General features: G+C 60.3%; 43 protein-coding genes and 2 pseudogenes. 22 read left to right on the top strand and 23 right to left on the bottom strand.

Annotated features, from left to right (window positions below; all coding sequences use genetic code 11):
- Positions 1-434 precede the first annotated feature (434 nt).
- The 5 genes and pseudogenes from P2081_RS18840 to P2081_RS18820 all read right to left on the bottom strand — a co-directional run.
- Positions 435-635: pseudogene (locus P2081_RS18840) on the bottom strand (transposase); the annotation flags it as partial.
- A gap of 192 nt (positions 636-827) precedes the next feature.
- Positions 828-1,661 carry a hypothetical protein gene (locus P2081_RS18835; protein ID WP_278924343.1) on the bottom strand — a complete coding sequence of 278 codons (834 nt, stop codon included), beginning with the start codon at positions 1,659-1,661 and terminating at the stop codon, positions 828-830.
- Between the two features lie 226 nt (positions 1,662-1,887).
- Positions 1,888-2,553, bottom strand: coding sequence for a hypothetical protein (locus P2081_RS18830; protein ID WP_278924342.1), 666 nt, complete (start codon positions 2,551-2,553; stop codon positions 1,888-1,890).
- Between the two features lie 747 nt (positions 2,554-3,300).
- A complete protein-coding gene (locus P2081_RS18825) occupies positions 3,301-4,620 on the bottom strand; it encodes an MFS transporter (protein ID WP_278924341.1) in 1,320 nt (439 codons plus the stop codon).
- An 8-nt stretch (positions 4,621-4,628) separates the two neighbouring features.
- Complete coding sequence (locus P2081_RS18820) at positions 4,629-4,889, bottom strand: metal-sensing transcriptional repressor (protein ID WP_082645701.1); 261 nt, start codon at positions 4,887-4,889, stop codon at positions 4,629-4,631.
- A gap of 73 nt (positions 4,890-4,962) precedes the next feature.
- Here P2081_RS18820 and P2081_RS18815 point away from each other — a divergent pair, with 73 nt between their 5' ends.
- From P2081_RS18815 to P2081_RS18805, 3 genes are read left to right on the top strand one after another with little or no spacing between them, the layout of a single operon-like run.
- Complete coding sequence (locus tag P2081_RS18815) at positions 4,963-5,319, top strand: hypothetical protein (RefSeq protein ID WP_278924340.1); 357 nt, start codon at positions 4,963-4,965, stop codon at positions 5,317-5,319.
- 60 nt (positions 5,320-5,379) lie between these two features.
- Positions 5,380-6,108, top strand: coding sequence for a HupE/UreJ family protein (locus P2081_RS18810; RefSeq protein WP_278924339.1), 729 nt, complete (start codon positions 5,380-5,382; stop codon positions 6,106-6,108).
- A gap of 17 nt (positions 6,109-6,125) precedes the next feature.
- Complete coding sequence (locus tag P2081_RS18805) at positions 6,126-6,749, top strand: transmembrane anchor protein (RefSeq protein WP_278924338.1); 624 nt, start codon at positions 6,126-6,128, stop codon at positions 6,747-6,749.
- Between the two features lie 184 nt (positions 6,750-6,933).
- Here the strand turns inward: P2081_RS18805 and P2081_RS18800 are convergent, their stop codons facing one another.
- The 3 genes from P2081_RS18800 to P2081_RS18790 all read right to left on the bottom strand — a co-directional run bounded on the left by P2081_RS18800 (position 6,934) and on the right by P2081_RS18790 (position 10,645).
- On the bottom strand, positions 6,934-7,824 hold the full coding sequence (locus tag P2081_RS18800; RefSeq protein ID WP_278924337.1) for an AAA family ATPase: 891 nt from the start codon (positions 7,822-7,824) through the stop codon (positions 6,934-6,936).
- Positions 7,800-8,030 carry a hypothetical protein gene (locus P2081_RS18795; RefSeq protein WP_278924336.1) on the bottom strand — a complete coding sequence of 77 codons (231 nt, stop codon included), beginning with the start codon at positions 8,028-8,030 and terminating at the stop codon, positions 7,800-7,802. Before P2081_RS18795 ends, P2081_RS18800 begins: the two co-directional genes overlap by 25 nt.
- 317 nt (positions 8,031-8,347) lie before the next feature.
- A complete protein-coding gene (locus P2081_RS18790; protein WP_278924335.1) occupies positions 8,348-10,645 on the bottom strand; it encodes an adenosylcobalamin-dependent ribonucleoside-diphosphate reductase in 2,298 nt (765 codons plus the stop codon).
- A gap of 190 nt (positions 10,646-10,835) precedes the next feature.
- Between P2081_RS18790 and P2081_RS18785 the strand changes: the two genes are divergently transcribed.
- Positions 10,836-11,267 (top strand): DUF1489 family protein, encoded by a 432-nt coding sequence (locus P2081_RS18785; protein WP_278924334.1) that lies wholly within the window; start codon positions 10,836-10,838, stop codon positions 11,265-11,267.
- A 277-nt stretch (positions 11,268-11,544) separates the two neighbouring features.
- Here P2081_RS18785 and hisG read toward each other — a convergent pair whose 3' ends face one another.
- The 4 genes from hisG to P2081_RS18765 all read right to left on the bottom strand — a co-directional run bounded on the left by hisG (position 11,545) and on the right by P2081_RS18765 (position 15,829).
- Positions 11,545-12,237, bottom strand: a complete 693-nt coding sequence (hisG, locus tag P2081_RS18780) for an ATP phosphoribosyltransferase (protein ID WP_278924333.1) — start codon at positions 12,235-12,237, stop codon at positions 11,545-11,547.
- Positions 12,234-13,322, bottom strand: coding sequence for an ATP phosphoribosyltransferase regulatory subunit (locus tag P2081_RS18775; protein WP_278924332.1), 1,089 nt, complete (start codon positions 13,320-13,322; stop codon positions 12,234-12,236). Before P2081_RS18775 ends, hisG begins: the two co-directional genes overlap by 4 nt.
- A 3-nt stretch (positions 13,323-13,325) precedes the next feature.
- Positions 13,326-14,825, bottom strand: a complete 1,500-nt coding sequence (gene hisS, locus P2081_RS18770) for a histidine--tRNA ligase (protein ID WP_278924331.1) — start codon at positions 14,823-14,825, stop codon at positions 13,326-13,328.
- 176 nt (positions 14,826-15,001) lie between these two features.
- The gene (locus P2081_RS18765; RefSeq protein WP_278924330.1) at positions 15,002-15,829 is read right to left on the bottom strand and encodes a crotonase/enoyl-CoA hydratase family protein; all 828 of its coding nucleotides are present in this window, start codon (positions 15,827-15,829) and stop codon (positions 15,002-15,004) included.
- A 129-nt stretch (positions 15,830-15,958) separates the two neighbouring features.
- Between P2081_RS18765 and P2081_RS18760 the strand changes: the two genes are divergently transcribed.
- On the top strand, positions 15,959-16,153 hold the full coding sequence (locus P2081_RS18760) for a SlyX family protein (protein WP_278924329.1): 195 nt from the start codon (positions 15,959-15,961) through the stop codon (positions 16,151-16,153).
- A gap of 58 nt (positions 16,154-16,211) precedes the next feature.
- On the opposite strand, the gene dnaE is transcribed toward P2081_RS18760, so the two are convergent.
- Positions 16,212-19,724, bottom strand: coding sequence for a DNA polymerase III subunit alpha (gene dnaE, locus P2081_RS18755; RefSeq protein ID WP_278924328.1), 3,513 nt, complete (start codon positions 19,722-19,724; stop codon positions 16,212-16,214).
- Positions 19,725-20,159: 435 nt separating this feature from the next.
- Between dnaE and xdhA the strand changes: the two genes are divergently transcribed.
- The 7 genes from xdhA to P2081_RS18720 all read left to right on the top strand — a co-directional run bounded on the left by xdhA (position 20,160) and on the right by P2081_RS18720 (position 29,577).
- Positions 20,160-21,542 (top strand): xanthine dehydrogenase small subunit, encoded by a 1,383-nt coding sequence (gene xdhA, locus P2081_RS18750; protein WP_278924327.1) that lies wholly within the window; start codon positions 20,160-20,162, stop codon positions 21,540-21,542.
- The gene (gene xdhB, locus P2081_RS18745) at positions 21,539-23,914 is read left to right on the top strand and encodes a xanthine dehydrogenase molybdopterin binding subunit (RefSeq protein WP_278924326.1); all 2,376 of its coding nucleotides are present in this window, start codon (positions 21,539-21,541) and stop codon (positions 23,912-23,914) included. Before xdhA ends, xdhB begins: the two co-directional genes overlap by 4 nt.
- Complete coding sequence (gene xdhC / locus P2081_RS18740; protein ID WP_278924325.1) at positions 23,904-24,866, top strand: xanthine dehydrogenase accessory protein XdhC; 963 nt, start codon at positions 23,904-23,906, stop codon at positions 24,864-24,866. Before xdhB ends, xdhC begins: the two co-directional genes overlap by 11 nt.
- Positions 24,863-26,380, top strand: coding sequence for an ABC transporter ATP-binding protein (locus P2081_RS18735; protein ID WP_278924324.1), 1,518 nt, complete (start codon positions 24,863-24,865; stop codon positions 26,378-26,380). Before xdhC ends, P2081_RS18735 begins: the two co-directional genes overlap by 4 nt.
- A gap of 45 nt (positions 26,381-26,425) precedes the next feature.
- Positions 26,426-27,508, top strand: a complete 1,083-nt coding sequence (locus P2081_RS18730) for an ABC transporter permease (protein ID WP_278924323.1) — start codon at positions 26,426-26,428, stop codon at positions 27,506-27,508.
- The gene (locus tag P2081_RS18725) at positions 27,508-28,428 is read left to right on the top strand and encodes an ABC transporter permease (protein ID WP_278924347.1); all 921 of its coding nucleotides are present in this window, start codon (positions 27,508-27,510) and stop codon (positions 28,426-28,428) included. Before P2081_RS18730 ends, P2081_RS18725 begins: the two co-directional genes overlap by 1 nt.
- 75 nt (positions 28,429-28,503) lie before the next feature.
- Entirely contained in the window at positions 28,504-29,577 is a 1,074-nt protein-coding gene (locus P2081_RS18720) for a BMP family ABC transporter substrate-binding protein (RefSeq protein ID WP_278924322.1), read from the top strand.
- A 119-nt stretch (positions 29,578-29,696) separates the two neighbouring features.
- Here P2081_RS18720 and P2081_RS18715 read toward each other — a convergent pair whose 3' ends face one another.
- Positions 29,697-30,935 carry an HlyD family secretion protein gene (locus P2081_RS18715; RefSeq protein ID WP_278924321.1) on the bottom strand — a complete coding sequence of 413 codons (1,239 nt, stop codon included), beginning with the start codon at positions 30,933-30,935 and terminating at the stop codon, positions 29,697-29,699.
- 4 nt (positions 30,936-30,939) lie between these two features.
- The gene (locus P2081_RS18710; protein ID WP_278924320.1) at positions 30,940-31,299 is read right to left on the bottom strand and encodes a hypothetical protein; all 360 of its coding nucleotides are present in this window, start codon (positions 31,297-31,299) and stop codon (positions 30,940-30,942) included.
- 173 nt (positions 31,300-31,472) lie between these two features.
- On the opposite strand from P2081_RS18710, the gene P2081_RS18705 reads away from it, so the two are divergent.
- The 4 genes from P2081_RS18705 to P2081_RS18690 all read left to right on the top strand — a co-directional run bounded on the left by P2081_RS18705 (position 31,473) and on the right by P2081_RS18690 (position 34,597).
- Positions 31,473-32,423: an aldo/keto reductase gene (locus tag P2081_RS18705; protein ID WP_278924319.1), complete on the top strand. Its 951-nt coding sequence runs from the start codon at positions 31,473-31,475 to the stop codon at positions 32,421-32,423.
- On the top strand, positions 32,420-33,499 hold the full coding sequence (locus tag P2081_RS18700) for an NAD(P)/FAD-dependent oxidoreductase (protein WP_278924318.1): 1,080 nt from the start codon (positions 32,420-32,422) through the stop codon (positions 33,497-33,499). Before P2081_RS18705 ends, P2081_RS18700 begins: the two co-directional genes overlap by 4 nt.
- Positions 33,499-34,170, top strand: a complete 672-nt coding sequence (locus tag P2081_RS18695; protein WP_278924317.1) for a DUF938 domain-containing protein — start codon at positions 33,499-33,501, stop codon at positions 34,168-34,170. Before P2081_RS18700 ends, P2081_RS18695 begins: the two co-directional genes overlap by 1 nt.
- An 88-nt stretch (positions 34,171-34,258) precedes the next feature.
- Positions 34,259-34,597, top strand: coding sequence for a carboxymuconolactone decarboxylase family protein (locus P2081_RS18690; RefSeq protein WP_278924316.1), 339 nt, complete (start codon positions 34,259-34,261; stop codon positions 34,595-34,597).
- A gap of 78 nt (positions 34,598-34,675) precedes the next feature.
- Here P2081_RS18690 and P2081_RS18685 read toward each other — a convergent pair whose 3' ends face one another.
- The 5 genes from P2081_RS18685 to P2081_RS18665 form a co-directional block, all read right to left on the bottom strand.
- Complete coding sequence (locus P2081_RS18685) at positions 34,676-37,186, bottom strand: GcvT family protein (protein WP_278924315.1); 2,511 nt, start codon at positions 37,184-37,186, stop codon at positions 34,676-34,678.
- A 178-nt stretch (positions 37,187-37,364) separates the two neighbouring features.
- On the bottom strand, positions 37,365-37,700 hold the full coding sequence (locus P2081_RS18680; RefSeq protein ID WP_278924314.1) for a hypothetical protein: 336 nt from the start codon (positions 37,698-37,700) through the stop codon (positions 37,365-37,367).
- Between the two features lie 120 nt (positions 37,701-37,820).
- Positions 37,821-39,230 (bottom strand): FAD-binding oxidoreductase, encoded by a 1,410-nt coding sequence (locus P2081_RS18675; protein WP_278924313.1) that lies wholly within the window; start codon positions 39,228-39,230, stop codon positions 37,821-37,823.
- 171 nt (positions 39,231-39,401) lie between these two features.
- On the bottom strand, positions 39,402-41,267 hold the full coding sequence (gene ggt, locus P2081_RS18670) for a gamma-glutamyltransferase (protein WP_438826549.1): 1,866 nt from the start codon (positions 41,265-41,267) through the stop codon (positions 39,402-39,404).
- Between the two features lie 38 nt (positions 41,268-41,305).
- Entirely contained in the window at positions 41,306-42,292 is a 987-nt protein-coding gene (locus P2081_RS18665; protein WP_278924312.1) for a 2-hydroxyacid dehydrogenase, read from the bottom strand.
- A 270-nt stretch (positions 42,293-42,562) separates the two neighbouring features.
- Between P2081_RS18665 and P2081_RS18660 the strand changes: the two genes are divergently transcribed.
- A complete protein-coding gene (locus P2081_RS18660; protein ID WP_278924345.1) occupies positions 42,563-43,030 on the top strand; it encodes an SH3 domain-containing protein in 468 nt (155 codons plus the stop codon).
- A 24-nt stretch (positions 43,031-43,054) separates the two neighbouring features.
- Here the strand turns inward: P2081_RS18660 and P2081_RS18655 are convergent, their stop codons facing one another.
- Together P2081_RS18655 and P2081_RS18650 are read right to left on the bottom strand one after the other, a co-directional pair.
- Positions 43,055-45,679, bottom strand: coding sequence for an AAA family ATPase (locus P2081_RS18655; protein WP_278924311.1), 2,625 nt, complete (start codon positions 45,677-45,679; stop codon positions 43,055-43,057).
- Positions 45,676-46,824, bottom strand: coding sequence for a metallophosphoesterase family protein (locus P2081_RS18650; protein ID WP_278924310.1), 1,149 nt, complete (start codon positions 46,822-46,824; stop codon positions 45,676-45,678). The genes P2081_RS18655 and P2081_RS18650 overlap by 4 nt, the downstream gene beginning before the upstream one ends.
- 144 nt (positions 46,825-46,968) lie before the next feature.
- Between P2081_RS18650 and P2081_RS18645 the strand changes: the two genes are divergently transcribed.
- The 5 genes from P2081_RS18645 (at position 46,969) to P2081_RS18625 (ending at position 52,966) form a co-directional block, all read left to right on the top strand.
- A complete protein-coding gene (locus tag P2081_RS18645; RefSeq protein ID WP_313790359.1) occupies positions 46,969-47,664 on the top strand; it encodes a GntR family transcriptional regulator in 696 nt (231 codons plus the stop codon).
- Between the two features lie 43 nt (positions 47,665-47,707).
- Positions 47,708-48,727, top strand: a complete 1,020-nt coding sequence (locus P2081_RS18640; protein WP_278924309.1) for an ABC transporter substrate-binding protein — start codon at positions 47,708-47,710, stop codon at positions 48,725-48,727.
- Between the two features lie 84 nt (positions 48,728-48,811).
- Positions 48,812-49,579, top strand: coding sequence for an ABC transporter ATP-binding protein (locus P2081_RS18635; RefSeq protein ID WP_278924308.1), 768 nt, complete (start codon positions 48,812-48,814; stop codon positions 49,577-49,579).
- The gene (locus tag P2081_RS18630) at positions 49,572-50,384 is read left to right on the top strand and encodes an ABC transporter permease (RefSeq protein WP_278924307.1); all 813 of its coding nucleotides are present in this window, start codon (positions 49,572-49,574) and stop codon (positions 50,382-50,384) included. Before P2081_RS18635 ends, P2081_RS18630 begins: the two co-directional genes overlap by 8 nt.
- Positions 50,385-50,752: 368 nt before the next feature.
- On the top strand, positions 50,753-52,966 hold the full coding sequence (locus tag P2081_RS18625) for an NADP-dependent isocitrate dehydrogenase (RefSeq protein ID WP_278924306.1): 2,214 nt from the start codon (positions 50,753-50,755) through the stop codon (positions 52,964-52,966).
- Positions 52,967-53,095: 129 nt separating this feature from the next.
- Here the strand turns inward: P2081_RS18625 and P2081_RS18620 are convergent.
- A pseudogene (locus P2081_RS18620) lies at positions 53,096-53,450 on the bottom strand (methyl-accepting chemotaxis protein); the annotation flags it as partial.

The following is a 53,450-nucleotide window of genomic DNA, read 5'->3' as shown; positions in this document are numbered from 1 at the left end:
GGAAACCTGACGCCCAGAGAATTTGCTGAGAAAAGAACGATGGACAAACTGGCCGCGTAGGGCCATCAAACCAACCCCAAGGACTCTCCGCTAGGTGGAGGAAACTTGGGGCTCAGGTCACACATCATAAACTACAGCGCATAACTGAAGGTGGGTCAAATCTCGGTGAAAATACCGGGTCAGTTCTCAGTGACAATCAACACTTGGCGGCAAAAGCAGCGTAGCATAGATGGGCGTGGGGTTGATCTCCAAATGGCTGCAGCCAGCCGAGGGCGTGTGGAAACTCGCTTGATTTCTCGACGAAGAGGATTTTTCGGTTGATTTTGTGGAAGCACCCGGATTTTTGACCATTGTGGCACCTTGTGCGCCGGAGGGCGCTGAATCTGTGCTTTTGTGGCGATTAATTGGGCGCGATTTGAGCTGAGCGCCCCTGATCAGACCGGAATTGCGGCAAGAAGCCCACGCACCCCGATCAGATTGATCATCCTCTTGATCTTGTAGGCGAGGACATGGAATGCCATCTCGGTGCGGACATTCTTGAGCGTGCGCATCCGGAAGTGCGTCGCACCCATCCAGGCTTTGATTGTGCCGAACGGGTGCTCTACGGTTGAGCGACGCAGCGCCATCAATGTCGGGTCTCGGCCCTAACCAGACATTCGTCAGCCGGTCAGCGCATCCCAGAAGCGGACTTTAGAGAGGTGGTGCAGCATCCAGGCCATCGGCAAGGTCCGGTGAGCAGACAGAGATGCCGTTCGCGGCAACCTCGTATTTAGTTCGATGAGCTTGTGTGCTCAGTCGAACATGAAGGCACGGTCGGGGAAGGTCTTTTAGGGATTTGTGACGGCCTGGACACGAGCAAGAATGTCCTTCGCGAGCTTGGCTCGGCCTTCCCCGTTGTTCAAGTAATCCAGATAGCGGATCGGGCGCAGGTCGAAGGGGACATCATCGTGAGACTGAGTAATCAGCACAACCTCTTTCCCGAGTGTGTGGGCAATTCCGGCCTCGTAAAATACGTTGGGGTTCTTGCCTGACAGATCGCAGACGATAACCGCCGAGGTGCAAATCAACTCAATGATGTCAGTCATGATGTGGGCGTGAACCCACATATCATCTGCTCGCTGGCACTGGTAGCCGTCTGCTTCAAGGGCGGCCTTTACGTCATGATAGACCGATGTAAACTGCCCCGAAAAAGGCATCATGAACGACACGAGTTTCGGATTGATTGGTTTTTCATTCAACTGGAATACAGTCGGAGCAACTCGCTTCCCGGTCGATTTGCGAAATAAAACCTCGAAAAGGTCAACGTCTTTAATCGCCCAGTGATTGGTGCCCAGCTCCCAATCGTGCATATCAAGTTCAGATTGAAGCGTATCAATGTCGGCATTGGTTATCTTGGGCAAATCAGGATCAATGGTGTAGTCAAGCTGGTAGTCGGAGCCTTTCCGCGTCACCCGCGAGAGCCAAGCAATACGCGCCACCTCGTCGCCCCTGCCTTCCTCCATCAGAAGTGTGGGGAATTTCAAAACGGATTGAAAATCAATACTCTTGTCGTTCATAAACTGGTTCTTGACCTCATCGGTCGTATATCCAAACACCCGTTCGGCCGTAATGAAGCCGCGACGGTCATTTTCCACTCGTCCTGAAACAATCAAATTGAACATTCTTCCCTCCGGCATCGTTTAAGGTGTGGTAGCTCATTCTACGGGCGCCCTCAATGCGCGTGGATCATCAGTCAACCTGGGCGCGGAGCAGTCATGCGGCAACGCCGCGGATCGGTCGCCTGGTAAGCAGCAGCGGCCGATGCTCCCGGCCCTCTGCGGACATTGACTATTCGCTCATCAGGCCGCAGCGCAGCCCGTCAGACCGGACCTTCGCTGCGACCGCACACTAGCGGATGAATATGTGCCGCAGAACAGCCTGAGCGATGTCCATCGTGGGAACTGCCAGCATGAAATACCCCAGAGATCCAAACACCAGGGAGATTATTCGCGCGGGCTTATAGGTGTGCATCATACCAACCCACCATTCTCTGGCGAGGTAGCCTATGTAGTCGCCATGCTTGGAGAACATATGGGCTCTGACGTCTGGCCTATAACCTGAAACCACAGGCTTCTTGGCACGCGGCGCACCCAACACTATCCAAAATGCCTCCGTTCGTTCGATCCACGACTCAGAATAAACGCGCTCTTCCATATGGGCGAGCTCGTAGACGCTGTATCTCTGCCTTACTAGTTCAGAAAAATCTAAGTCGTTTTTGGCGGTTTCCAGAACCTCTGGACGGAACACTCGGAATGTCACGAATGAGCCAAGCACGAGCAGGCTGCCGAAGAACACCAACCGAAGCTTGGTTAGACCGTCCAAGAGGAAGGGGGATCTCTCTGCTCCCCCAACGCCTGCTAGTGCATCAAACGAAAGCATCCCAGCGATCTCATCGTTAAACAGGATCAGGTAACCGGCTATAGGTATCAGCCCGACGACCCGCGTGAAGTCATTGTTCGCAACAGCCTTCACGAATTCCCAACGCACAATTTCCCAATCTTTACGCGATTTCACCAGGAAGCACCTCCGAAGGTTTCGGTTGATCCTACAATCTGCTCCACCAATTGCCATCGTAAACGGACCCGGCCCATTGCGGACTCTCGACGTCACACTGGGATGCTGCAGTCGCAGCCCGCTTTGCCACCATTCGCTGCGAACGCAATACGGATGGCACCACATTTGTCTACTACAGAGACGGGCGAGCCTTGTCTTCCATTACCAGAGTGAACACATATAAATTGTTTTCCAGAGATCTTACCATTTCAAACCAAGAAAAAAGGCAAACCAGATGAGCAGTGAGCTACCACTTCCAGAACAGCTTGGTGGAACCCGAGACCACGATGAACAACATCCTTGGGTAGGGCTTGTGGGGCGCGGCAGAAGCGGATCGAGTTACGCGACCTGGCGAAAAGGTGGTTTTAGTACAACTGGAAATCCGGGCTTGGCCTACACCTTTGCCACACAAGAGGCTGCCTTGGCATTTGCGAACAGCTTTCCGTTTGGAGGAAAGAAGTCCGCCAAGCGACTAACAGTTTTAGGCAACCCAACGTCTCAGGGCGACCGATACTGGCAGCGGTGAAAATCGGACAATGCCATACGATGCGTGTTGTTTAGCGGGTTCGGCCCAGAGCGGACCCCCATACTCGCTGCAACGAAGGTCCGCTCCCAATCCAATTTGACCGGTACTGGCCTTAGAACGGGTATCAGCGTCTCGATAAATTGAAGCGGAATTTTCCCTGCCTTGTCTGTGGGGCGCAACGTTTAGAAATGGGTGGCCCATCGAGGATGGCTTTCGTCGATAACCAGCGGGTGGCTGTGTCTGCGGTGTCCCTTCAGATGGGGATGATCGAGTGGCAGGTTATCGTGGGTGTGTTCAAGTTCGACGGGATCGCCAGAGGGCCATAGCTTCAGCGCAGCAAGCATGCCAGCGGCAGCCAGGAGCGCGAGGCCCATAAGCGCTGGAACGACGCCATAGACAGTCAACAGCCAGCCCGACAGCGGATAGGTCACCAACCAACAGGCATGGGAGAGGGCGAATTGCGCGGCGAATAGCGCGGGACGGTCCACGGCATGGGCGGAACGGCGCAACAACCGGCCGGAAGGGGTGAGGACGGCAGAGTATCCAAGGCCCACCAGTAACCACGCCCCAAGAAGGGTCGGCCAGCCAAGTCCGGTTGCAAGGGTCGTCACTCCCATCCCGAACAGAGTTACGACCATCAAGGCAGCGCCGCAGAACATTACCGGCCGGTCCGGCAGGGTATCCAGGATGCGCGGGAGGATCAGAGCAGCAGCCATGGAACCCGCGCCGAAGGCAAACATCGTCCAGGCCAGCGCGCTTTCTGACAGGCCAAGCGATCCGCGCACCAGAACGACAGTGTTGACCAGCACCATTGCCCCCGCCGCTGCAGCCGCGAGGTTCAGCGCCAGAAGCCCGCGAAGGCGGGGTGTGGCAAGATAGATGCGGATACCACGTGTCGTCCGGTCATAGATGCCCCGCGGCTCGGAGGCCTTAGGACTTGGCAGAAGCACCGATACAACCAGAAAAGCCGAGGCAGTAAACCCAACAACGGTGCCAAGGAAAAGCGAGTTGTAAGACATCACCGCGAGCAGAAGTGCTGCCAGGGTTGGGCTGATGATGTTTTCCAGATCGTAGGCCAGCCGCGACAGTGACAGCGCACGGGTATAACGTGCCTCTTCTGGCAGAACGTCCGGGATCGTCGCTTGAAAGGTCGGGGTGAAGGCGGCAGAAGCGGATTGCAGCAGGAAGATCAAGATATAGACCTGCCAGACCTCGGTCACAAAAGGCAGTGCCAGTGCCACACCAGCACGCACCAGATCGAGTGACACCAAAAACGCGCGGCGCGGCACGCGATCAGCAAAGGCCCCCGCAACAGGCGCGATACCCACATAGGCCACCATCTTGATGGTGAAGACCGTGCCAAGCACCATCGCAGCACCATCGCCGGCAAGATCGAATGCAAGCAAGCCGAGTGCGACAGTCGCAAGACCGGTTCCCAGAAGAGCCACGACCTGCGCCAGAAACAGATGGCGATAGGTGCGGTCGGAAAGGATGTCGAACATGGAGGACCTCAGAGATATCGGGCGATCGTTCGCAGCTCAGCGAGATCTGTTGCGGGGTCTTCGGCATCCAGGCAATGATCCATATGGTCGTGGATCAATGCCCGTTTGGCGTTTGTTATTGCCTTTTCGACAGCCTGCATCTGCTGGGCGATCTGAAGGCAAGGCTTACCGTCCTCGATCATCGCGATCACGGCGCGCAAGTGGCCATCAGCGCGTTTCAGCCGAGCGATAAGGGCGGGATGACTTGCATGGATATGGGGTTTTGACATAAGAGGCTCTTATCCTCCCCCGGGGGATAAGGCAAGACGAAGTCGTGAAAGAGAAGAATGGGCAGCCAGAGCAATGACAACCTTACGGACAATCAGAAAGGCCGTATTGGTAATGATGCTCTGTGCGGCCGTGACAGTCTGGTCGGTGGTGCCAACGACCTCTCATACGCCCGCCATCCTCGATGTGTTTCAGGATCACGCGGAAATGATTGCCGAGCACGGGCATTCGCATGGTCTGGAAGAAGACCTCGCCTGGGCAATGCACGGGCACAGCCACGACAGCGTCGATCACGATCACAGTCAGGCCGTCGTGCCGCGCCCTGATCTGTCGCCGCAGCTACTCGATATCTACAAAACTGCGTGGCGACTGGGTTCAGACACCTCTGATCCGCTACAGGTATATCTGATCGAACGACCTCCGCGCGCTTGATCGACTGCACGCCATTGGTGTGCATTTCGCGATCAACAACACACATACGGAGTTCAATCCATGAATACAGTCCATCGGGACTGGACCGATCCCGGCATAAGCCGGGTCGTGATCCTGTCCTTAATCACGCTGTCGGCACTCTTTCTGAGTGCGGGCCATGCGCTTGCCCATAATGTCACCGAAGGCGACGCAGGTTACATCCAGGAAATCTGGGGAGTGAACATCATCCCCTTCATGTACCTCGGTGCCAAACACATGGTGACCGGATATGACCACATCCTGTTCCTGCTCGGCGTTGTCTTCTTTCTTTACCGGATGAAGGACGTGGGTATCTATGTCAGCATTTTCGCGGTTGGTCACTCGACCACGATGCTTGCCGGTGTCTGGTTCGGCTGGGGCATCAACGCGTATATTGTAGATGCCATTATCGGCCTTTCAGTCGTCTACAAGGCACTCGACAATCTGGGGGCCTATCAGCGCTGGTTCGGTGTTCAACCCAACACCAAGGTCGCTACGCTGATCTTCGGTTTTTTCCATGGCACGGGCCTTGCCACCAAGATCCTCGACTACGAGATCGCCTCGGACGGGCTATTGGCCAATCTTCTGGCGTTCAACGTCGGCGTCGAACTGGGCCAGCTGATGGCGCTTGCCGTCATCCTCATCGTCATGGGCTATTGGCGGAAATCCCCGAAGTTTTTCAGCCAAGCCTACACAGCCAATGTCGTCATGATGTCCATGGGATTCATCCTCATGGGTTTGCAAATCACCGGCTACTTTATAGCCACCTGAGACCTTAGGAGAGTAAAATGTTTAACGCAGAAAAACCAAGCCTTGATGAGTTGCCAAGCTCTGCGCAGCTCATCCGTTCCACCGCCATTGCGGCGGCCAGCGCGGTTGCGATCCTTGTGACTGTCGTGCTTCCCGCAGAATACAACATCGACCCGACGGGGATTGGTGGCGTGATCGGCCTGACCGAAATGGGCGAGATCAAGACCCAGCTTGCGGAAGAGGCCGAAGCAGACAGGCTATTGGAGCTTGAGGGACAGGAAGAGTCGAGCTTGATGAACGACATCTTCGGGCTCTTTGTCGGCGCTGCACACGCGCAGGAAGCTGAAATCTGGCGCGACGAAACCACTTTCACGCTGGCACCCGGTGACAGTGCCGAGTGGAAGCTGGTCATGGAAGAGGGTCAAACGGTGGAATACCGAATGCTGGTCGAAGGCGGGCGCGTCAACTTCGACTTGCATGGCCACGGTGGTGGCAAATCCGTGACCTATGAAAAGGGACGCGGATCAACAGGCAATGAAGGTCAGATCGTCGCCGCCTTAAATGGCGAGCATGGCTGGTTCTGGCGCAATCGCGATGGCTCTGATGTCACCGTAACTGTCCAAGTCCGAGGCGAATACGCCGAGTTCAAGGACGCAAGCTGACACAGGAAGCTGCCGTTCGTGCCATGCGCGGCGAACGGCAGCTTCCCGCCCTTTGTGTCGGCGCCTGGCGTAAATTTGCGCCTTGCACAAATGCCGCTTGGGCCGACACCCGCTTTCTGCGGCCGTCAGCCCAAGCTGCAGCTATAGCCCAAGCCAATCTAAGGCGCGCGCTCGCATCAACCACTCAATGCGACAGCGGGCTGCTTGCCATGGCCTCGGCTCTGGCCAGCATGCGGGACACATGGCGCAAATTGAGCTCATGCGCCTCAGAAATCTGATCGATCACCTCGCAGATGGCGCCCAGGGCGGCATCAGACAGCCCCCGTCTTGCGCCCTCGCGCTCCGCGAAGGAGATGAGATCCCCTTTGTTGGGGCCGGCAAGGCGCAGGATGTCCAGACGGCTCAGGAATGGGGCCGGAAGCGTGCTCAGGCTATTCGAGGTCAGGACCCAGCTGATCCATGACATGTCGAAGCCGACCTGATAATAGGGGCACTTCCATGCCACGGCAGACGAGCGTTCCAGCAGCGGCAGCAACCCGTCGGCCATGCCGTAGGCCTGCCCCTTGGTAGAGGTCGGCGTCCCGGCCTTCTCGATCTCGTCGATTACCACGATCGGGTTCGCGCAGAGGCTCTGCACGATGGTTTGCAAGGGCCGTCCCGGAAAGGCCGAGCCCCAGCCGCGTTGCGAGCCGTTCACGACGAAGGAGGCCTGCTCCGCGGTTCCCTCGATGCCACAGCGCGGCACCCCGAGGTGGCGCCCGAGTTCGCGCGACCACACGCTCTTGCCGATCCCCGGCGGGCCATCGAGCAGCACGGGCGGTAGACGGAATCCGGGTTCTCCCACCCGCACCGAGCGACGCATCGCTTTCCAAAGGAAGTCAGTCGCGGCCGCCATCCAGGGCATCTCGGCATGAATGGCGGCCGCGATTTCATCAGCGCGATGTTCGTTGACGATGCCGATCAGGTCCGCCCCGCCGCGGAACACCTCGAGAGCGCGCCGGTCATCCGCGCTGAGATGGCTGAGCCCGAAAGCCTTGGCACGCGCGCCCATTACCCGGCGCGCACGGCGCAGCACCTTGTGCGGTCCTTTTCCGAGAGCGGCACGGCGATGAGATCCTCGTTCCAGCGCAACTCATCTTCAAAGTCTCCCGGAACCTTTGGGGACACCCCGTCCTGAAGGGCGCGGAGCTTGCGCAGATGCCACTCAAAGCGGCGCTTGAGCGCGAACTCGTTCTCGTCGGGATCAGCGAAGCGGGCATAGATGAACTTGATCTTCGTCATGGAGGTCCTTTCTGGCGCAGCGCGCCATGCCCTCGGGCAGAGGCTCTGCTGGAGGGGGATGTTGGAAAGAAACCGGCCGGATTTGCCCTGAGGGATGCCGAAAGCGAGACCAACCGTCAACGGCGCCCACCAGGTCGGAACGCTCCGACGGCGCATCACAGGCCGCGAATCCACCAAACGAACAAGTCATTGATATAAAAAGAAACCACCGACTGCAGCGCAGCCGGTGGTCATTAATCCTGTGCCGGAATGGACAAATTACCCCGGAAATGGACAAGATTTAGTGGGTCCTACACAACATCCGTGGGATCAAACACCTAACCGCATTTGGAGTGTCCACAGCTGCGGCAGGTCATGCAGCCTTCCACCATTTGCAGGTCGAACTGGCCACAGCTTGGGCAGGGTTTGCCGCGCGGGGCGTTCAGGCTCACCACCTCTGCCTGCGGGTCGGATTTCAGCCCCATGCCTTCGCCTTCCAGGAAGCCCGTCTTGACCAGATGGGTCTCGATCACGCCCCCGATGGCCGCCAGGATCGAGGGGATGTATTTCCCCTGCACCCAGGCCCCGCCACGTGGATCAAAGACCGCCTTCAGCTCTTCCACCACAAAGGAGACATCCCCGCCACGGCGGAACACAGCCGAGATCATCCGGGTCAGCGCCAAGGTCCAGGCGTAGTGCTCCATGTTCTTGGAATTGATAAAGACCTCAAAGGGGCGACGGTGATCGCTGATGATGATGTCATTGATCGTCAGATAGATCGCATGTTCCGAATCCGGCCACTTCAGCTTGTAGGTGTGCCCCTCCAGGCTTTGCGGCCGGTCCAGCGGCTCGGACATGTAGACCACTTCCGCGCCATTGGCATCCACATCGCTCCCCTGTGGCGCGTCGGCACTCTCACCGGGGGCGGTATCAGCGCTTTCAGAGACCGACAGAACCGAGCCGGTCACATCGTTGGGGCGGTAGGTGGTGCAGCCTTTGCAGCCCTGATCCCAGGCCTGCATGTAGACGTCCTTGAAATCATCAAAGCTGATGTCTTCAGGGCAATTGATGGTCTTGGAGATGGAGCTGTCGATCCATTTCTGCGCAGCCGCCTGCATTTTGACATGGGCCGAAGGCGACAGGGTCTGGGCGTTGACAAAATAGCCGGGCAGCTTGGCATCGGCGCCAAATTTCTCGCGGTACATCTGCACGGCATAATCGACCACCTCTTCTTCCGTCCGGCTGCCGTCTTTCTGCAGCACCTTGCGGGTATATGCGTAGGCAAAGACCGGCTCGATCCCCGAGGAGACATTGCCCGCATAGAGGCTGATGGTGCCTGTGGGGGCGATAGAGGTCAGCAGTGCGTTGCGGATCCCATGTTCGCGGATGGCATCGCGCACGTCATCATCCATGTTCATCATATTGCCCGACGCCAGATAGGCGTCAGCATCGAACAGCGGGAAGGCACCCTTTTCCTTGGCCAAATCCACCGAGGCCAGATAGGCGGCGCGGGCAATCGCGTGCAGCCAACGGTCGGTCTGACGCGCCGCTTCGTCGGTGCCATATTCCAGCCCCAGCATCAGCAGCGCATCGGCCAGACCGGTCACGCCAAGGCCAATACGGCGCTTCGCCTGTGCTTCGGCTGCCTGGGCTTCCAGCGGGAACTTGGACACATCCACCACATTGTCCATCATGCGAACTGCGGTGGCGACCAGCTCCTGCATCGCCGCCTGGTTCAGCTCTGCATCGGTTTCAAACGGGTTGGATACCAGCCGTGCCATATTGATCGACCCCAAAAGGCAAGCGCCATAGGGTGGCAGCGGCTGCTCGCCACAGGGGTTGGTGGCGCAGATTTCCTCAACATAGGACAGGTTATTGGCCTTGTTGATCCGGTCGATGAAAATCACGCCTGGTTCGGCATATTCATAGGTGGCCTGCATGATCTTGTTCCACAGATCGCGCGCCTGCACCGTGTGGTAGATCTTGCCATCGAACTGCAGCTCCCACGGGCCATCAGCCTTCACCGCTTCCATGAAATCATCGCTGATCAGCACAGACATATTAAACATACGCAGCCGTGCGGAATCAGATTTTGCGGTGATGAAGGCCTCAACATCCGGGTGATCACAGCGCATGGTCGCCATCATCGCGCCGCGGCGTGATCCGGCAGACATGATGGTGCGGCACATGGCATCCCAGACATCCATGAAGGACAGCGGCCCAGAGGCATCTGCCGCCACGCCTTTCACATCGGCACCGCGGGGCCGGATGGTCGAGAAGTCATAGCCGATACCGCCGCCCTGCTGCATGGTCAGCGCCGCTTCCTTCAGCATGTCAAAGATCCCCGACATGCTATCCGGCACCGTGCCCATGACAAAACAGTTGAACAGGGTCACCTGACGCGCCGTGCCGGCGCCTGCGGTGATGCGGCCTGCGGGCAGATATTTGAAATCTTCCAGCGCCTCATAGAATTTCTCTTCCCAGACATCGGGCTTGTCTTCGGCCCGGGCCAGATCGCGGGCAATCCGGCGCCAGCTGTCCTCGACAGTCACGTCAATAGGGGTGCCATCCGCTTCCTTGAAACGGTATTTCATATCCCAGATTTGTGCGGCGATGGGGGCAGCAAAGCGGCTCATATAGTGATTCCCTATTGATCAGCATCGGAAGGTAAGTGGCGGCTTCGATACTACAGGCAGGCGCCGATCCTCAACGTCGAAAACACGGAACCTTGATAAATAATTACCGAGTGTACCACAATATCTTGCTGGCGAAAAGGATTTGAACACTATATAAAGGTGTCGCTCTGGACGACTCTGTGGGGAAGCTGTGGATAACTACATCAATCTGGTGAAACTCTCGGTTGGCACTGAAAGCGTTGAGGGTCTGCAAGACTGGCAAGACACAACCCGCCATAGCCTGCCCGAAGGCCTGCCCCGCCATGTCACCCGCATGTGGCCCAAACGTGCAGCCGAAATTCTGGCTGGCGGATCAATATATTGGGTCATCAAGGGCCAAATTCAATGCCGCCAGCGCATCCTGCGCCTGGATGAACTCATCGGTGACGACGGGGTGCGCCGCTGCGCCATTGTTCTGGATCCAGTGCTGTTGCGCACCCACACGGCAATCAAACGCCCCTTTCAGGGCTGGCGGTATCTGAAACCAGAGGACAGCCCGGCCGATTTACCCAAAGGCCATGCAGCAGAAGTCCCCCTGCCCTTGGAGCTTTCCCAGGCGTTGGCCGAAATTGGGGTCATCTAACCTCCGCCCGCTCCCTTTGCTCCGCCAGATAGGGCGAAGACTGCACCGCAGCCCTGCGCAGCAGGCTCTACCCTGGGCGCGCCACCTGAACCTTCCCTGACACAAAGCCCCTTCACAAGGGCACCTCTGTCCCCAAAGGTGCCTTGGCAACGGAAAACGCCGCGCCATAGCGCGGCGCCCGGCCCAACGGGCGCTCCTGCAATTTATTGCCGGGGCAACGGACGGGAGAAGCCCCCTGCCCCTGTTCAGCGCGCACAGCCGACTGCGCGGCCATGACCTAGCCGAGGATCAGGGTATTCATCGCCTTCAACGTCTGGCGTTCCTCGGGCGTGTAGTCCGCCGTGCGGCTGCGCCACAGGGTCGCCTGACTTTGCAGCACCAGACCATCCGACAATAGCTTCAGGTGATTGGCGCGCAGGGTTTCCCCGGTAGAGGTGATATCGGCCACCATTTCGGCAGTCTCGTTCTTTACCGTGCCTTCGGTAGCGCCCTGGCTATCCACCAGTTGGTAGTCGGCCACGCCAGCTTCGGTCAGGAATTCACGCACAAGCCGATGGTATTTGGTGGCAATGCGCAACCGATGCCCATGCAGGCGCCGGAACGACGCCGCAACCGCATCCAGATCCCCCAGCGTATCCACATCGATCCAGAATTGCGGCACCGCCAGGATCAAATCCGCATGGCCAAAGCCCAGCGGCTGTAGCTCTTGCAGTTGCTGTTCCCATAGCGGCAGCTTTTCCTGCACCAGATCAGTGCCTGTGACACCCAGATGAATCCGCCCCGCCGCCAGTTCGCGCGGGATTTCACCAGCGGACAGCAAGACCAGTTCCATACCCGGCACACCTTCGATGGCGCCGGCATATTCGCGCTCTGACCCGGTGCGCGACAGCGTCAGGCCCCGCTTGGCAAACCAATCAAAGGTCTTTTCCATCAGCCGCCCCTTGGACGGTACTCCCAGTTTCAGGCTCATGACTGACCCTCCTCGAGCATCAGCATCAGATCCGGGCGCAAAACGCCCCCAACGGCGGGAATATCGCCGTCCTGCCCCAACTGCCGGGTCAGCGCATCATAGCGCCCGCCACTGGCAATCGGCGGCAGATCAGGGCGCGCTGCGGCATAAAAGCCAAAGACAAACCCATCGTAATATTCCATTGAAGTCCGCCCGTAGGAGGCCTCGAAATCCAGGCTATCAATATCGATGCCGCGCGCCTTGAGCGCCGCCACGCGGGTGTCCAGACGATCCAGCGCCGGGGTGATGGCCGGCAGATCCACCGCGATATCGCGCATCTGTTCCAGGGCAAAGGGCACGGTTTCACGCACCGCCATCAGCGCCTCCAGCGCCAGCAGTTCATTTTCGGCCAGCGGCGGCGCAGCAGCATCCGCCCGCAACAGGTCGATCCGCGCATCCACCTCTGCCTCACTGCGTTTGCCCAGCACCGGGGCGGATCCAGTCAGCACCCCCTCAGAAGACAGCAGTTTCAGGCGCGCCTCGGGCACCGGGCTGCGCCCGGCATAGCGATCCAGCAAGGCGCGGAACCGCCGGGGTCGCCAGATATGGCGCATCAGGGCGGCCTTGCGCACCTCGGTGGTGTCCAGCCCCTGAACCGCAGCCATCAGGATGCCAATATCACCGGTTGCCGCCCGCAGGGGCAGGCCACGCAGTTGCAGCGCGATCAGCGCAAAGACCTCGGCATCAGCGCCGGCCGGGTCATCGCGTTCAAAGACCTCATAGCCGACCTGCAGATATTCGCTGGCGCGATCCGGATCCTGTTCCTGACGGCGAAAGACCTCGCCAGAATAGGTATAGCGGGCCGGTTCCGCCCCCTCGCGCATGTGCATCTGCACCACAGGCAGGGTGAAATCGGGACGCAGCATCTGTTCGCCACGCACCGCATCCGACGTCACATAGGCCCGCGCCCGGATATCTTCACCGTACAGATCCAGCAGGGTACCGGCAGGCTGCAACAGCGGCGGATCCACCACCTGAGCCCCTGCGGCCTCAAAGGTCATGCGCAGCCGTGCGGCCAACGCCAATGTAGAAGAGCGATCCGGCATGGCTTAGCCCTGACTTTCAAGAATTTCACGTACCTTGGCGATCAGATCGCCACGCGGAACTTCAAACTGACTGGGGCGTTCTTTCCACTCTTCCAGAGTGGCACTTTCAGCGATCTTGGCGCCCAGGATCAGATCTTTAATCTGAATAACCCCATTGGCCTTTTCATCGCCGCCCTCGATCACCGCGACGGGTGAGTTGCGCTTGTCCGCATATTTCAGCTGGTTGCCAAAGTTCTTTGGGTTGCCCAGATAGACCTCGGCGCGGATGCCCGCATTGCGCAGCTCCGCCACCATGGCCTGATAGTCAGCCATGCGGTCTCGGTCCATCACCGTCACCACCACCGGGCCGGTGGGGGTCGCGGCCAGGCGGCCCTTTTCGCGCAGCGCCGCCAGCAGGCGATCAACACCAATGGATACACCCGTCGCCGGCACTTCCTGGCCGGTAAAGCGCTTGACCAAATCATCATAGCGCCCGCCCCCCGCAACAGAGCCGAACTGCCGCTTGCGGCCCTTTTCGTCCAGGATGTCAAAGGTAAGCTCGGCCTCAAATACCGGGCCAGTGTAATAGCCAAGCCCGCGCACGATAGAGGGATCAATTTCGATGCGATCACTGCCATAACCGCCCGCGGCCAGCAGATCACCGATCTGTTCCAGCTCGCCAATGCCGTCCAGACCCACCTGCGAGCTGCCAACAGCGGCGCGCAGGTTTTCAAAGGTCTTGGCCACATCAGCGGCCTTGGAGGTCAAGAACGCCAGCACCGGCTCTGCCTGATCCTCGCTGAGGCCAACGCCATCAATATAGGCGCCGGACGCATCCAGCCGCCCCTTGGTCAGCAGCTCACGCACGCCGGCTTCACCAACCTTGTCGAACTTGTCAATGGTGCGCAGCACATTGTCACGGGCCAGCTGGTCATCGCCCAGCCCCATGACCTCCAGCACGCCGTTCATCACCTTGCGGTTGTTGACCCGCACCAGATAGTCGCCGCGTGGAATGCCGACAGTTTCCAGCGTATCCGACAGCATGGCGCAGATTTCCGCATCCGCCGCCATCGAGGCGGTGCCGACAGTATCCGCATCGCATTGATAGAACTGGCGATAGCGGCCAGGGCCGGGTTTCTCATTGCGCCACACAGGTCCCATCGCATAGCGCCGATAGGGTGCGGGCAGATCGTTGCGGTGCTGGGCATAGACCCGCGCCAGCGGCGCAGTGAGGTCATAGCGCAGCGCCATCCAGTCGCCCTTGTTGCTGTCTGGATCGTTCTCGTCGACCTCTTGCCAGGCAAAGACGCCAGCATTGGGGCGGTCGACATCGGGCAGGAACTTGCCCAACGCTTCGACGGTTTCCACCGCCGCGCTCTCCAGCGCTTCAAACCCGTAATGATGGTAAACACCCGCGATGGTACGCAGCATTTCAGAACGCTGTGTCACCTCTTCGCCGAAATAGTCACGAAATCCCTTGGGCGTCGCCGCCTTGGGACGGGGCTGTTTCTTGATCTTGGCCATGAAAAGGCCTCCTCACGGGTGGGTTTGGGTCATTTACTCGCCGCGCGGTCTAGCCCAAGCCGCCCCTATGAGCAAGGTAGCAGAGTCAAACCGCCCGCATATCAAAAGGGGGCAATCCGGCGCTGCCTAGCAATCAGCTATGACAGCCCTGCGACAGATGCACAGGTCGGGTGGTGTCAGATCTTGGTGAAATCCCCGGCACGTCCCAGCCCCGCCGCAAACCGCTGCGCCCCGGCGCGCCCTTCGGCCAGAAAGGCAGCAGCAGAGCGCCATTCCCGCCGCAGCCCGGCCGCCAGTACTGCCGGATCCTGGCGGGCCGACAGATGGTCTGCCTGCAGACAGGCCTGCGGATAGCGCGCAAGGTCGCGCGCAAGGTCCTGCGCCTCGGCCAGCGCCGCGCCCGGCGCGCAGAGCCGATTGGCAAACCCGGCCTGATAGGCCTCTGGCGCGTCAAAGGGGCGGCCGGTGAGGATCAGATCATTGGCCCGGCCCTGGCCCAGAATCTGCGGCAGGCGCAGGGTGCCGCCATCGATCAAGGGCACCCCCCAGCGGCGGCAGTAGACCCCGGCAACCGCATCTTGGGCCATCACCCGCAGATCGCACCAGGCCGCCAGTTCCATGCCACCCGCCACAGCCGGGCCTTCGATTGCTGCGATCACCGGCTTTGTCAGCATCAAGCGGCTGGGTCCCATGGGACCGGGGCGCGGATCAGCCATCGGATTGTGCCAGTCTTCGGGGATATCCAGGCTGGCAAGCCAGGCATCGGCCTCTCCGCCACCAGCGGATTTCAGATCGAACCCGGCACAAAAAGCGCCCCCTGCCCCGGTCAGAACTGCAATCTGCGCCGCCGGATCCAGCTCAAAATCCATAAATGCAGCATAAAGCGCGCGGGCCGTGGCAGGGTCCACCGCGTTGCGCAATGCGGGCCGACACAGGGTGATGGTGGTAATACCTGCCTCGGTATGGCTGGTAACCGAAGGGGGGCAGGTCTCTCTCTGGGGCATTGGGGCGCTCTTTTCTGTAATAAATCGCGTTGACCCGGCCAGCCTGCGCGTCTTGGGCATGGACCGGCAAGGGGAACCGCCATATGACGTTGCGCAGCCCCGCTCAACAGATCAGCCCAGGAGGACACGATGCAGGCTTTGGAAGAACAGATTGCCCATCTCACCCGCACCGTCGAAGAGATGAGCGACGTGGTGGCCGCGCAACAGAACGAGATTGACCGCCTGTCGAAACGGGTGCGGATGCTGATGGAACGCGAAGCCACCCGCGAACAAGGCAGCGGCGGCGCGCATGTCTTTGGTGACGAACGCCCGCCCCACTACTAGGGGCGCGGCGCAAGGATCAGCACATCGGCGGGAAGATCCAACTTGCGCAAGCGGCGCCTCAGATCTCTTCCACCTCCATCACGCCTTCCAGCGATTTGATCGCGCCCTTGATCTGCGGGTTGATCGGGAAGGGCTGGCCCAGATCCATTTCAACGTCCCCCGGCAGACCGGGATCCTGCAGATAGAGGTAGATGGCGCCGGGGTTGGCGTTGCGGGCGGCCGTCTTGGCATCTTCCAGCACCTTGGCCACGGTGCTAATCGCCGTCACATCATCCAGATAGATCCGCAGCGAAGACCGCCCGGCATCGGCAATTGCCGCATCCACCGGCCCGGCAGAGCGCATCAGCAGTTTCAGCTGGTCGCTTTCCATCGTCGCCTCGGCGGTGATCACTATCTTTGATCCGGTTTCAAGAAACTCCCGCGTTTTTTCCAGCACATCGGAAAAGATCGTCACTTCAAAGCCGCCGGTGGTATCCGAGAGCTGCGCAAAGGCAAAGCGATTGCCACGCGCAGATTTCCGTTCCTGCCGCCCGGCGACGACCCCTGCCATCTTTGCCATGAAGGGGCCGCGCTCAGCCTTGGCCATGACCTCGTCCAGGGTCATCACATCCTTGCGTTTCAAGGCGGGCATATAATCGTCCAGCGGATGGCCCGACAGGTAGAAGCCAATCGCCTTGAATTCCTCCGACAGCCGCTCTGCCGGCAGCCAATCCGGGGTGCTGGCCAGCCGCGGTTCGGGCAGGTCATCGCCGGCCTCGCCAAACAGCGACACCTGATTGGAATTTTTCTGTTCGTGGATCGCATTTGAATAGTTCACCAATCCCTCAAGACTGTCGAACACCCGGCGGCGGTTGCGGTCCAGCTGATCAAAGGCCCCGGCGCGGGCCAGCATCTCCAGTGGGCGTTTGCCGATCTTTTTCAGGTTCACCCGTCGGGCGAAATCAAACAGATTGACAAAGGGACGTTCCTGGCCATCTTCGCGGCGCGCATCCGCCACCAGCCGCATCACATCCATGCCAACGTTTTTCAGCGCGCCCAGCGCATAGACCAGCTCGCCGTTGACCACGTTGAACGTCGCCAGAGAGCGATTCACGCAGGGCGGCACATAGGGCAGGCCTAGGCCTTTTTTGACCTCTTCAAAATAGATCGCCAGCTTATCCGTCAGATGGATATCGCAGTTCATCACCCCGGCCATGAATTCAACCGGGTGGTTCGCCTTGAGCCAGCCCGTCTGATACGAAACCACCGCATAGGCCGCCGCGTGGGATTTGTTAAAGCCGTAGTTGGCGAATTTCTCCAGAAGGTCAAAAACTTCCGACGCCTTTTTGGCAGGCACGCCATTCTCTGCCGCGCCCTTTTCGAATTTGGGACGCTCGGCGTCCATCGCCTCTTTGATCTTTTTACCCATGGCCCGGCGCAACAGATCGGCACCGCCAAGCGAATAGCCCGCCATGACCTGGGCAATCTGCATCACCTGTTCCTGATAGACGATGATACCTTGGGTTTCCTCAAGGATATAGTCGATCAGCGGATGCACGGATTCGATCTTTTTGAGACCGTTTTTCACCTCGCAATAGGTGGGAATGTTTTCCATCGGCCCCGGACGATACAGCGCCACCAGGGCGACGATATCCTCGATGCAGGTGGGTTTCATCCGTTTCAGCGCATCCATCATGCCGGTAGATTCCACCTGGAACACCGCCACGGTTTTCGCCGCTGAGTAGAGTTTATAGGTTGGCTCGTCATCCAGAGGGATGGCGTTAATTTCATTCACCGCACCTTCGGGCGGTTCATAGAGCTGGGTGCCATCGGCCGCCGTATGTAGGTCGCGCCCGGACTGCTTGATCAGATCCACCGCGTTTTGAATCACCGTCAGGGTTTTCAGGCCCAGAAAGTCAAACTTGACCAACCCGGCCTGTTCCACCCATTTCATGTTGAACTGGGTGGCCGGCATGTCTGAGCGCGGATCGCGGTAAAGCGGCACCAGCGCATCCAGAGGCCGGTCGCCAATCACCACCCCCGCCGCGTGGGTACCAGCCGAGCGCAACAGCCCCTCAACCTGCATGCCATATTTCAAGAGCCGGTCCACCACCGGTTCGTTCTTGGCCTCTTCCTGCAGGCGTGGCTCTTCTTTCAAGCTGTCCACAATGGACATCGGCTTGACACCTTCAACCGGGATCAGCTTGGACAGACGGTCAACCTGGCCATAGGGCATCTGCAAGACCCGGCCCATGTCGCGCACCGCAGCCTTGGACAAAAGCGCACCAAAGGTGATGATCTGCCCCACTTTGTCGCGGCCATATTTTTCTTGCACGTATTTGATCACCTCTTCTCGGCGATCCATGCAAAAGTCGATGTCAAAGTCAGGCATCGACACCCGTTCCGGGTTGAGGAAACGTTCAAACAGCAAACTGTAGCGCAGCGGATCAAGGTCGGTAATCGTCAGCGCATAGGCCACCAATGACCCCGCACCGGACCCCCGGCCCGGCCCGACCGGGATATTGTTGTCCTTGGCCCATTGGATGAAATCGGCAACAATCAAGAAATAGCCGGGAAACCCCATGCCTTCGATGATGCCCAGTTCAAAATCCAGACGTTCCTGATATTTTTCAACGGTATCCGCGTGGGGGATCACCGCAAGGCGCTGCTGCAGCCCCTCATTGGCGATACGGCGGAGCTCTGCCACCTCGTCATCGGCGAACTTTGGCAGGATGGGGTCGCGCAGATAGGCCTTGAACGCACAGCGCTTCGCAATTTCAACTGTATTTTCAATTGCCTCTGGCAGGTCCGCAAAGAGCGTGACCATTTCCTGCTGGCTTTTGAAATAGTGCTGCGCAGTCAGACGGCGGCGCGGCTCGGATTGGTCAACATAGGCCCCCTCGGCGATGCAGATCATTGCATCATGTGCCTCATACATTTCCGTCTTGGGGAAATAGACATCATTGGTCGCCACCAGCGGCAGCTCCATCGCATAGGCCATTTCGACATGGCCGCGTTCGGTCAGCTTTTCCGCTTCGGGCTGGCCGTCTTCGCCAGGGTGGCGTTGCAGCTCCACATACAGCCGGTTGGGGAAAATCGCCTTCAGCCGCTGCATCAGGTCTTCTGCGGCGGGACGTTGCCCCTGACGCAAGAGCCGCCCAACCGGCCCGTCAGGGCCCCCGGTCAGGCAGATCACATCTGTTGCATTCTGCGCAAGATCTTCCAGCGTCACATAGGGCAGTTCGCTGCCCTGGCGCAGATAGAGACAGGAATTCAGCCTCATCAGACATTCATAGCCGGTCTCGCTCTGGGCGAGCAGAACCAGTGGCGCGGGTGGCTGGGGCCGCTCGCCCGGCGCGGGCTCGACAAAACGCAGATCCATCTGGCAGCCAATGATCGGCTGCACCCCCGCCCCGCTGGCCGAAACAGAGAACTCCAGCGCCGAAAACAGGTTATTGCTGTCGGTCACAGCAATGGCGGGCATATCGTTGGCTTTGCACAGATCCGGCAGCTTTTTCAGGCGCAGGGCGCCTTCCAGCAACGAATATTCGGTATGGGTGCGCAGGTGGATGAATCGCGGAGCATTTGTCATGCGCACAAACTAGCCCATCGCCCGCGCAAGGATAAGAGCCGATCTTGCCTGTCAGCACAGCATTTACCGGGAGCCAGATCTCTGCACCCTGCCCCAAAAAGCAGCAACAAGACGCCCCAAGGCTGCCGTTTTCAGCGATTTCAGGCAGGAAACCTCTGGCCATTATCAAATACGGTTTGAAAGTCCTGCGGGCTGATATAGGTTTTTCTGGGGACACCACAAAGGAAGTGCTTTAAAAATAACGGCATGCCCCTGTATACGGCAATATAATTTCGTCATGAAATGCTGCAGGGCAGAGTCACTTTTTCTTGCCAGAACAAGAGACTGCTTCGTAGGCTATGTCCAGCAAGCATATGCAAGGCCCGCCATACTTTCTACGTCGCATCGAAAGCATGGCACCAAGGGTGGTTCACGTAAGGCGACGGGTTTCACACGATGACAATCACCTTTCATCTGAACGGTGAAGAGGTAGTGCTCAAGGATCTTGATCCTGCGGCAACACTGCTTGACTTTCTGCGCGAAGAGCGCGGGCTTACGGGAACAAAAGAAGGCTGCAATGAGGGAGACTGCGGCGCCTGCACCGTGATGGTGAGTGATAAGGCTGGCTCCAAGCCATTGAATTCCTGCATTCTGTTTCTGCCGCAGCTAAACGGGAAATCCATCCGCACGGTTGAAGGTGCCAGCGACGCCGACGGCACGCTGCACCCCGTTCAAGAGGCGATGATCAGCCACCACGGCAGCCAATGCGGGTTCTGCACGCCTGGTTTTGTGATGTCGATGGTCACGGCCCATAAGAACGGTGCCAGTGACCATGATGTGCAATTGGCAGGCAACCTGTGTCGCTGCACCGGCTATGCGCCGATCATTCGCGCCGCCGAAGCCGCCGCCACCGCCCCCGTACCACAGTGGATCGCGTCAGACCCACTGCCCGCTACCGAGGCTGCAGCTGCCCCTGCCGACATGCTGCCGCACAGCGCCGAGGCGCTGGCCGCGCTGTATCTGGCCAATCCCGAGGCGCGACTGGTGGCAGGTGCCACCGATCTTGGGCTTTGGGTCACCAAGGGGCTGCGCGAACTGGGGCAGATGATCTTTCTGGACGGCTGCGAAGATCTGAAACAGATCGAGATCAATGACAGCGAAATCCGCTTTGGTGCCATGGTCGATATGAACCGGGTCCGCGACACCCTGACGCCGCTGCACCCCTCTTATGGTGAAATGATCCGTCGCTTTGCCAGCCAGCAGGTGCGGGCTGCGGCGACCATTGGCGGCAATATCGCCAATGGCTCTCCGATTGGGGATAACCCACCGGCGCTGATTGCGCTGGGGGCACAGTTGCATCTGCGCCAGGGCGACAACCGCCGCACCATCGCGATCGAGGATTTTTTCATCGATTACGGCAAGCAGGATCGCCGCCCCGGTGAATTTGTCGAAGCCGTCAGCCTGCCGCGCCAACCAGACCGCCTGCGCGTCTACAAGCTGTCCAAACGCTTTGATCAGGATATTTCCGCAGTGCTTGGAGCCTTTAACATCACGGTAGAGGATGGCCAGGTGACAGTGGCCCGCATCGCCTTTGGCGGCTTGGCGGGCACGCCCAAACGCGCCGCCCATCTGGAAGCCGCCTTGATCGGCCAGAACTGGAGCGCCGCAACCATTGCCGCAGCAGCCCCGGCGCTGGATCGCGATTTCACCCCGCTCAGCGATATGCGGGCCTCGGCCGAATACCGGTTGGAAACTGCACGCAGCATGCTCAGCCGATATTTCAACGATCTGTCCGCTGCCTCAGGCGTTAGCCAATCGGTTCTGGAGGTACAGCTATGAGCCTTGAAAACGCCCAGCCCGTCGGCAAGCCCCTGCCCCATGACGCCGCCAAACTGCATGTGACCGGCAAGGCGCGCTATGTCGATGACACGCCCCTGCCGCGCAACGCACTGCACCTGGCTTTTGGCCTGTCCCGCATCGCCAAGGGCCGGATCACCGCAATGGACCTGGCCCAGGTCAAATCCAGCCCGGATGTCGTGGCCGTGCTGACCGCTGCGGACCTGCCCTTCAGCAATGATGTCTCGCCCTCGATCCATGACGAGCCCCTCCTGTCCGATGGTAGCGTGCATTACTTTGGTCAGCCGCTGTTTCTGGTGGTGGCCAAGAGCCACCGCGCCGCACGGATCGCCGCGCGCAGGGGCGACGTCAGCTATAGCAAGGAACCCGCCCTGCTGACGCTGGAAGATGCCCTGGCCGCCAACAGCCGCTTTGAGGACGGCCCCCGCATCTATCAAAAAGGCGATGCCGAGGCCGCGATCGAGGCCGCCGCGCATCGGGTCGCCGGCGAATTTGACCTGGGCGGGCAAGAGCATTTCTACCTGGAAGGCCAGGCCGCCCTGGCCCTGCCCCAGGAAGATGGCGGCATGTTGGTGAATTCATCAACCCAGCACCCAACCGAAATCCAGCACAAGGTGGCCGAGGCCATCGGCCTGCCCATGCATGCCGTCCGGGTTGAAACCCGGCGCATGGGTGGCGGCTTTGGTGGCAAGGAAAGCCAGGGCAACGCCCTTGCCGTGGCCTGCGCCGTGGCGGCGGCCAAGACCGGCAGCCCCTGCAAGATGCGGTATGACCGCGATGATGACATGGTGATCACCGGTAAAAGACATGCCTTTCGGATTGCATACCGGGCGGGCTTTGACAGCGACGGGCGGCTGGAGGGGGTGTCCTTTACCCATCTGGTCAATTGTGGCTGGGCACAGGACCTGTCGCTGCCGGTGGCTGATCGCGCCATGCTGCACAGCGACAATGCCTATGCCATCCCCGCCATCCGCATCGAGAGCCACCGCCTGAAGACCAATCTGCAAAGCGCCACCGCCTATCGCGGATTTGGCGGCCCACAGGGCATGGTTGGCATTGAACGGGTGATGGACCACATCGCCCATGATCTTGGGCTGGATCCGGTCGAGGTGCGGCAACGCAATTATTATGACGCCCCTGATGAGGAGTCGGAGGGGGGCGCTGCCCCCCGGTCTGCGACCTCCCCCCGAGGTATTTCAGGCAAGATGAAGCCGCGGGACAACACCACGCCCTATGGCATGGAGGTACGCGATTTTGAGCTGCATGCGCTGACAGACCAGCTGCTGGAGAGCGCGGATTATGCGGCCCGCAAGGCCGAGATCGCCACCTGGAACGCGGATCAGCCGGATTTGAAGCGCGGGCTGGCCTTTTCGCCGGTGAAATTTGGTATTTCCTTCACCCTGACGCATCTGAACCAGGCCGGGGCACTGGTGCATGTGTATCAGGATGGGTCGGTGCATCTGAACCATGGTGGCACGGAAATGGGCCAGGGCTTGTTTCAGAAGGTGGCGCAGGTGGCAGCCAGCCGCTTTGGCATTTCGCTGGACAGCGTGAAGATCACCGCCACCGATACCGCCAAGGTGCCCAATACATCGGCCACGGCGGCCTCTTCCGGATCTGATCTGAACGGGATGGCGGTCAAGGCCGCCTGTGACACCCTGCGCGACCGTATGGCCGCCCATCTGGCAGAGCGGCATCAGACGCAGGCTGATGCAGTCGTCTTTGCCGACGACCGGGTGCGTATTGGCGGTGATGAGATCTCTTTCAAAGAGGCCGCCAAGCAGTGTTACGAGGGACGCGTGAGCCTGTCGGCCACCGGGTTTTACAAGACGCCGCACCTGCAATGGGACCGTATCAAAGGACAGGGGCGGCCGTTTTTCTACTTTGCCTATGGCGCCGCGATTACCGAGGTTGTGGTGGATCGTCGTTCTGGTGAAAACCGCATCCTGCGAACCGATATTCTGCATGATGCCGGGGCCTCGTTGAATCCTGATCTCGACATTGGCCAGGTGGAAGGCGGCTATGTACAGGGCGCGGGCTGGCTGACCACGGAAGAGCTCATCTGGGATGACAGCGGGGCGCTGCGCACCCATGCGCCCTCGACCTATAAAATCCCGGCCTGTTCTGATCGGCCGGATGTGTTCAATGTGGCGCTGTTTACCGGGCAGAACCGCGAAGACAGTATTTACCGTTCCAAGGCGGTTGGCGAGCCGCCCTTCATGTTGGGCATATCCGCCTGGCTGGCGCTGAGCGATGCGGTGGCGCAGTTTGGCACGGGGTATCCGGCCTTGAATGCGCCGGCCACAGCCGAAGAGATCTGGCGCTGCGTCCGGAGGCAGGCAGATGGGGTTTGATCTGGGTGATCTACGCCGACACCTGACCCGGCATGGCCGGGTGGTGCGTGTTGTTATTGCCTCTATTCGGGGATCTTCCCCCCGTGAGGTGGGCGCGGCGATGCTGGTTTGGGACAGCGGTCAAAGCGGGACGATCGGCGGCGGTGCGCTGGAGTATGAGGCCGCGGCTGCGGCCCGCAGGCAGGAGGTCTCTTTGCGTCTGAGCACCCACGCACTTGGGCCGGATCTTGGCCAGTGCTGTGGCGGCTCCGTCACTTTGGTAAGCGAGATCTACACCGAGGCGGATCTGGCGCAGCTGGAAGCGGCGGGGGATGTCATTGCCCGCCCGGTGACCCCCGCATCACAGGTCGAGGGACAGGTGCCTTTGGCGGTGAAACGTCTTTTGGCGCAGGAACGCGGCCACGGGCAACGCCCCGCGCCGCAGCTGATCGAAGGCTGGATACTGGAGCCAGTGCACAAACCGCAGGCCGATCTGTGGATCTGGGGGGCCGGCCATGTCGGGCGCGCCCTGGTGGATGTGCTCGCCCCGCTGCCGGATCTGACAATCACCTGGGTCGACACCAGTGCCGCGCGCTATCCGGCACATATCCCAGCCGGAGTGACCCAACTGCCCACCGCGAATCCGCCGCTTTTGCTGCGTCATGCGCCGGTAAATGCACAACATCTGGTTCTCACCTATTCCCATGAGCTGGATCTGGCGCTATGCCACGGGTTGCTATTGCATGGGTTTTCCTTTGCGGGGCTTATTGGATCGGCCACCAAATGGGCGCGGTTTCGCAGCCGTTTGGCGGGCCTGGGCCATAGCCCTACCGAGATTTCCCGCATAACCTGCCCAATCGGAACCCCGGCCCTGGGCAAACACCCGCAGATGATTGCGATTGGCGTGGCGGCTGAACTGCTGGCCTTGGCCAGCGGCAAAGAGATGAAGTTAGAGAAGGAACGGCGCGCGTGACAGAGGTACTATTGAGCCTGAAGGGCCTGACCAAGGCCTACCCCGGCGTCGTGGCCAATGATTCCGTGTCCTTTGATATTGGCACCGGCGAGGTGCATGCGCTCTTGGGGGAGAATGGGGCGGGCAAATCCACCCTGGTCAAGATGATTTACGGGTTGGTCAAACCCGACAGCGGCGAAATGATGCTGCGCGGCAGCCCCTTTGCACCGGGCGAACCGCGCCAGGCCCGTGCCGATGGCATTGCCATGGTGTTTCAGCATTTTTCCCTGTTTGATGCGCTGAATGTAGCGGAAAACATTGCCCTTGGCATGGAAAACCCACCCAAGATGCGCGACCTGGCCTCGCGTATTCGCGATGTTTCCGAAACCTACGGCCTGCCGCTGGATCCCTATCGCACCGTTGGCGATCTCTCGGCTGGCGAACGCCAGCGGGTCGAGATCATTCGCTGCCTGTTGCAGGACCCCAAGCTGCTGATCATGGATGAACCGACCTCGGTGTTGACCCCCCAGGAGGTGGAAATCCTGTTCCAGACCCTGGAAAAACTGCGCGCCGAGGGGACCTCTATCCTTTATATCAGTCACAAGCTGGAAGAGATTCGAACGCTCTGTGATCATGCGACCATTCTGCGGCTTGGCAAGAATGTCGGCGAATGCATTCCCTCCGAAACCTCGGCCAGTGAAATGGCCGAACTGATGGTGGGATCTGCCCTGACGCCACCGGAACGCGGCAGCCGCGTGTTTGGCGATATGGCCCTGGATATTTCCGGGCTTTCCGTGCCTGCGCCTTCGGCCTTTGGCACCGCCCTGCGCAATGTGCATCTGACAGTACGCCGCGGCGAAATTCTTGGCATTGGCGGCGTGGCGGGCAATGGCCAGGATGAATTGCTGTCGGTTCTATCTGGCGAAGTCCTGACCCAGGCCGACGCGGTCAAACTGGGCGCGACGCCGATTGGCCGTCTTGGACCGGTGGCGCGGCGCGCACTGGGCGTTCTGGCCGCCCCCGAAGAACGCCTGGGCCATGCCGCCGCCCCGGATATGAGCCTGACAGAAAACGCCATGCTCACTGGGGCCACCCGCGAAGGGCTGGTCAAGAATGGCTTTCTCAAATGGGCCGAGGCAACAGAGTTTGCAAAGCGCGTGATCAAGGAGTTTGACGTCCGCACGCCGGGGCCCGAAAACGCCGCGCGCTCTCTTTCGGGTGGCAACCTGCAGAAATTCGTCATCGGCCGGGAGGTACTGCAACGCCCCGAAGTTCTGGTGGTGAACCAGCCCACCTGGGGGGTTGATGCCTCGGCAGCGGCGGCCATTCGCCAATCCCTGCTGGATCTGGCTGCGGGCGGAGCTGCGGTGATCTGCATCAGTCAGGATCTAGACGAACTGATGGAAATTTCAGACAGCTTTGCCGCCCTAAACGAAGGCCGCCTGTCAGCGCCGCGTCCCGCAGCCGGGCTGAGCGTGGAAGAGATTGGCCTGATGATGGGTGGGGCCCATGGCATGGAGGTGGCGCATGTCTGATCGCGCCCCCCGCAAGAGCAAAACAAGACAACAGGGAGAGGCCGCATGATCCGGCTCGAAAAACGGCCACAGCCTTCCAAGGCCTGGTCGCTGGCCACACCGCTGGTGGCGGTGCTGGCGACAATGATTGCGGGCGGCCTGCTGTTTGCCGCACTGGGAAAAGACCCGGTAGAGGCCATTCGCACCATTTTTTGGGAACCGCTGTTTGGTGAGTTTTCCTTTTATTACCGCCCGCAGCTTTTGGTGAAAGGCGCGCCTTTGGTGTTGATCGCCATTGGCCTGTCGCTGGGCTTTAAGGCGGGGATCTGGAACATCGGCGCCGAGGGGCAGTATATCATGGGCGCCCTGTTTGGCGCTGGTGTTGGCCTTGCCTTTTACCCGTTCGAGGCCTGGTATATTTTTCCGCTGATGGTCATTGCAGGTGGTTTTGGCGGCTGGATCTGGGCGATGATCCCGGCCTTTCTGAAGGTGCGCTTTGGCACCAATGAAATTCTTGTCTCACTGATGCTGGTCTATGTGGCCGAACAGTTTCTGGCCTCTATGTCGCTGGGTTTGTTGAAAAACCCCGAGGGCCATGGCTTTCCCGGATCGCGCAACCTGCAACAATACGACAGTGCCCATAACGCCGAGCTGATTGCTGGCACCGGTATGCACTGGGGCGTGGTTGCGGCGCTGATTGCGGTGATCTTTGCCTATGTTTTGCTGAACCGCCACATGACCGGCTATCACATCCGCCTGACCGGCGAAGCCCCGCGCGCGGCGCGTTTTGCAGGCGTCAACCCCACCCGGCTGATCCTGTTCTGCCTGGGCACATCCGGCATGCTGGCCGGTCTGGCGGGCATGTTTGAGGTCACAGGGCCGTCAGGTCAGGTGTCGATCGATTTCAACGTCGGCTATGGGTTCACCGCCATTATCGTCGCCTTTCTTGGCCGACTTCACCCTGTTGGCATTCTGCTGGCCGGGGGCCTTATGGCGCTGACATACATTGGCGGCGATATTGCACAATCGAACCTACAGCTGCCTTCGGCGGCCATTCAGGTCTTTCAGGGCATGCTGCTGTTCTTTCTGCTGGCCTTTGATCTTTTGACCAATTTCCGCATCTCGCTTGGCAAAACGGAGGTCGCATGATGGATCTTTCTGCAATCAACCCTGTCCTGCTTATTGCCTCGCTCATGGTGGCGGCGACGCCGCTGCTGTTTGCTGCCATCGGCGAATTGGTAGTGGAAAAATCCGGGGTGCTGAACCTCGGTGTCGAGGGCATGATGATCGTTGGCGCGGTGGCGGGCTTTGCCACGGCTGTGGAAAGCGGCTCTCCGCTCCTCGGCTTTGTCGCCGCAGCGGGCGCCGGTGCGGCGCTCTCGGTTCTGTTTGCGATCCTGACGCAATATGCCCAGGCCAATCAGGTGGCATCCGGCCTGTCGCTGACGCTGTTTGGCCTCGGCCTGTCAGCACTGATGGGACAAAGCTATGTTGGCATCAAACCGCCGCAGATGGAGAAGATCAATATTCCCGGGCTCAGCGATCTGCCAGTTATTGGCCCGATCCTGTTTGGCCATGATCTGATGCTTTATGTGGCAATCGCAGTCATCGCAGCGGTCTGGGCAGTACTGAAATTCAGCCGCATTGGTCTGGTGCTGCGGGCGGTTGGCGAAAACCACGACGCGGCCCATGCGCTTGGCTACAAGGTGGTGCGCATCCGTATCCTTGCAATCCTGTTTGGCGGCGCCTGCGCGGGGCTTGGTGGCGCCTACATCAGCCTGATCCGGGTGCCGCAATGGACCGAAGGCATGACAGCGGGAATCGGCTGGATCGCGCTGGCCCTGGTGGTCTTTGCCAGCTGGAAACCCTGGCGCGTGCTGCTGGGCGCCTATCTTTTTGGCGGTGTGACCGTTGTTCAGCTTAATCTTCAGGCAGCTGGCGTTGCCATCCCGGTAGAGTATCTGGCAATGTCGCCCTATCTGATCACCATTCTGGTGCTCGTCATTCTATCGGCCGATAAAAGCAGCGCACCTGCTGCCCTGGGCCGCAACTTCCACGCCGCCCGCTGATCAAAAGGCTAGCGGCCTACGACTTGTCCGGGGAATATCCTCGGGCACAACCAAAACTAACGGGGGATCCCTTTGATGAAACTGACAAACCTCATGACCAGCGCCGCTGTGGCCCTGGGCCTTGCAACCGCCGCCCTGGCTGAAGATCCAACCAAGGTTGGCTTTGTCTACGTTGGCCCAGTGGGCGATGGCGGCTGGACCTATGAACACGACCAGGCCCGCAAGGCCGTTGTGGAAGAGTTCGGCGACAAGGTGGAAACCGTCTATGTTGAAAGCGTCGCTGAAGGCCCCGATGCCGAGCGCGTGATCACCCAGATGGCGCTGCAGGGTGCGGACCTGATCTTCACCACCTCGTTTGGCTATATGGACCCCACCATCAACGTTGCGGCCAAATTCCCCGATGTGAAATTCGAACATGCCACCGGCTATAAAAACGCCGACAACGTCTCGACCTATTCCGCACGTTTCTATGAAGGTCGCGCCGTTCAGGGCACCATCGCGGGCCACATGACCAAGAGCAACGTTGTGGGCTACATCGGATCCTACCCGATCCCCGAAGTGATCCGCGGCATCAACTCTGCCTATATTCACGCCAAGAAAGTAAACCCCGACGTCGAATTCAAAATTGTCTGGGCTTTCACCTGGTTTGACCCCGCCAAGGAAGCAGACGCGGCCAAGGTTCTGATCGAACAGGGCGCTGATGTCATTCTGCAGCACACCGATTCCACCGCGCCACAGGCAGCAGCCCAGGCGGCAGGCAACGTGATCACCTTTGGTCAGGCTTCGGATATGGCGGAATACGCCCCCTCGCCGCGTGTGTCCTCGATCATCGACAACTGGGCACCCTATTACATCGCCCGGACCCAGGCGGTTATGGACGGCACCTGGGAAAGCAAAAGCACCTGGGATGGTATCGGCGCAGGCATGGTTGGCATCGGTGAAATCACTGATGCGGTTCCAGCCGACGTGAAAGAAGCCGCCCTGGCGATCAAGGCCTCGCTGGCGGATGGCTCCTACCACGCCTTTACCGGCCCGCTCAACAAACAGGACGGCTCTGCCTGGTTGGCCGAAGGCGAAACCGCCGATGATGGCACCCTGGCTGGCATGAATTTCTATGTTGAGGGCATCGAAGGCGACATCCCGCAGTAAGCCTCTCCTGCTGTAACGGCGCACCGTGCACCGTGCAGACCGGAAAAGAAAGGCCCGCCAGATGGCGGGCCTTTTTGCGTTACATCACATGCGGAAACTCTGCAGTTTCCTACGCGTTATCAGTGCCCGCCCGTAAAGACCAAGGTCTGCACTGGCATCAGCAACATTTGCAAACGCAACAATAGCGCATGTACCAGCCCAACCGTATCCACAACATGCAAGGCAATCCAGGACCCCAAGCCCAGATCAGGATCCGACAAACGGTCGTGGTTATTGGTATAGGCATTGGCCAGACAGCTGCTTCCCGGAGGGATGTCATCGGCCATCCCTTCATACAGCGGTTCCATGAACACGGTCAGCGTCCCTGGGCGGGCGTTGTCCTGCGGATCGCGCAGCACGTCAGTGGGGCGGATCTGGCCCGAAGGGATGACATCCTGCACTTCCACAACAATCATCGGAATGATGGTGAAGGGTTTGCTGAGACAGCCAATCTCGGCATACATGCCAGGCTTAATCACATTGGCCGTGATCTGACCAAAGCCAGCGACAAATCGATCTCTTTCAATAAAGGTATCAGGTACCAGTATGCCGGCCGGGCGCAGGATAGGATTGACGATATCCCCCACCTGCAAGCCAAACTGTTCGATCCGTCCGGACACGCCTGCAACCACCGAGCTCTTGGCAAGCTCCACTTCGGCCTGATGCAACGCCGCCTCGGCGCTGGCGCGTTGGGCTGGAATGTAGGTGGAAATATTTTCCTGAACCGAGCTTTCACGTGCTCGGGCTGCTTCCAGCTCTCCTTGACGGCGGGCAACCAGATTTTCAAGCCGCTCAATTTCAGTTTCTCGCACTGCAGAGGACCCGCGCCGACGCAGTTCAAGATTACGCTCCAGATCTTCAGTGGCCTGGGTCAAGCTGGCCTGCGCCTGAACAATCCCCGCCTTGGCGGCCCGCAGATCCGCAGCTGCCAGTGTCAGCGATGCCCCAATCTCTGCCACCTTGGTACGGGCAGTTTCGACCGCGGCTTTCTGGCTGCTATCATCCAACCGGAAAATAACATCTCCGGCTTCGACATGCTGATTATTTTGAACATGGACCTCGGAAACCCGCCCCCCGCGTTCAGACAGAATTGTCACGGTTCTGAAATAGGATCCAACCTGTGAAGTCGCAGGATGGAAGTAAAAGATCACCGTAATCAGGGACACCGTCAACACGATGCACAGGGTGATCCCCCAGCGCAATTCGTACCAAACAGAGAAAAAGGTAATTTCCTGCCCCAGACGTTTGCCCTGCACAAAGCGGCGATACAGAAAGTCGGGAAACACTGTCAGCAAAGAACAGATAAACAGTTCCAGCACAGGCTTACTCCTTATTCTTGCGTTGGCTCAGCTCGACCAAAGAGTTGGCGATTGACTGCAGCGGCGACAGGAAATCGGGCATCCGAAAGGCCGCGAGCATCAGGGCGGCCACCCAAAAGATGTTGTTATGCGTAAAAAGCGCCAGAACCGCCAGAATGCTGATCAACTGAAACTGCGCGTGATTATCTGAATGCGCCATCTTTTCCGGCAAGGCATGCAGCGTGAAATACAGCCCACCAATGGCAATGATCAAAACGATGGTGAAGATGGCCATGCCCGTGAACAAGGGATCACTGCCATCAGGGCCAGTAATATAGCCCGGCACATGACCGTTTGAGAGTGCATGAATGTTTGGGGTGGTCACGGTTTTTCCTCCAAAGAGATTATAACAAAACTGTTGCGCAACCATAGCATGGGCCCGCCCAATGCAGGAAGCGTTTCGAAACACTGCATCTGCGAAGGGCTGCAACCGCGCCTGCCTGCGCCTTGCAAAAATGCTGCTTTTCCCCAGCCAGAACCCGTGCAACTGTCTGGCCCATGACACAGATCCTCAAAAGCCCCGATGGAACCCCTGCCAGCCGCTTTGCCTTTGGCACCATGCAGTTTGGCGGCCGTGCGGATGCGGCACAATCGGCCGAAATCTATGATGCCTGCCGTGCAGTTGGCGTCAATCATTTTGATACGGCCTGGGTTTATACCAATGGCCAGAGCGAAGAGATCCTGGGGGACCTCATCAAGGATGAACGCGACCAGCTGATCATTGCCAGCAAGGTTGGCTATACGGGCGGCGCCGGGGCTGCCAATATGCAGGCGCAGTTTGACACCAGCCGCCGCCGGCTTCAGCTCGACAGTCTTGATATCCTCTACCTGCATCGCTTTGATGACGAGACAGATCTGCGCGAAACGCTGGCGTGGTTTGCCGCGCGCAAAGAAGCGGGTGAGATTTCCTATATGGGTCTGTCCAATTTTGCCGCATGGCAGGTGATGAAGGCGCAGATGCTGGGGGCCGAGTTTGGTCTTGCCACGGATATTTTGCAGCCCATGTATTCGCTGGTGAAACGCCAGGCCGAGGTCGAAATTCTACCCATGTGCAGCGACCAGAACATTGCCATTGCGCCCTACTCCCCCCTGGGTGGCGGGCTGCTGACCGGCAAATACATCACGGCCAACGCCGCTGGGCGACTGAACGAAGATGCCCGCTACAACAGCCGCTATGGCCAGGACTGGATGCGCGAAACCGCCCGCCAGCTGAGCCTTCTGGCCGCAGAGCGGGGCGTGGAACCGGCCACCCTTGCTGTGGCCTGGGTGGCCGCCCACGCTGCCGCACCGATGCCCATCATTTCCGGTCGTACCGCCGCACAGGTGGCCCCCTCGCTTGCAGCGCTGGATTTCCAGATGGATGCAGCACTCTATAGTGAGATTGCAGCGCTCAGCCCGCGCCCGGCCCCAGCGACGGACCGACTGGAAGAGCAGGAGGCGGGCGCATGACCTATGACTTCATCATTATCGGCGGCGGTATTGCCGGTGCCAGTGCAGCCGCCCGCCTGTCAGAGCTGGGATCCGTGGTGCTGTTGGAAATGGAACAGGCCCTTGGCTACCATGCCTCGGGCAGATCTGCCGCGATGTTCGAAGAAAACTATGGCCCACCCGCTGTCGTTGCCTTGAACCGCGCCAGCGCAGATCACCATCACAACGCCAATGGCGGCTATCTGACCCCGCGCGGGCTCATGATGGTTTCAGGGCCTGGTCAGGAACAGCATTTTGCCACCGACCTCAAGGAACTGCAGCTGGATGAGATCAGCTTTCGCGAAGCCCAGGACCTGGTGCCGATCCTGAACCCCAAAACCGTGACCCATGCAGGGCTGCATATGCTGGCGCAGGATCTGGATACCGACCGGATGATTCAGGATTTTGCCAAGGTTGCCCGCGCCGCCGGGGGCAGCATTGTGACCCGCGCCCGCGTCAGTGCCATCCGCCACACCGATCACGGCTGGCAGGTCGAGGCGGGCGACGAGACCTATACGGGGGCGCAACTGGTCAATGCAGCCGGGGCCTGGGTGGATGAAATCGCCGCACTGGCCGGGGTTGCCCCGATCGGCATCCAGCCGCGCCGCCGTTCCATGGCGCAATTACCGGCGCCAGGTGGCCATGACGTCACCCAATGGCCGATGCTGATGGGGGTTGGCGAAACCTGGTACGCCAAACCCGACGCTGGCAAGCTGCTGGTCTCTCCGGCGGATGAAGATCTGGCGGTGCCACATGATGCCTATGCCGACGACATGGTTCTGGCCGAGGGGCTGGCGCGCTATGAAGAACGGGTCACCACCCCGGTTACCCGGGTCGAAAGTAACTGGGCCGGGCTGCGCAGCTTTGCCCCGGATGGGTCGCTGGTGCTGGGACCAGACCCGACGCAGACGGATTTCATCTGGTGTGCCGCCCAGGGGGGCTATGGTTTTCAGACCGCCCCCGCCGCCGCACGCCTGTTGGCCGATCTGGTCGGCGGACGCCCTTCGGAACTGGATGCACCGACACGTGCCGCCCTTTCGCCCGAAAGGCTGCGCTGATGGCTGTGCGCTCTGTTCCCTCTGCCGCATCGGTTGCCCACCCCAAAGACGGCAAGCTTTTTGCAGAATCCGCAGCCCGTAACCTTGCCCCACTGTGTGATTTGCTGCAACAGGTCGCCCCACCGCAGGGGCGCCGGGCACTAGAACTGGCAAGTGGCACCGGCCAGCATGTAATTGGCTATGCCAGCCGCCTGCCCGATTTCACCTGGCAACCCAGCGAGGCAGACCCAGTTCGGCTGGACAGTATCAACGCCTATATCGCGGCGACAGACCTGACGAACATCCGCACCGCCACGCTGCTGGATGCCACCGCAGTCGGCTGGGGCGCAGGACAGCACCCGCAGGATCTGATTGTCCTGTCAAACCTGTTGCACCTGATCAGCAGTGCCGAAGCACAGCACCTGATCCAAGAGGCGGCGGTGGCGCTCGCGCCTCAGGGGCGGCTGGTGATCTATGGGCCATTCTCGCGCGGCGGAGAATTGACCAGCCCCGGCGACAGGTCCTTTCACTGCGCGCTAACGGCCCATGACCCCGAAACCGGTTACAAGGATGACTTTGACGTCCTGGACTGGGGAGAGGCGGTCGGGCTACGCACCGCCCAGGTTGTAGAGATGCCCGCCAATAATCTGGCGCTGGTCTTTTGCAAGGAGGCCCCTCAACCTGACGGCTAGGCCGTTCAGGACATGACCTAGATCAAGGTTCGCGGTCCCGGCGCGCAATACACCTTCAATAAATGGAATATCAATTGAAGGACATCCAATGGACTGGAACACAAAACTGGAAACAACCCGTCAGGGGCTGCGCAATCTGAATCGGGCTATTCCCGACACGGCACAGGCCTTTGGTGCGCTTGGAAAATCCGTGAAACAGGGCGGTGTGCTGGACTTCAAACAAAAAGAGTTTGTCGCCCTCGGGATCGCGGTTGCAGTCCGCTGTGAGGACTGTATCGGACTGCATGTGGAAGCGCTGGTCCGGGCCGGGGCAAGCCGCGAAGAAGTCTCTGACGTCTTGGCAATGTCGATCCAGATGGGGGGTGGTCCTGCCATGATGTATGCCGCCAAGGCGCTCACCTGCTTTGACGAATTGATCAGCAGCTGAGAGCAGGAAGTTCACCCAGAAATACCAAAAGCCCCGATCATCAGATCGGGGCTTTGTGTCTCAATACCCTACAATAGCCTAGCCGTTTTGGCGAATGGTGGCGTTTGTCGGATCGTAGGGGCTGTCACAAGTGACAGTTGCATCCCACAGTTTATCCTGCAGTTTCACCTTCAGCTTGGTGCCTTCCACCGCCAGTTCCGGTGGCACATAGCCCATGCCGATGCTCTTCTCAAAGGCCACGGAATAGCCGCCCGAAGTCAGACGCCCAACACGGGTTGCGCCATCTTCAGTATAGAGCGCCTCGCGGCCCCAGGGATCGGCATCTGCTGGTCCGTCAATCAGCAGGGTGCAGCACTTGAACCGCACGCCTGTCTCAATCATCGCCTCTTTGCCGTGGAAATCTTTTTCCAGGTCGATAAAGCGCGGCAGATCGGCCTCGGCTGGGGTGGCGTCGCGGCCCAGCTCGGTGCCGAAGGCGCGATAGCTTTTCTCCATCCGCAGCCAGTTCTGGGCGCGCGCGCCGACCAACTTCATGCCGTGTTTCTCGCCTGCTTTTTCCAGCAGATCGAACAGGTAGTTCTGCATCTCGATCGGGTGATGCAATTCCCAGCCCAGCTCTCCGGTGTAGGCCACACGGATCGCATTGACGGGGCACATGCCCAGTTCGATCTGACGCGCCGACAGCCAGGGAAAGCGCTTGTTCGACAGGGCGGTTTCAGGGTCACCGTCGACAATGATCTCCTTCAGCACATCGCGCGACTTGGGGCCGGCGATGGCAAAGACACCCCACTGGGTGGTGACATCCTGGATCTCGATATATCCGAACTCTTCCATCTTGTCTTCGGCCGCCTTGCGCAGGAAGTCGGCGTCATACTCGGTCAACGCACCAGCAGAGACCAGATAGTAACTGTTCTCGCCATTGCGCACGATGGTGTATTCGGTGCGGGTGGTACCGGCCGAAGTCAGCGCATAGGTCAGGTTGATCCGGCCGATTTTTGGCAGCTTGTTGCAGGTGAACCAATCCAGGAACTGGGTGGCACCGGGCCCCTTGACGACATGCTTGGTAAAGGCGGTGGCATCAACCAGGCCGACGCCGCTCCGGATCGCCTTGGCTTCGTCCACGGCGTATTGCCACCAGCCGCCACGGCGGAAAGAGCGCGCATCGTGGTCGAAATTTTCGGGTGCATCCTTGGGGCCATAGTAGTTGGGACGTTCCCAGCCATTGACCCAGCCAAACTGCGCGCCACGTTCTTTCTGGCGCTCAAACGCCGGAGAGGTACGCAGGGGACGCGCGGCGGGGCGTTCCTCATCAGGGTGGTGCAGGATATAGACGTGCTCGTAGCATTCTTCGTTCTTGCGCGCGGCAAATTCGGTGGTCATCCAGCTCTGGCTATAGCGCTTGGGGTCAAGGCTTGCCATGTCGATTTCGGCTTCGCCATCGACCATCATCTGGGCCAGGTAGTAGCCGGTGCCGCCGGCGGCCGTGATCCCGAACGAGAACCCTTCGGCCAGCCACATGTTGCGCAGGCCAGGAGCCGGGCCAACCAGCGGGTTGCCATCGGGGGTATAGCAGATCGGGCCGTTGAAATCATCCTTGAGGCCGGAGTCGGCGCAGGAGGGAACGCGCTCTGCCATCGCCATGTACTGATCCGCAATCCGGTCCAGATCGAGCGGGAACAGATCGGCGCGGAAACTGTCGGGCACACCGTGTTCAAAACGCGCAGGCGCGCCGTGTTCGTAGATGCCGAGGATCCAGCCGCCGCGCTCTTCGCGGGCATAGGATTCATTGTCGGCGTCGCGGATGACGGGGTGCTCGGGGTTGCCCGCTTCGCGCCATTTGACCAGCTCGGGGTCCTTGTCCATGACGATGAAGGTATGTTCCACTGGCACGGCAGGCATCTTGATGCCCAGCATCTTGGCGGTGCGCTGCGCGTGGTTGCCCGACGCGGTCACGACGTGCTCGGCGGTGATCACCACTTGCTCGTCGGAGGGGACCAGGTTGCCGCCCTTTTCCACCATCTTGGTGCAGGTGACTTCCCAATGTGTGCCGGTCCAGTGGAAGGCATCGGCTTGCAGTTTGCGCACGATCTCGACGCCGCGCTGTCGGGCACCCTTGGCCATCGCCTGGGTCACATCTGCTGGGTTAATATAGCCGTCTTCGGTGTGGTAGATCGCGCCTTTCAGGTCGCCGGTTTCAATCAGCGGCCAGCGCTCCTTGATCTGGTCGGGGGTGAGCCACTCATACGCGACATCGCAGGTTTCCGCGGTCGAGGCATAGAGCTTATATTCATCCATGCGCTCTTCGGTCTGCGCCATACGCAGGTTACCCACCACGGCAAAACCCGCGTTCAGGCCGGTTTCGGCCTCCAGCGACTTATAAAAATCGACCGAGTATTTATGGATATGGGTTGTCGCATAGGACATGTTGAACAGCGGCAGCAGCCCGGCGGCATGCCAGGTCGACCCCGAGGTCAGTTCGTCACGCTCTACCAGCATAACGTCGTCCCAGCCAGCTTTGGCGAGGTGATAGGCAATTGAGGTGCCAACAGCGCCGCCGCCGACGACCAATGCTTTGACTTGAGTTTTCATGAGGCCGTTCTCCGGAACAAGTGACTCGGGGGTTGTGCATTGCTTATGCCCAACGCGCATCAAACCGGGCTAAATCCATCCGACGCAAAAAAAGTCAAAACCGACCTTTTCACCCGTCGACACCGCTTTGCCGACCGCAGATTGCCAAGGCGCGCCCCAAAGCGGCGTCACAAAAGGATTATTGGCAGCTTACAGTAGTCGTGCCGCGCCGAATGCAGACAGCGGCTGGTTCGTCATCCCGGGCAGAGGCATCCTGCGCGTCTGCCGCAAGCTCTGCCAGTTGCGCATCACCTGGCGCGTGGTCTGCAGCGCGACCGATCGCGGTCGTGCCAAACCCACTAGCAAGGGCCTGCGCCGGGGTCTTGTCGTATCGCTTTTGCACGATGGCTGCATAGTCTTTCATGCTCAGCTCTCCCGGGGCGAGCCCGGCCGCCTGGCTTTGCATGTTGTAGTCCACCACGACAACGGCCTGGGTGCAAAACACAAGTATCCCAAGACTTTTCTTGATGCTCATCCGACCTCCTGCGCGCGGCCCCCTATGGCCACGACACAGGGGTACAGGGCAATCCGTGCAAAATTATGGCAGGGCAGACCCCGGATCCGTGCCGCCAAACCGCCCTGCCCCGCCCGTCAGTCAGTCCTTATCGCTCAGCACCTTACCAGGGTTTAGGATATTGTCAGGATCCAGCGCCGCCTTGATTGCCGCCATATAGCGGGTGGCAGCCCCCAGCTCCTTGAGCAGATAGGGCCGCTTGCCCTGGCCAATACCATGTTCCCCGGTGCAGGTGCCATCCATCGAGATCGCCATTTCGTTCAGCCAGCCGATATAGTCATCCGCCTTTTGCCGTTCTTCGCTGCTCTCCATGTCAATCAGCAGCAGCGCATGGAAATTCCCGTCGCCCACATGGCCCACCATAGGCGCGATCAGCCCCATGTCCTCGGCCTTTTGCCGGGCTGCGCCGACGCAGGCAGCCAGTTGCGAGATCGGCACGCAGACATCGGTAGAGATCCCCTTGGCGCCGGGGCGGATCTGTAGGCTGGCCCAGTACATATCGTGCCGCGCCTGCCACAGCTTATTGCGTTCTTCTGCGGTTGAAGTGGCCTCATAATCAAAGCCGCCGAACTCTTCTGCGATGGCGGCAAAGGTCTCGCTCTGCTCCAGCACACTGGCGTCAGAGCCGTGGAATTCCAGCAGCAGCAGTGGCGTCTGGGGCAGCGACAGCTTGGAATAGGCATTGGCGGCGCCGACGCTCATCTCGTCCAGCAGTTCCATCCGGGCGACAGGCACACCGTATTGGATGGTCATCATCACCGCGCGGCAGGCATCATCCACCGAACGGAACGAACAGCGCGCCGAGCGGATGGCCTCGGGGATGCCCTGCAGACGCAGGGTGAGTTCGGTCATCAGCCCCAACGTCCCCTCAGAGCCGACCATCAGCCGGGTCAGGTCATACCCCGCCGAGGACTTCTTGGCCCGCTGAGCGGTGCGGATCACCTCTCCATCGGCCATCACCACCTCAAGCGCCATCACGTTGTCTTTCATGGTGCCATAGCGCACCGCATTGGTGCCCGAGGCGCGCGTTGCCGCCATGCCGCCCAGCGAGGCATTGGCACCGGGGTCAATGGGAAAGAACAGCCCCTGATCACGCAGGAAGGTATTCAGCTGTTCACGGGTGACGCCGGGCTGTACCACAACGTCCAGATCTTCGGCATGCACCGCAAGGATCTTGTCCATCCGCATCATATCGATGCAAATGCCACCCGCCGGGGCATTCACATGCCCCTCAAGCGAGGTGCCGGTGCCAAAGGGGATCACCGGCACGCCATACTCGGCGCAGGTTTTGACAATGCTTGCGACCTCTTCAGTCGACGTCGGGAAGACAACGGCATCAGGGGCCTGATTGGTGATCCAGGTGGTGGTATGGCCATGTTGCTCGCGGATCGCTTGGCCGGTTTGCAGCTGCTCTCCGAACTGCTGTTTCAAGACGCTGATGGCAGCCTCGATGCCGGCTTCATTACGTGGCAATGCTGTTGCTTGCACCATGGTGTGATCCTCTTCCTATCCCCGGCGGTATGATGTCGCCGCTGTCCTCGCCTTCGTGTTGTCATGACAACACGCGCGCCTCTTATGATGTAAAAGAGGGGTGCAGACAAGACGTTGCCGCACCCCTTATTCTCTGCATGGTGGCCAGCCCTTGGGCCAGGTTACATCCCGCTATTGACCCAGCGCAATGCCCTCGCGGCGCGGATCTGCCCCCCCTTTCAGGGTCTCGCCAATCTCAATCGCGTGCAGCCCCGAATTCAGATCGCGGATGTTGACCTTATAGCCCATCTCGACCAGCGGCGCTTCCAGCTCTGTAGCGGCGGTGTCGGCCTCAAGATCATAGGTGCCAAAGCGGTTCACTGCATGGGGCAAGGCCAGCGCCTGTTGCACATCCAGCCCCCAGTCGGCCCAGGCCACAATCGCGGTGGCCACATAGCCGATGATCCGGCTGCCCCCGGGCGAGCCAATGGCAAGAACCGGTGCCCCGTCACGCAGCACGATCGTGGGCGCCATAGAGGAACGCGGCCGTTTGCCCGGCTCTATCCGGTTGGCAATCGGCACCCCGTCGCGATGGCTGCGAAAGGAAAAATCGGTCAGCTCGTTGTTGAGCAGAAAGCCATTGCTCATCACCCGCGAGCCAAAGCCGTTTTCAATGGTCGTCGTCATCGACAGGACGTTGCCATATTGGTCGACAATCGTCAGATGCGAGGTAGATGGAAATTCAATCGAAACATCATCGGCCCAAAGCGGCGCCAGAGCGGCGTGATCAAACTCGGGCTGGCCCGGTGCCACCTCGGCCAGGGCTTGTGGCCCCGCCAGCAGCTGGCCACGCTGGGCCAGATAGTCAGGATCAACCAGCCCCTTGACCGGGACCGGCACAAAATCGCTATCGGCCATATAGCGGCCCCGATCAGCAAAGGCGAGCCGGGAGGCATCGCCAATCAAGCGCCAGGATTCAGGGTTTTCAGCGCCCAGGGCCGCCAGGTCGTAGCCTCCCAGCATGCCCAGGATCTGCCCCACTGTCAGCGCCCCGGACGAAGGTGGCCCCATGCCGCAGACCTCAAAGACGCGATAGCTGGCGCAGCTCGCATCGCGCTCTTTCACCCGATACAGCGCAAGATCCAGCATCGACAGCACACCGGGGTTGCCCTCGGCCTGCTGCACGTTGCGCACGATCTCTGCCGCGATCGGCCCGGTATAAAACCCTTCGGCGCCCTGTTCGGAAAGCACCTGCAGCACATCGGCATAGGCCAGATTAGTCAGACGATCACCTTCGGCCAGCGGCGTGCCACCCGGCAGAAAGTAATCAGCAGTTGCCGGAAAGCGGCCCAGACGATCCGCATCCTGCGCAATCGCACCCGCCATCCGCGGTGAGACCTCAAAACCATCCTGCGCCAGGGAAATCCCGGCCTCAAACAACGAGGCCCAGTTGGTCTGCCCCCATTTGCGATGCGCCGTCTCCAGCAAGGCAGGGGTGCCGGGGGTGCCAACGGATCGCCCGCCAACCACGGCGTCAAAGAACTTTAGCGGCGCGCCAGTTTCGTCCTGAAACAACTGTGGCGTCGCGGCCAGGGGCGCGGTTTCACGGGCGTCCAGGGTGGTGACAGCCCCTGTCCTGGCGTCATACCAAACCAGAAAGGCACCGCCCCCCAGGCCCGAAGACTGTGGCTCGACCAGTCCCAGCACCACCTGGGCTGCAATCATCGCGTCAGCCGCCGTGCCGCCTTGGCGCAGAACCTCCGCGCCAGCCTCCACCGCATGTGGGTTCGCAGCCGCGATCATCCAGTCCTGTGCCTCTACCGGTTGCCCCGCCTGCTTGGCAGCCAGTGCCGCCGCAGAGGCATCGGAGATCGCCGCAATGCCGCCCCGGCTTGCGCCTTCGGGTGCAACCGCATCGGCGGCCTCTTCTGCCTGCAGGCCAATCCCAGACAGAACCAGGATTGGCAGGGTCAAGACAGACAGGGAAAGAACTGGCTGCATCAACGACGGAACCGTCCGTGCAGATGCAGCCAGACAGGTCAGAAAAACAGATTTCATGGAATGCCCCTCATACGCAAAAGATGCTGGCAGGGCTGCTACAACATGGCTGGGACCACCTGATCAGGTGGCCGATGCCCATCCTCGAAGGTCTTGATATTCAACAGGACTTTTTCACCCATCTCGATACGACCTTCAAGGGTTGCAGACCCCATATGAGGAAGAAGTACCACATTCGGCAATTCGCGCAACCTTGGATTGATATCGGTGCCCTTTTCATAGACATCCAGACCTGCCCCGGCAATTTCATCGCTGCGCAGCATCCGCGTCAACGCCAGTTCGTCGATCACCTCGCCGCGTGAGGTGTTGACCACCACCGCCGAGGGTTTCATCAGCTTCAGCCGCCGGGCATTCAGCAAATGAAAGGTCGAGGGCGTCGAAGGGCAATTGACCGAGATCACATCCATGCGCGCCACCATCTGATCCAGGCTTTCCCAGTAGGTGGCATCCAGTGCGGATTCGATTTCGGGGCGCAGGCGGCGGCGGTTGTGATAGTGGACCTGCATGCCAAAGGCGCTGGCCCGGCGGGCCACAGCCTGGCCAATCTGGCCCATGCCAAGGATCCCAAGGCGACGCCCGGCCAATCGCCCGCCCAGCATCGCAGTGGGCGCCCAGCCCCGCCAATCACCTTTCTGCATAACGGCCAGCCCCTCGGGAATGCGCCGCACCACCGCCATGATCAGCGCCATCGCCATATCGGCGGTATCATCGGTCAGAACCCCTGGCGTATTGGACACCAGAATGCCGCGTTGCCGGGCGGTGGCCACATCAATGTGATCGACCCCGGCGCCATAGTTTGCGATCAATTTCAGTTTTTCCCCGGCCTGCCCCAAAAGCGCCGCATCAATGGTATCGGTTACCGTCGGCACCAGCACATCGGCCTCTTTCATTGCGGCAGCCAGTTCCTGGCGGTTCATCGGTGTATCATCGCTGCGCAGACGCACATCGAACAGCTCGCTCAGCCGTGTCTCGACTGGCTCTGGCAACCGTCGCGTAACAACAACACTCAGACGTTCTCTGGCCACTTTTGCTCTCCCCTGGCTTTGCAAGTCACTTGCCTTCATGACATGGTGGCGCAGGACGGAACCGGGCACAAGAACCGATCCACCGGAACCAAAGCAGTTGGCGCGGCTTTTTGCCTTTTTCCAGGTCAGATTGCCGCAGGATTTTGCGACATATATTGGGCAGGCTGAACCCTAAGCAAAAGTGAGCAGGCAGTGATTAAATTTTCCACAGGATGGCGCGGTCTGGCGCTGGCGCTCTGCGTTGGTTTTGGCGTCACGCCTGCAGGGTCCATCGCCGCGGCCCAGGAAAGCAGCCAGCCAGCCCCCCAAGAGCGCGGGCCAGTGACCAACCTGCCTCTGCCGCGCTATGTCTCGATGAAGGCCTCCGAAGGCAATGTTCGGCGCGGCCCCTCTTTGACGCATCGCATCGACTGGGTGTTCAAACGACGTGGCATGCCGCTGCAGATCACCGCCGAGTTTGGCCACTGGCGCCGGGTGCGCGATCAGGATGGAGCCGGCGGCTGGGTTCATTATGCCCTGCTGTCAGGGGTGCGCACAGTGCTGGTGCAAGAAGACATGCTGACCCTGCATGCACAACCGGATGAACGCACCGCAGTGACAGCCGCGCTTGAATACGGGGTGGTCGCGCGCCTGGGCACGTGTTCCCTGACCTGGTGCAACGTCTCTGTCGGCGGCTTTGACGGCTGGGCCCCCAAAGATAAACTCTGGGGGGTGATGCCGGACGAAATCCGCGAGTGACCCCCCTGTACCGCCTTGTGGCCCCTATGGCACCACCCGGCGAATGCTCAGCTGGGTGCCACCAAGGGCGCGAAAGCTCTTTTGGCGGCAGGTGAACACCAGGATCTGCATCTCATTCGCCTGCAGCGTCAGCGCATCAAATATCTTCTCGATCCGGGCGTCATCGGTATAGACGATGGCATCATCCAGAATGATCGGCGCAGGCTGTCCCCGCCGCGCCAAAAGCCGGGCAAAGGCGAGACGCACCAGCAGGGCAACCTGTTCCTGCGTGCCACCAGACAGGCTGTCAAAGGCTTCCTCTTGCCCGGCACGCTGCAACTGATCCGGCAGCACCTGCCCCGCATCCAGCGCCAGGCGCGCTTCAGGCCAGAGCAGCCGCAGCAATGGTTGCAGTTCTTTCAGCACCGGCCCGATATAGGCCTCTTGTGCGGCACTGCGGGCGCGCTCCAGCGCCTGTTCAAGGCGGCGTAGAACCGCAACTTCGAACTCGATCCCCTGCAGCCGTTTGCGGGCCCCAATCACCTGGTCACGCAGCTCTGCCAGATCTTCCTCCACTGCCGCCCCGGCGCTGGTGGCAATGCGGCTGTCCAGCACTGCCAGATCTCGCAGGTGGCTCTGCACTGCTTCGCGGGTTGAAGCCTGCTCGGATTTGGCACGGGCGGCGCGGGCCTGCGCCTGCTCCAGATTCGGGGCTTGCTGTTCCAGCAGCTGATACTGCGCCTTGCGCGTCGCCAGCCCCTGCTCCAGCTCTGCCTGGCGTTGCTGCAGACTGACCAATCGCTGGGCCATATCGCCCTGCTCTGCCAGGGCCGCCTCGGCGCGTTGCAGCCGTTGCTGCGCGGCCTGATGATGCGCCTGGGCACCTTCCAGCGCGCGGCGCAGCTCGGCCTCTTGGCTGCGCGCCGCCTCACGCTCGGCAGCGCTGCGCTCCAACGCGCCGCGACAGGAGAGAAGATCCGCCTCTGCCGCGTCGATCTCTTGCGCAGAACCCTGGACAGGCGGTGTTTCACCAGCCTGCGGATCCGCCATCGTCGGCAATGCGTCCAGCTGCTGCATCAGGGCCAGAATGCCATCCGGGGCAAGGGTGGCAAGCTGCTGCTCGGCCTCTTGCAGGCGAATGACGGCCTCTTGACGGGCACGATGGGCTTGGCGCGCCTGTTCAACATCCGCGCAGCCCGCCTGTTCCAGGGCCGCACGCAGGGCGCGCTCTGCCTGATCCAATTGCACCTGGCCGCCGTCCGCGCCCGGGTGCAGATCAATCTGCGCCAACCCCGGCACCGAAAGGCACCCGCCTGCCGGCAGCGACAGGCGCTGCCCGCCGAGTAGTGGCGCGCCATCCAGCAGCAGCAGCCCATCCAGCCCCTGTTCATAGGTTACCGTAATGGCCGGGGCCGCCAATTGCTGCGCCTGTTGCGCTAGCGCCAAGGCCTCGCGGGTGGTCTCTATCTCGGCCAGAGCACTGGCATCCGGGCCTGTCGTCGCCAGATGGTTTTGCCGGGTAATCTGCTGCATGGCGCTGCGCACCTGGGCCAGGGTCTGTTCCAACGCCCGACGCTGGCCTGCGGCCTGGGCGTGCCTCTCGGCCCGTTGTAGCGCTGCCAGCCGGGTTTCGGCCTCGCGCGACGCCAGCTCGGCCTCGCGATGCGCGGCCTCTGCCTGCGCCAGCCGCTGCCGGGCCGGATCCAGATCTGCCACAATGCGCGCGCAGGTCTCGGTGGCGGCCTCGCAGGCTGTTTCGGCCTCGCTGCAATCCTGTTGCCGGGCCTGGAACTGCGCCAGCGCGCGCAGGTGACTGTCCAACATCAATTCAGCATTTTGCGCCCCCTGTCGCGCCACCTGCAGCTTTTCCTGATGCTGCTGTGCCGCCGCAAGATCCTTCTGGCTTTGTCGCAGGCGGCTCTCCTGCTCTTGCTGCATCTGCGGGTCTTGCAGATCACCCAGCGCACGGCGCAGATCCTGACGCTGATCCAACTGTTGGCGCAGCTCTTGCACCTGGGCGGCCAGCGCCTGCTCGCGGGATTCATAATCCGCCAGAGCGGTCATCGACAGTTCCAGCGCACCGCCCTTTTTCGCCCCGCGCGAAGTCACCAGCCGATCCAGAGACTGGCGCACATCGCGGCGGATCGCATCCATACGCTGCCCACCAGTGACACTGTCCACCTCGCCCGCAACCGAAGACATCAAATCCTGCCGCGCCGCCAGCGTTTCTTTGGCATCGGCAAAATTGGTCAGCCCCTGACGCACCCAGAGTAACCCGGCCGGGCCGCCCTCTTTGGGCGATTTGATCAGCGTCTTCAGCCAGGCCTCAGCCGCATCCGATTGCAGGAACAGGCTGTCGCCCTGCCAGATCCGCACCTCGCCCTTGCCAGAGGCCTTGCGGAACTGTTTGACCAGACGATAGACATCACCCTGCAGTTCAATTTCCACCTCGATCCGGGGGTCGCCACCAACACGCGGCGCAAGGGCGCGGGTGTCTTTGTCCCAGGATTTTGCATCCTTGAAGAACACCGCATGCAGGGCGTCAAAGATGGTCGACTTCCCCTGTTCATTCGGCGCAGCAAGGACATTCAGCCCCGGCCCCATGCCGGTGATTTCCACCAAATCGGTGAACCGACGCACGTTTTCCAGCCGGATGGCGCGAATTATCATCGGGGATCCTCCGCCGCGGCCGCATCCTGCGTATAGGCAAACAACCGGTTCAGCGCCGCCGAGGCGGTGTCACGTTCGGCCTGTGCCAGCGTCCCGTCCTGGGCCGCCTGCATCAGCTCTTCGGCGGCAGTGCGCAGGGCCCCATTGCTGGCAATCAGGTCCAGATCAGATACCTGATGCTGACTGCGCAGCCCGGCTTCGTCCAGCTGGAAATAGCAGAACTCCGGTGCCACCTCAGTCACCGCCCGGCGCAGCGCCAAGAGTTGCGGCGGCGTCACCCAGCCTTCGGCCCGCAGCCGCAGCAGGTGGTGCTGCCAGTCTGAGCGCGGCTCTGGTAGCAGCGCGCGCACCTCTGCCACGACATCCGCCGCCGGGGTCAGCGCCAGCGGCTGTTCTTGCCAGTGGTAGATCCCGGTTTCAATGAACGTGACCTTTGGTTCGGCGCCCGGCGTCGTCAGCTCTACCAGCAGGCATTGCCCGGCCCCCGCATGTTTGAAGCGATCTGCTTCCGGGGTGCCGCTGTAACGGCTGCGGGCGTTCAGGGTAAAGGCACCGTGCCAATCCCCCAGCGCCAGATAATCCAACCGAGCACTGCTGGCCCGCTGCGCCGAGATCACCTCGCCGCCCGTCTCTTCGCTGCCAAATTCAAGCACCCCACCATGGGCCAGACCAATACGCAAATCGCCTTCTGGCGTGGCCTGCCCATCCATCCATGCGGTCAGGTCCTGACCGGCAAAGCGATGGCGGCAGGGCGCCGGCAACAGCTGCACCCCTGGCGCCATCTGCACAGGATCGGGCTGCATCAAAAGGTGGGTATTCTCCCCCGCATGCTCTGCCATCGCCGTCCAAAGCGTTTCAGCAGCGGCACTGTCATGATTGCCGGGAATGATCCACCACTGCAAATCGGTTGCCGCCGCCATACCGGCCAGCGCCTGTCGCAGTACCCGGTCTGATGGAGTTTCACTGTCAAACAGATCACCGGCGATCAACACATGCCCGGCCCCATGCGCCTGCGCTACCCTGGCCAGCCCGACAATGCTTTTCTGGCGGGCCTGCTGCAGATCAGCGCGCGTTTCTTCCGGCATTTGGCCAAAGCGTTTACCCAGATGCAGATCCGAGGTGTGGAGAAAGCGAAATGGGGTCATCGAGGCTCCGACAAGTGATCACAGCGGCACGGCGCGCGCCTTGGGGGGTATGAGTGGCAGAGGCGTCGGCAGGGGTCAACGTGGCTTTGCCCAGAGCGGTAAAACTGCAGGGATGATTGACAGGGGGAAGGCTCTGCGCCAAAAATGTCCAACATTTTGCAAAATCGGGTTCAAATGCTCTTTGGTTCAAAACAGGATGAGGATGAAACGGTGGTGGCCATGCTGGCCTCTGCGCTGCGTCGCGACATCTCGTTTGGCCTGCTCCGGCCAGATGAAAAGCTAAAGCTGAACGGCCTGCGGCAGCGCTATGGCGGCTCGAACCATTCGATGCGCGAAACCCTGCGGCTGCTTAGCGCTGAGGGCCTGGTGGCGGCAACCGCCCAGCGCGGCTTTCGCGTCACCTCGGCCACGTCACAAGACCAGCAGGACATCCTGTTCATGCGGGTGCAGATCGAAAAGATGGCATTGGAGAGGGCGCTGAAACTGGGCGATGTCGCCTGGGAGGGGCGCATTCTGGCCGCGCATCATGCCATGCGTCACCGCGAAACCCTGGTACAAGAGGATCTGAGCGATCTGGCTGCCCTGGAATGGGATAATGCCTGCCGCGGCTTTTTCTACAGCCTGTGCGATGCCTCGGACTCGCCGCGCCTGCTGGACACCCAGCAGAAATACTACGACCAGTCCCGCCGCTTTCGCCTGGCTGCACTGCGCGAAGGGCGTCTGGATTTTGCCCAACGTGCGGCCCAGCACCATGCCCTGCTAACGGCGGCTTTGGCGCGCGACACAGGCACCGCGCTTGGCCTGCTTGAGACCGTAATAACAACGGAGTTGCAGGCCTGAGCCAGCAACGCCACACAGACGACATACACGAGGGAGGAAGACCATGACTGAATTTACCCGCCGCAAGGCATTGGCCCTATTGGGCAGCAGCGCCGCCGCCGCTGGACTGGCAAGCCCAGCCCTGGCATCAGGGCGCAAAATCACCGTGGGCGCGCTGCGTTTCACCAGCCATTCCGGCAGCTTCATCGGGTTTGAGCGCGGCTATTTTGCCGAAGCGGGCCTGGATGTAGAGTTCAAGTTCTTCCAGGCGGCGACCCCGATGGCGGTTGCGATTGCGTCAGGCGATGTGGATTATGCCGTGACCGCCATGTCCGGCGGGCTGGTCTCGCTGGCAGACAAGGGCGCGGTCAAGATCATCGGCGGCGCCTTGTCAGAGGAAGCAGGCATCGACGGCCAGAAATATCTGGTCTCGGACGCCGCCTATCAGGCTGGCATCACGACCCCGGCACAGCTGGCGGGCAAAAGCTATGGAATCACCACGGCCGGATCGTCCTTCCACTACATGGGCTCCAAAATGGCCGCCGCCGAAGGGATCGAGCTGAAGTTCAAGCCCTTGCAAAAGGTCGGCGCCATCATCGGCGCGCTGAAATCCGGCCAGATCGATGCTTGGTCCATCGTACCGCATCTGGCCAAGCCGCTGGCGGGATCGGGCCAGGTGCATATCATCGGCAATGTTTCGGACTATCTGCCCAACTACCAGGTCACCACGGTCTTTACCTCGGCCAAGAATGCCAGCGGTGAACAGCAGATGACCCGTGATTTCCTGGCCGGCTATTCCAAGGGTGTCGCCGAATACAACGCCACCATGATCGACAAGGCCCAGGGCGACGAAGGCGTTCAGGCGCTGGTCGATCTGATCCACAAGTATGTCTATGCGGATCGCCCACGCGAAAAGGCTGCCAAATCCATCATCAACGGCACCATGCGCCTGAATGAGGGCGCAGCGATGAACACCGCCTCGCTGCAGGATCAGCTAAGCTGGTTCCAAGCAGAGGGCCTGGTGGACAAGGGCATCAGCCTGGAAACCGTGATTGACCCAAGCTACGTGCAGACCCTGGGCTAAACCAGCCAGCATCACACCATCGGGGGCGGGGCTTTTGCCGCGCCCCCTCTTCACACTTGTTCCCAACATTCATTGGAGCCCCACATGGATATTCGCCTCTCTGGCGTCAGCCATTCCTACGATGACTTTGAGGTGCTCCGCGATATCTCGCTCGAGATCCCCTCGGGGCGGATCGTCTGCATCGTCGGCCCTTCAGGCTGTGGTAAATCCACCCTGCTGCGATTTCTTGGCGGGCTGGAAAAACCCAGCCATGGCGAGGTGCTGCAGATCGGTGCGCCGCCCAGCGATTGCCTGAACCCGCTGACATATATCTTTCAGGACTTTGCCCTGCTTCCCTGGCGATCTGTGCGAGGCAATATTTCACTGGTGCTGGAAGACCACGGTATTCGCGGAGCCCGTGCAGACGGTATCATTGCCGATGTCCTAGCCCGCACCAAGCTGAGCGATTTTGCCAAGGCCCTGCCCAAGCAGTTGTCGGGCGGGATGAAGCAACGGGTGGCCATTGCCCGCGCCCTGGCGGTGAACCCTGCAGTGATGCTGATGGATGAACCCCTGTCGGCGCTGGACAGCCAGACCCGCGAATTGCTGATGGATGATCTGGTCAGCCTCTGGACCCGCACGCCCTTTACCGCCGTCTATGTCACCCACAACCTGGCAGAGGCCGTGCGCCTGGGGCATTCCATCGTGGTGATGTCACGCCGCCCCGGAGAGATCCGCGAAGTGGTGCATCTGGATAAGCCGCTGGATCAGCGCCAGTATGGCGACACTGATCTGGAAGAGAAACAAAAATACCTATGGCAGCTGATGCGCGAAGAAGCCCGCGCGGCAGATGCGGAGCTGGTCCATGTCTGATTTGCATTCTCCCTCCACCGCCGCCCGGCAGGTCACCTTTCGCGGCGGCGGCTTTGCCCCGTCCAGTCCGCGCTGGATTGGCGTTGCGGTTTTTGCCGTGCTGCTGGGTCTGGCCGAGCTGGGCACCCGTCAGGGCTGGATTTCACCGCTGACGCTGCCCCGCCCCAGCGATGTGCTGCTAACCTTCCAGGAACTCTATGCCTCTGGTCTGTTGTGGGCGCATCTCAGCGTGTCTCTGACCCGCCTTTTGATTGGCGCTGCCCTGGGGGCCAGTCTGGGCGTGGCCACCGGCGTTTTGATTGGGCTGTTCTCTTATGTGCGCGCCGGATTGGTGCCGCTGACGGCGGCGCTGTTTCCGATCCCCAAGATCGCCCTGCTACCGCTGTTCGTCATCTGGTTTGGCATTGACGAAGGTTCCAAATACGCGCTGATCGCCTTTGGCACCTTTACCCCAACGGTGGTGGCAACCTATGGCGCGGTGGACAATGTCGACCGCAGCCTGATCCGCATGGGCCAGAGCTTTAACCTGTCGTGGTTTTCCATCGTGCGCAAAATTGTGCTGCCCGGTGCTATGCCCGGCATCCTGTCCGGCCTGCGTATCAGCCTGGCGATTGCCATCATCCTGCTGGTCGCCGCCGAAATGCTGGGCGCGGAATATGGCATCGGCGCCTATATCCTTGAGGCCGGGTCGCTTTATGATCTGGAGCGGCTGTTTGCCGGGGTGACCATCCTGTCACTACTGGGCATCACCATGAGCACAATCATCGGCCAGATTGAACGCCGGGTGCTGAGCTGGCGCCAGTAGCACAGCAATCCAAAGGCGACTGGCGACTGGCGCGCGAGGGCGACGCGCCAGTCGCCCTGCGTGCATCCGTATCCTTGCCTAGCCTGATCCTTACCTGGCCTGCGCGTCACTACCATGACCTGAAAAATGCTGCCGCCGCGCTGCGCAGCCCCCTGGCAAAGGGTGAAAACTGCTGCACCGCGTCAATCTGCCAGCGCAAATCCGCATCCTAGTGATTGCACCGACTGCTTTCCTGCTCTACATGGGGCCTTAAATGGCCCCTGCCCAAACACCAGATCGGCGCCGGGTCCGTTCGCTCTTATGCAAGAGACGTAGTGCTGCTACGCTAAGTCAACAAAGCTTCCGCTATCGCTGAAAGGTTGAGAAACATGACAGAAAATTCAAACCCCGACATTCTGTATACCATCGTAGACGAAGCCCCCGAGCTGGCCTCGGCGTCCTTCTTGCCGATCATCCGCAAGTTCGCGGCCGCCGCAGATGTCAGTGTTGGCACCAAGGATATTTCTCTGGCGGGTCGCATCATTGCCACCTTCCCCGAAGGGCTGACCGCCGAGCAGCGCCAGCCCGATGACCTGGCCGAGCTGGGCAAACTGGTCAAAACTCCCAATGCAAATGTCATCAAGCTGCCCAATATCTCGGCCTCTGTGCCGCAGCTGCTTGCCGCGATCGAAGAGCTGCAATCGCAGGGCTATGACATCCCCAACTACCCCGAAGACCCCAAGAGCGACGCGGAAAAAGAAGCCCGCGCCCGCTATGATGGGCTGAAAGGTTCTGCTGTGAACCCGGTTCTGCGCGAAGGCAACTCGGATCGCCGCGCCGCCCGCGCCGTCAAGAACTACGCCCAAAACAACCCACATTCGATGGGGGCCTGGTCCGCAGACAGCAAGACCAAGGTCTCGTCGATGCCGGGCAATGATTTTTATGCCAATGAAAAAGCGGCCACCATCACCGCAGCCCAGGCTGGGAATGCCAAGATCGAATTTGTTGCCAAGGATGGCGCGGTCACCGTGCTGAAAGACGGCTGGGCGCTGGAGGCAGGCACCATTGCCGATGCCACCTTCATGTCCGCCGCTGCGCTCGGTTCCTTCCTGGCCGATGCAATTGCCGACACCAAGGCTGACGGCACCATGTTTTCGCTGCACCTGAAGGCCACCATGATGAAGGTCTCCGACCCGATCATCTTTGGCCACGCGGTCAAGGCCTGGCTTGCGCCCGTGTTTGACAAATTCGGCGCTGAACTGGACGCGCTCGGGGTGAATGCCAATTCCGGCCTTGGTGATCTGTTGGATCGCGTGTCCGGCAACGCCGACATCATGGCCGCGATCGTGGCCGTGACTGCCGATCGCCCCGCCATGTATATGGTCGACAGCGACAAAGGCATCACCAACCTGCACGTGCCATCGGATGTGATCATCGATGCCTCGATGCCCGCAGTGATCCGCGCGGGCGGCAAAGGCTGGGATGCAGCGGGCAATAAGGGCGACACCAACTGCGTTATCCCTGATCGCTGCTATGCCACCGTCTACGACGAGGCGATCAATTTCTTCAAAGCCAATGGCGCGCTTGACGTCACCACCGCAGGCTCTGTCGCCAACGTCGGTCTGATGGCGCAAAAGGCCGAGGAATACGGATCGCACCCAACCACATTCGAGGCCCCTGCGGATGGCACCATCCGGGTGGTCCTGGCCAATGGCGAGACGCTGCACAGCCACGACGTGGAGGCTGGCGATATCTGGCGCGCCTGCACCGCCAAACAGGCGCCGATTGAGAACTGGATCGAACTGGCGCTGGATCGCCAGCGTCTGACCGGATCCGAGGCGATCTTCTGGCTGGATGACAACCGCGCCCATGACGCCGAGCTGATCAAATATGTCAAACCCGCGCTGGAAGCGGCAGGCAAAACAGATCTGTTCCAGATCATGGCCCCACGTGAAGCAACTGCCCAGTCGCTGAAGACCATCACCGCAGGCAAGGACAGCATCGCCATCACCGGCAACGTGCTGCGCGACTACCTGACAGATCTGTTCCCGATCCTTGAACTGGGCACCTCGGCCAAGATGCTGTCGATCGTGAAACTGATGCAAGGTGGCGGCCTGTTTGAAACCGGTGCCGGTGGATCGGCCCCCAAACACGTGCAACAGCTGGTTGAACAAAACCACCTGCGCTGGGACTCGATGGGCGAATTCTGCGCCCTGGGTGAAAGCCTGAACTTCCTGGCCGACAGCAAAGGCAATGCCAAGGCCGGCGTGCTGGGCGCGGCTGCCGAAGTGGCGACCCAAGGTATTCTGGACAACAACAAGTCGCCATCGCGCAAGGTTGGTGAACCCGACAACCGTGATAGCCACTATTGGTTCGCCCGTTACTGGGCCGAAGCCCTGGCTGCCCAGAGTGACGATGCCGAAATCGCCGAGCATTTCGCCCTGATCGCGACAGCCCTGCAAGAGGGGGAAACCCAGATCCTGACCGAACTGGCCGCTGTCCAGGGCCCTGCTGCCGATATCGGCGGCTACTACCACCCGAATGCGGCTCAAAAGGCCGCCGTGATGCGCCCAAGCGCCACGCTGAACGCCATCATCGGCTGATCCCCCTGCCCCGGCGCGCAATCCGCCGGGGCAGAGACCAGCCTATTGAGGCAGAGACAGACAAAACAAACGCCCGGCGATTTCGCCGGGCGTTTTTTATCATTCAACAATCAGTCTGGGACCGCAGGATCAGAAATCCTGCCACATATCCCTGGCCGCATTGCCATCGTTACGGACGTTGACAATGCCTGGGGCGGGGGCTGCCTCCAGATCCCAGTCATCATCGCCATGGGCCGATGGTGTCACAGGGGCTGCTGGCGCAGCCGCGGCGGCCAGACGTGGCATGGCGGTCACGGATGCACTGCCATCCACTTTGAAGACCGCGATCAGCTCCGCCAGTTTGGAAGAATCTGTATTCAACAGATGCCCGGCGGCGGTTGCCTGTTCCACCATGGCGGCGTTTTGCTGGGTCACCTGATCCAGCTGGGTCACCCCGGTGTTGATCTCGTTCAGGCCGGTGGACTGCTCCACCGCGCCCTCGGCG

It is taken from the genome of Pseudophaeobacter profundi (genome assembly GCF_029697505.1).
GTDB classification, from domain to species: domain Bacteria; phylum Pseudomonadota; class Alphaproteobacteria; order Rhodobacterales; family Rhodobacteraceae; genus Pseudophaeobacter; species Pseudophaeobacter profundi.
The sequence above is the reverse complement of the archived record's forward strand: the minus strand, read 5'-3'. Positions and strand labels throughout refer to the sequence as shown.

Bases quoted from the DNA above. Each gene is read 5' to 3' on its own strand.
- P2081_RS18835 (WP_278924343.1), bottom strand. From the start codon at position 1,661: ATGTTCAATTTGATTGTTTCAGGACGAGTGGAAAATGACCGTCGCGGC.
- P2081_RS18825 (WP_278924341.1), bottom strand. From the start codon at position 4,620: ATGTTCGACATCCTTTCCGACCGCACCTATCGCCATCTGTTTCTGGCG.
- P2081_RS18820 (WP_082645701.1), bottom strand. From the start codon at position 4,889: ATGTCAAAACCCCATATCCATGCAAGTCATCCCGCCCTTATCGCTCGG.
- P2081_RS18815 (WP_278924340.1), top strand. From the start codon at position 4,963: ATGACAACCTTACGGACAATCAGAAAGGCCGTATTGGTAATGATGCTC.
- P2081_RS18810 (WP_278924339.1), top strand. From the start codon at position 5,380: ATGAATACAGTCCATCGGGACTGGACCGATCCCGGCATAAGCCGGGTC.
- P2081_RS18805 (WP_278924338.1), top strand. From the start codon at position 6,126: ATGTTTAACGCAGAAAAACCAAGCCTTGATGAGTTGCCAAGCTCTGCG.
- P2081_RS18795 (WP_278924336.1), bottom strand. From the start codon at position 8,030: ATGACGAAGATCAAGTTCATCTATGCCCGCTTCGCTGATCCCGACGAG.
- P2081_RS18790 (WP_278924335.1), bottom strand. From the start codon at position 10,645: ATGAGCCGCTTTGCTGCCCCCATCGCCGCACAAATCTGGGATATGAAA.
- hisG (WP_278924333.1), bottom strand. From the start codon at position 12,237: ATGAGCCTGAAACTGGGAGTACCGTCCAAGGGGCGGCTGATGGAAAAG.
- P2081_RS18775 (WP_278924332.1), bottom strand. From the start codon at position 13,322: ATGCCGGATCGCTCTTCTACATTGGCGTTGGCCGCACGGCTGCGCATG.
- hisS (WP_278924331.1), bottom strand. From the start codon at position 14,825: ATGGCCAAGATCAAGAAACAGCCCCGTCCCAAGGCGGCGACGCCCAAG.
- P2081_RS18765 (WP_278924330.1), bottom strand. From the start codon at position 15,829: ATGCCCCAGAGAGAGACCTGCCCCCCTTCGGTTACCAGCCATACCGAG.
- P2081_RS18760 (WP_278924329.1), top strand. From the start codon at position 15,959: ATGCAGGCTTTGGAAGAACAGATTGCCCATCTCACCCGCACCGTCGAA.
- dnaE (WP_278924328.1), bottom strand. From the start codon at position 19,724: ATGACAAATGCTCCGCGATTCATCCACCTGCGCACCCATACCGAATAT.
- xdhA (WP_278924327.1), top strand. From the start codon at position 20,160: ATGACAATCACCTTTCATCTGAACGGTGAAGAGGTAGTGCTCAAGGAT.
- xdhB (WP_278924326.1), top strand. From the start codon at position 21,539: ATGAGCCTTGAAAACGCCCAGCCCGTCGGCAAGCCCCTGCCCCATGAC.
- xdhC (WP_278924325.1), top strand. From the start codon at position 23,904: ATGGGGTTTGATCTGGGTGATCTACGCCGACACCTGACCCGGCATGGC.
- P2081_RS18730 (WP_278924323.1), top strand. From the start codon at position 26,426: ATGATCCGGCTCGAAAAACGGCCACAGCCTTCCAAGGCCTGGTCGCTG.
- P2081_RS18725 (WP_278924347.1), top strand. From the start codon at position 27,508: ATGGATCTTTCTGCAATCAACCCTGTCCTGCTTATTGCCTCGCTCATG.
- P2081_RS18720 (WP_278924322.1), top strand. From the start codon at position 28,504: ATGAAACTGACAAACCTCATGACCAGCGCCGCTGTGGCCCTGGGCCTT.
- P2081_RS18705 (WP_278924319.1), top strand. From the start codon at position 31,473: ATGACACAGATCCTCAAAAGCCCCGATGGAACCCCTGCCAGCCGCTTT.
- P2081_RS18700 (WP_278924318.1), top strand. From the start codon at position 32,420: ATGACCTATGACTTCATCATTATCGGCGGCGGTATTGCCGGTGCCAGT.
- P2081_RS18695 (WP_278924317.1), top strand. From the start codon at position 33,499: ATGGCTGTGCGCTCTGTTCCCTCTGCCGCATCGGTTGCCCACCCCAAA.
- P2081_RS18690 (WP_278924316.1), top strand. From the start codon at position 34,259: ATGGACTGGAACACAAAACTGGAAACAACCCGTCAGGGGCTGCGCAAT.
- P2081_RS18685 (WP_278924315.1), bottom strand. From the start codon at position 37,186: ATGAAAACTCAAGTCAAAGCATTGGTCGTCGGCGGCGGCGCTGTTGGC.
- P2081_RS18680 (WP_278924314.1), bottom strand. From the start codon at position 37,700: ATGAGCATCAAGAAAAGTCTTGGGATACTTGTGTTTTGCACCCAGGCC.
- P2081_RS18675 (WP_278924313.1), bottom strand. From the start codon at position 39,230: ATGGTGCAAGCAACAGCATTGCCACGTAATGAAGCCGGCATCGAGGCT.
- ggt (WP_438826549.1), bottom strand. From the start codon at position 41,267: ATGAAATCTGTTTTTCTGACCTGTCTGGCTGCATCTGCACGGACGGTT.
- P2081_RS18655 (WP_278924311.1), bottom strand. From the start codon at position 45,679: ATGATAATTCGCGCCATCCGGCTGGAAAACGTGCGTCGGTTCACCGAT.
- P2081_RS18650 (WP_278924310.1), bottom strand. From the start codon at position 46,824: ATGACCCCATTTCGCTTTCTCCACACCTCGGATCTGCATCTGGGTAAA.
- P2081_RS18645 (WP_313790359.1), top strand. From the start codon at position 46,969: ATGTCCAACATTTTGCAAAATCGGGTTCAAATGCTCTTTGGTTCAAAA.
- P2081_RS18640 (WP_278924309.1), top strand. From the start codon at position 47,708: ATGACTGAATTTACCCGCCGCAAGGCATTGGCCCTATTGGGCAGCAGC.
- P2081_RS18635 (WP_278924308.1), top strand. From the start codon at position 48,812: ATGGATATTCGCCTCTCTGGCGTCAGCCATTCCTACGATGACTTTGAG.
- P2081_RS18630 (WP_278924307.1), top strand. From the start codon at position 49,572: ATGTCTGATTTGCATTCTCCCTCCACCGCCGCCCGGCAGGTCACCTTT.
- P2081_RS18625 (WP_278924306.1), top strand. From the start codon at position 50,753: ATGACAGAAAATTCAAACCCCGACATTCTGTATACCATCGTAGACGAA.